At 38.3% G+C, this 57,671-nt stretch carries 59 protein-coding genes and 1 pseudogene (2 of these 60 running past the window's edge); 27 read left to right on the forward strand and 33 right to left on the reverse strand.

Translation table 11 applies throughout. The annotated features are described in order from the left end of the window. Positions 1–1,480: the 5' portion of a fibronectin-binding protein EfbA gene (gene efbA / locus ACH0AK_RS04955; RefSeq protein ID WP_438846503.1), read on the reverse strand. The gene continues 221 nt to the left of window position 1, outside the view; 1,480 of the gene's 1,701 nt are visible here — the first part of the coding sequence; the start codon lies at positions 1,478–1,480; its stop codon lies off the left edge, out of view. Positions 1,481–1,672: 192 nt separating this feature from the next. On the opposite strand from efbA, the gene ACH0AK_RS04960 reads away from it, so the two are divergent. The 8 genes and pseudogenes from ACH0AK_RS04960 to ACH0AK_RS04995 all read left to right on the forward strand — a co-directional run bounded on the left by ACH0AK_RS04960 (position 1,673) and on the right by ACH0AK_RS04995 (position 8,397). Next, on the forward strand, positions 1,673–2,299 hold the full coding sequence (locus ACH0AK_RS04960; RefSeq protein WP_226076550.1) for a hypothetical protein: 627 nt from the start codon (positions 1,673–1,675) through the stop codon (positions 2,297–2,299). Positions 2,300–2,721: 422 nt separating this feature from the next. Continuing rightward, positions 2,722–3,747: a tryptophan ABC transporter substrate-binding protein gene (gene trpX / locus ACH0AK_RS04965; protein ID WP_178946794.1), complete on the forward strand. Its 1,026-nt coding sequence runs from the start codon at positions 2,722–2,724 to the stop codon at positions 3,745–3,747. Beyond that, the gene (locus ACH0AK_RS04970) at positions 3,744–4,625 is read left to right on the forward strand and encodes an ABC transporter permease (RefSeq protein WP_019722826.1); all 882 of its coding nucleotides are present in this window, start codon (positions 3,744–3,746) and stop codon (positions 4,623–4,625) included. The genes trpX and ACH0AK_RS04970 overlap by 4 nt, the downstream gene beginning before the upstream one ends. Before the next feature lie 2 nt (positions 4,626–4,627). After that, positions 4,628–5,398, forward strand: coding sequence for an ABC transporter ATP-binding protein (locus ACH0AK_RS04975; protein WP_023519632.1), 771 nt, complete (start codon positions 4,628–4,630; stop codon positions 5,396–5,398). Positions 5,399–5,579: 181 nt separating this feature from the next. Beyond that, the gene (locus tag ACH0AK_RS04980; RefSeq protein WP_023519633.1) at positions 5,580–6,440 is read left to right on the forward strand and encodes a shikimate dehydrogenase; all 861 of its coding nucleotides are present in this window, start codon (positions 5,580–5,582) and stop codon (positions 6,438–6,440) included. A gap of 114 nt (positions 6,441–6,554) precedes the next feature. Further along, positions 6,555–7,703 carry an LCP family protein gene (locus ACH0AK_RS04985; protein ID WP_023519634.1) on the forward strand — a complete coding sequence of 383 codons (1,149 nt, stop codon included), beginning with the start codon at positions 6,555–6,557 and terminating at the stop codon, positions 7,701–7,703. Between the two features lie 163 nt (positions 7,704–7,866). Beyond that, positions 7,867–8,130: a type II toxin-antitoxin system Phd/YefM family antitoxin gene (locus ACH0AK_RS04990; protein WP_010735497.1), complete on the forward strand. Its 264-nt coding sequence runs from the start codon at positions 7,867–7,869 to the stop codon at positions 8,128–8,130. Then, positions 8,130–8,397 (forward strand): annotated as a pseudogene (locus tag ACH0AK_RS04995) (Txe/YoeB family addiction module toxin). Before ACH0AK_RS04990 ends, ACH0AK_RS04995 begins: the two are co-directional and overlap by 1 nt. Before the next feature lie 104 nt (positions 8,398–8,501). Here the strand turns inward: ACH0AK_RS04995 and ACH0AK_RS05000 are convergent. Next, on the reverse strand, positions 8,502–8,789 hold the full coding sequence (locus ACH0AK_RS05000; protein ID WP_023519635.1) for a hypothetical protein: 288 nt from the start codon (positions 8,787–8,789) through the stop codon (positions 8,502–8,504). 723 nt (positions 8,790–9,512) lie between these two features. Here ACH0AK_RS05000 and ACH0AK_RS05005 point away from each other — a divergent pair. The 7 genes from ACH0AK_RS05005 to ACH0AK_RS05035 all read left to right on the forward strand — a co-directional run bounded on the left by ACH0AK_RS05005 (position 9,513) and on the right by ACH0AK_RS05035 (position 14,051). Further along, complete coding sequence (locus tag ACH0AK_RS05005) at positions 9,513–9,866, forward strand: hypothetical protein (RefSeq protein WP_226076544.1); 354 nt, start codon at positions 9,513–9,515, stop codon at positions 9,864–9,866. Positions 9,867–10,017: 151 nt separating this feature from the next. Further along, positions 10,018–10,599 carry a hypothetical protein gene (locus ACH0AK_RS05010; RefSeq protein WP_062805249.1) on the forward strand — a complete coding sequence of 194 codons (582 nt, stop codon included), beginning with the start codon at positions 10,018–10,020 and terminating at the stop codon, positions 10,597–10,599. A 142-nt stretch (positions 10,600–10,741) separates the two neighbouring features. Then, positions 10,742–11,359, forward strand: a complete 618-nt coding sequence (locus ACH0AK_RS05015; protein WP_062805248.1) for a hypothetical protein — start codon at positions 10,742–10,744, stop codon at positions 11,357–11,359. Between the two features lie 342 nt (positions 11,360–11,701). After that, positions 11,702–12,244 (forward strand): hypothetical protein, encoded by a 543-nt coding sequence (locus tag ACH0AK_RS05020; RefSeq protein ID WP_023519642.1) that lies wholly within the window; start codon positions 11,702–11,704, stop codon positions 12,242–12,244. A gap of 20 nt (positions 12,245–12,264) precedes the next feature. After that, entirely contained in the window at positions 12,265–12,768 is a 504-nt protein-coding gene (locus ACH0AK_RS05025; protein ID WP_010735490.1) for a hypothetical protein, read from the forward strand. A gap of 128 nt (positions 12,769–12,896) precedes the next feature. Next, positions 12,897–13,451 (forward strand): hypothetical protein, encoded by a 555-nt coding sequence (locus ACH0AK_RS05030; RefSeq protein WP_023519643.1) that lies wholly within the window; start codon positions 12,897–12,899, stop codon positions 13,449–13,451. 18 nt (positions 13,452–13,469) lie between these two features. Continuing rightward, a complete protein-coding gene (locus tag ACH0AK_RS05035) occupies positions 13,470–14,051 on the forward strand; it encodes a hypothetical protein (RefSeq protein WP_023519644.1) in 582 nt (193 codons plus the stop codon). Between the two features lie 111 nt (positions 14,052–14,162). Here the strand turns inward: ACH0AK_RS05035 and ACH0AK_RS05040 are convergent, their stop codons facing one another. Both ACH0AK_RS05040 and ACH0AK_RS05045 read right to left on the reverse strand, forming a co-directional pair. After that, entirely contained in the window at positions 14,163–14,780 is a 618-nt protein-coding gene (locus ACH0AK_RS05040; RefSeq protein ID WP_499796760.1) for a hypothetical protein, read from the reverse strand. Between the two features lie 125 nt (positions 14,781–14,905). Then, on the reverse strand, positions 14,906–16,786 hold the full coding sequence (locus tag ACH0AK_RS05045) for an RNase A-like domain-containing protein (protein WP_226076539.1): 1,881 nt from the start codon (positions 16,784–16,786) through the stop codon (positions 14,906–14,908). A 415-nt stretch (positions 16,787–17,201) separates the two neighbouring features. Between ACH0AK_RS05045 and ACH0AK_RS05050 the strand changes: the two genes are divergently transcribed. Together ACH0AK_RS05050 and ACH0AK_RS05055 are read left to right on the forward strand one after the other, a co-directional pair. Next, a complete protein-coding gene (locus ACH0AK_RS05050; protein ID WP_023519649.1) occupies positions 17,202–19,373 on the forward strand; it encodes a type IA DNA topoisomerase in 2,172 nt (723 codons plus the stop codon). A 76-nt stretch (positions 19,374–19,449) separates the two neighbouring features. Continuing rightward, on the forward strand, positions 19,450–19,764 hold the full coding sequence (locus tag ACH0AK_RS05055; protein ID WP_010735484.1) for a hypothetical protein: 315 nt from the start codon (positions 19,450–19,452) through the stop codon (positions 19,762–19,764). 36 nt (positions 19,765–19,800) lie between these two features. Here ACH0AK_RS05055 and ACH0AK_RS05060 read toward each other — a convergent pair whose 3' ends face one another. Beyond that, positions 19,801–20,289 carry a GNAT family N-acetyltransferase gene (locus tag ACH0AK_RS05060; RefSeq protein WP_077151336.1) on the reverse strand — a complete coding sequence of 163 codons (489 nt, stop codon included), beginning with the start codon at positions 20,287–20,289 and terminating at the stop codon, positions 19,801–19,803. A gap of 261 nt (positions 20,290–20,550) precedes the next feature. On the opposite strand from ACH0AK_RS05060, the gene ACH0AK_RS05065 reads away from it, so the two are divergent. Further along, the gene (locus ACH0AK_RS05065) at positions 20,551–23,091 is read left to right on the forward strand and encodes a cation-translocating P-type ATPase (RefSeq protein WP_499796762.1); all 2,541 of its coding nucleotides are present in this window, start codon (positions 20,551–20,553) and stop codon (positions 23,089–23,091) included. 377 nt (positions 23,092–23,468) lie between these two features. Here ACH0AK_RS05065 and ACH0AK_RS05070 read toward each other — a convergent pair whose 3' ends face one another. The 8 genes from ACH0AK_RS05070 to ACH0AK_RS05105 all read right to left on the reverse strand — a co-directional run bounded on the left by ACH0AK_RS05070 (position 23,469) and on the right by ACH0AK_RS05105 (position 28,930). Beyond that, the gene (locus tag ACH0AK_RS05070) at positions 23,469–24,545 is read right to left on the reverse strand and encodes a replication initiation factor domain-containing protein (RefSeq protein WP_271524808.1); all 1,077 of its coding nucleotides are present in this window, start codon (positions 24,543–24,545) and stop codon (positions 23,469–23,471) included. Next, positions 24,538–24,807 (reverse strand): hypothetical protein, encoded by a 270-nt coding sequence (locus ACH0AK_RS05075; protein ID WP_271524806.1) that lies wholly within the window; start codon positions 24,805–24,807, stop codon positions 24,538–24,540. Before ACH0AK_RS05075 ends, ACH0AK_RS05070 begins: the two co-directional genes overlap by 8 nt. Before the next feature lie 240 nt (positions 24,808–25,047). Then, the gene (locus ACH0AK_RS05080) at positions 25,048–25,770 is read right to left on the reverse strand and encodes a hypothetical protein (protein WP_271524805.1); all 723 of its coding nucleotides are present in this window, start codon (positions 25,768–25,770) and stop codon (positions 25,048–25,050) included. A gap of 312 nt (positions 25,771–26,082) precedes the next feature. Further along, positions 26,083–27,489, reverse strand: coding sequence for a hypothetical protein (locus ACH0AK_RS05085; protein ID WP_271524803.1), 1,407 nt, complete (start codon positions 27,487–27,489; stop codon positions 26,083–26,085). Between the two features lie 55 nt (positions 27,490–27,544). Further along, complete coding sequence (locus ACH0AK_RS05090) at positions 27,545–27,724, reverse strand: hypothetical protein (RefSeq protein ID WP_271524801.1); 180 nt, start codon at positions 27,722–27,724, stop codon at positions 27,545–27,547. Between the two features lie 26 nt (positions 27,725–27,750). Then, a complete protein-coding gene (locus ACH0AK_RS05095) occupies positions 27,751–28,257 on the reverse strand; it encodes a hypothetical protein (RefSeq protein WP_271524798.1) in 507 nt (168 codons plus the stop codon). Positions 28,258–28,262: 5 nt separating this feature from the next. Next, the gene (locus ACH0AK_RS05100) at positions 28,263–28,559 is read right to left on the reverse strand and encodes a hypothetical protein (protein ID WP_271524796.1); all 297 of its coding nucleotides are present in this window, start codon (positions 28,557–28,559) and stop codon (positions 28,263–28,265) included. 200 nt (positions 28,560–28,759) lie between these two features. Then, positions 28,760–28,930 carry a type II toxin-antitoxin system CcdA family antitoxin gene (locus tag ACH0AK_RS05105; RefSeq protein WP_271524794.1) on the reverse strand — a complete coding sequence of 57 codons (171 nt, stop codon included), beginning with the start codon at positions 28,928–28,930 and terminating at the stop codon, positions 28,760–28,762. A gap of 638 nt (positions 28,931–29,568) precedes the next feature. Here ACH0AK_RS05105 and ACH0AK_RS05110 point away from each other — a divergent pair. Beyond that, entirely contained in the window at positions 29,569–29,742 is a 174-nt protein-coding gene (locus ACH0AK_RS05110) for a hypothetical protein (RefSeq protein ID WP_010735481.1), read from the forward strand. A 75-nt stretch (positions 29,743–29,817) separates the two neighbouring features. Here ACH0AK_RS05110 and ACH0AK_RS05115 read toward each other — a convergent pair whose 3' ends face one another. From ACH0AK_RS05115 to ACH0AK_RS05170, 12 genes are all read right to left on the reverse strand, one after another. Further along, positions 29,818–30,057 (reverse strand): hypothetical protein, encoded by a 240-nt coding sequence (locus ACH0AK_RS05115; protein WP_226076535.1) that lies wholly within the window; start codon positions 30,055–30,057, stop codon positions 29,818–29,820. Positions 30,058–30,172: 115 nt separating this feature from the next. Continuing rightward, complete coding sequence (locus ACH0AK_RS05120; RefSeq protein ID WP_034688252.1) at positions 30,173–31,117, reverse strand: L-lactate dehydrogenase; 945 nt, start codon at positions 31,115–31,117, stop codon at positions 30,173–30,175. Positions 31,118–31,231: 114 nt separating this feature from the next. Then, a complete protein-coding gene (locus ACH0AK_RS05125) occupies positions 31,232–31,756 on the reverse strand; it encodes a hypothetical protein (RefSeq protein ID WP_137072439.1) in 525 nt (174 codons plus the stop codon). Beyond that, positions 31,753–32,097 carry a hypothetical protein gene (locus tag ACH0AK_RS05130; protein ID WP_010735477.1) on the reverse strand — a complete coding sequence of 115 codons (345 nt, stop codon included), beginning with the start codon at positions 32,095–32,097 and terminating at the stop codon, positions 31,753–31,755. Before ACH0AK_RS05130 ends, ACH0AK_RS05125 begins: the two co-directional genes overlap by 4 nt. A 35-nt stretch (positions 32,098–32,132) precedes the next feature. Continuing rightward, a complete protein-coding gene (locus ACH0AK_RS05135; protein WP_019724541.1) occupies positions 32,133–32,324 on the reverse strand; it encodes a hypothetical protein in 192 nt (63 codons plus the stop codon). 162 nt (positions 32,325–32,486) lie between these two features. Next, positions 32,487–32,780, reverse strand: a complete 294-nt coding sequence (locus ACH0AK_RS05140; protein WP_010735475.1) for a hypothetical protein — start codon at positions 32,778–32,780, stop codon at positions 32,487–32,489. 83 nt (positions 32,781–32,863) lie between these two features. Continuing rightward, on the reverse strand, positions 32,864–34,912 hold the full coding sequence (locus ACH0AK_RS05145) for a beta-galactosidase (protein ID WP_244063030.1): 2,049 nt from the start codon (positions 34,910–34,912) through the stop codon (positions 32,864–32,866). Continuing rightward, the gene (locus ACH0AK_RS05150; RefSeq protein WP_226076529.1) at positions 34,909–37,155 is read right to left on the reverse strand and encodes an alpha-galactosidase; all 2,247 of its coding nucleotides are present in this window, start codon (positions 37,153–37,155) and stop codon (positions 34,909–34,911) included. Before ACH0AK_RS05150 ends, ACH0AK_RS05145 begins: the two co-directional genes overlap by 4 nt. Positions 37,156–37,247: 92 nt before the next feature. Further along, positions 37,248–37,685 carry a DUF3284 domain-containing protein gene (locus tag ACH0AK_RS05155; RefSeq protein WP_010735471.1) on the reverse strand — a complete coding sequence of 146 codons (438 nt, stop codon included), beginning with the start codon at positions 37,683–37,685 and terminating at the stop codon, positions 37,248–37,250. Positions 37,686–37,697: 12 nt separating this feature from the next. Next, a complete protein-coding gene (locus ACH0AK_RS05160) occupies positions 37,698–39,032 on the reverse strand; it encodes a PTS sugar transporter subunit IIC (RefSeq protein ID WP_499796765.1) in 1,335 nt (444 codons plus the stop codon). 147 nt (positions 39,033–39,179) lie between these two features. Next, positions 39,180–40,223 (reverse strand): LacI family DNA-binding transcriptional regulator, encoded by a 1,044-nt coding sequence (locus ACH0AK_RS05165; RefSeq protein ID WP_023519663.1) that lies wholly within the window; start codon positions 40,221–40,223, stop codon positions 39,180–39,182. Positions 40,224–40,438: 215 nt separating this feature from the next. After that, entirely contained in the window at positions 40,439–41,476 is a 1,038-nt protein-coding gene (locus ACH0AK_RS05170) for a Gfo/Idh/MocA family oxidoreductase (protein ID WP_499796766.1), read from the reverse strand. Positions 41,477–41,688: 212 nt separating this feature from the next. Here ACH0AK_RS05170 and ACH0AK_RS05175 point away from each other — a divergent pair, with 212 nt between their 5' ends. Beyond that, positions 41,689–42,561, forward strand: a complete 873-nt coding sequence (locus ACH0AK_RS05175) for a MurR/RpiR family transcriptional regulator (RefSeq protein ID WP_010735467.1) — start codon at positions 41,689–41,691, stop codon at positions 42,559–42,561. A 97-nt stretch (positions 42,562–42,658) separates the two neighbouring features. Here ACH0AK_RS05175 and ACH0AK_RS05180 read toward each other — a convergent pair whose 3' ends face one another. The 7 genes from ACH0AK_RS05180 to ACH0AK_RS05210 all read right to left on the reverse strand — a co-directional run bounded on the left by ACH0AK_RS05180 (position 42,659) and on the right by ACH0AK_RS05210 (position 49,418). Next, positions 42,659–43,237 (reverse strand): histidine phosphatase family protein, encoded by a 579-nt coding sequence (locus tag ACH0AK_RS05180; protein ID WP_010735466.1) that lies wholly within the window; start codon positions 43,235–43,237, stop codon positions 42,659–42,661. A 259-nt stretch (positions 43,238–43,496) separates the two neighbouring features. Further along, entirely contained in the window at positions 43,497–44,108 is a 612-nt protein-coding gene (locus ACH0AK_RS05185; protein WP_010735465.1) for a TetR/AcrR family transcriptional regulator, read from the reverse strand. Between the two features lie 18 nt (positions 44,109–44,126). Next, positions 44,127–44,807 carry an ABC transporter ATP-binding protein gene (locus ACH0AK_RS05190; protein WP_023519665.1) on the reverse strand — a complete coding sequence of 227 codons (681 nt, stop codon included), beginning with the start codon at positions 44,805–44,807 and terminating at the stop codon, positions 44,127–44,129. A 7-nt stretch (positions 44,808–44,814) separates the two neighbouring features. Next, entirely contained in the window at positions 44,815–45,888 is a 1,074-nt protein-coding gene (locus tag ACH0AK_RS05195) for an ABC transporter permease (RefSeq protein WP_499796767.1), read from the reverse strand. Positions 45,889–46,170: 282 nt separating this feature from the next. Further along, positions 46,171–48,015 (reverse strand): carbohydrate-binding domain-containing protein, encoded by a 1,845-nt coding sequence (locus ACH0AK_RS05200; protein WP_499796768.1) that lies wholly within the window; start codon positions 48,013–48,015, stop codon positions 46,171–46,173. 13 nt (positions 48,016–48,028) lie between these two features. Next, positions 48,029–48,703 (reverse strand): DUF4956 domain-containing protein, encoded by a 675-nt coding sequence (locus tag ACH0AK_RS05205; RefSeq protein WP_023519667.1) that lies wholly within the window; start codon positions 48,701–48,703, stop codon positions 48,029–48,031. After that, complete coding sequence (locus ACH0AK_RS05210; RefSeq protein WP_023519668.1) at positions 48,693–49,418, reverse strand: polyphosphate polymerase domain-containing protein; 726 nt, start codon at positions 49,416–49,418, stop codon at positions 48,693–48,695. Before ACH0AK_RS05210 ends, ACH0AK_RS05205 begins: the two co-directional genes overlap by 11 nt. Positions 49,419–49,559: 141 nt before the next feature. Here ACH0AK_RS05210 and ACH0AK_RS05215 point away from each other — a divergent pair, with 141 nt between their 5' ends. From ACH0AK_RS05215 to ACH0AK_RS05245, 7 genes are all read left to right on the forward strand, one after another. Beyond that, positions 49,560–50,234 (forward strand): response regulator transcription factor, encoded by a 675-nt coding sequence (locus ACH0AK_RS05215; RefSeq protein ID WP_010735458.1) that lies wholly within the window; start codon positions 49,560–49,562, stop codon positions 50,232–50,234. A 4-nt stretch (positions 50,235–50,238) separates the two neighbouring features. After that, on the forward strand, positions 50,239–51,549 hold the full coding sequence (locus tag ACH0AK_RS05220; protein ID WP_023519669.1) for a sensor histidine kinase: 1,311 nt from the start codon (positions 50,239–50,241) through the stop codon (positions 51,547–51,549). A 247-nt stretch (positions 51,550–51,796) separates the two neighbouring features. Continuing rightward, complete coding sequence (locus ACH0AK_RS05225; RefSeq protein WP_023519670.1) at positions 51,797–52,795, forward strand: tyrosine-type recombinase/integrase; 999 nt, start codon at positions 51,797–51,799, stop codon at positions 52,793–52,795. A gap of 620 nt (positions 52,796–53,415) precedes the next feature. Beyond that, positions 53,416–54,945, forward strand: a complete 1,530-nt coding sequence (locus tag ACH0AK_RS05230) for an AMP-binding protein (protein WP_137072451.1) — start codon at positions 53,416–53,418, stop codon at positions 54,943–54,945. Between the two features lie 175 nt (positions 54,946–55,120). Continuing rightward, positions 55,121–55,927 carry a bifunctional hydroxymethylpyrimidine kinase/phosphomethylpyrimidine kinase gene (locus ACH0AK_RS05235; RefSeq protein ID WP_023519672.1) on the forward strand — a complete coding sequence of 269 codons (807 nt, stop codon included), beginning with the start codon at positions 55,121–55,123 and terminating at the stop codon, positions 55,925–55,927. Further along, entirely contained in the window at positions 55,917–56,414 is a 498-nt protein-coding gene (locus ACH0AK_RS05240) for an ECF transporter S component (RefSeq protein WP_438846512.1), read from the forward strand. Before ACH0AK_RS05235 ends, ACH0AK_RS05240 begins: the two co-directional genes overlap by 11 nt. 16 nt (positions 56,415–56,430) lie before the next feature. After that, positions 56,431–56,979: a TIGR01440 family protein gene (locus ACH0AK_RS05245; protein WP_224434727.1), complete on the forward strand. Its 549-nt coding sequence runs from the start codon at positions 56,431–56,433 to the stop codon at positions 56,977–56,979. Between the two features lie 64 nt (positions 56,980–57,043). On the opposite strand, the gene ACH0AK_RS05250 is transcribed toward ACH0AK_RS05245, so the two are convergent. Continuing rightward, positions 57,044–57,671 carry the end of a glycoside hydrolase family 13 protein gene (locus tag ACH0AK_RS05250; RefSeq protein ID WP_010735450.1) on the reverse strand. Its footprint extends 1,013 nt past the window's final position, so the window shows 628 of its 1,641 coding nt (coding positions 1,014–1,641); its start codon lies off the right edge, out of view; its stop codon occupies positions 57,044–57,046.

A 57,671-nucleotide genomic window follows, 5' to 3' on the forward strand; every position in this document is an offset into this window, starting at 1 on the left:
TGATGATCACGTGAGACCCTGGAATGTTTTGCGCGTGCAACCAGTGATCCGTTTTTCTTGCAGTTTTCATGGTTAATTGATCATTTTGCAGATTGTTTTTACCAACTAAAATCTCAGTGCCGTCAGAAGAGAAGTAGCGATCAGGTTGAGAAGGTTTTGCTTTCTTTTGTTTTTTGTTTGTTTTCTTTTTCAAGTAGCCCTCTGATAATAGCTCTTCTTTGATCACTTCGATATCCATCGGTCCAGCAATCTCCAATTGCGAAAGGACAGATTCAAGGTACTGGATCTCGCTTTTCGCTTCTTCGATTTGTTTCCCGATCAATTTGACCGCATTTTTAAGTTTTTGGTAGCGATGAAAGTACTTTTGCGCATTCTGATTAGGTGTTAAGGCGGGATCAAGAGCAATCCGGATTGGTTGATTCTCTTCATAATAATTCGCCAAGGTCACTTCAGTCGCGCCACGAGGAACTTGAGTCATGAAAGTCGTCAATAGTTCGCCATCACGACGAAACTCTTCCGCATTTTCTGAATCAAGCAAGGTCTGCTCGCGCTTTTTCAATTTATTGCGATTACGTTTCAGTTCATTTTCGATTTTACGGATCAGTTCGCCGCCTTGTTGTTTTGCTCGATCTTTTTCCGCTTTTTCCTGATAAAACGCATCTAACAACGCGCTTAATGTGGCGTATTCTTGTGCTGAATCGGCTTGTTTTGCCAATTCTTGATAAGCAATCGGCGTAAAGTATTCTTTTGTGCCGACTTCATAGTGTGTGGGTGTAGGTTGATTGATCGCAGTAAAGAATTCTTCCCAGACAGCCATTTTTTCATTCGGTCGCTGATTGATCCGTTCGACTAATTCTAATGCAGTGTCGTGACCTAATCCTTGAAATGCTTGTTGTAGTGCTTTTGCATTTGGCTCGATTTTTGATAGGCGTTCAAATACTTGTTCTTTTGTTGCTTCAAAAGGATCAAGTACCGCTTGTTCAGGTGGTGCGACATATTCGACACCAGGGAGTAACGAACGATACGTGTTTTGTGAGCTGCCGATATGTTTGATCGCTTCTAGGATCTTTTGTGTTTGTTGATTCACTAAAACGATGGTACTGTGTCGTCCCATCAATTCAACGATCAAAACAATATTTTGTAAGTCGCCTAGTTCATCCCGCTTTGAAAAATGGAAGTGGATCACTCGGTCATTTTTGATTTGCTTGATATTTTCTAAAATCGCACCATCTAAATGTTTACGCAACATCATCACGAAGTTCGGTGGATTTTCTGGATTTTGATAATCGATCTCTGTGATCTGGACACGGGCATAGCTTGGATGAGCAGATAACAACAATCGGTGGTTCTTTCCACGAGAACGAATCACCAAAATGATTTCATTTTCATACGGTTGGTGGATCTTTGAGACCCGACCAGATAATAGTGTTTCGCGCAATTCATGGATCATTGCATGGGTAAATACACCATCAAAGGACATGATTCATTCCTCATTTCTATTCATAAGTACACTTATTATAACGAAAAAAGAAAGGAAAGACCAATGGACCGGATGATTTCTTCTGTAAAAGAGAGAATAAAGAAAGAAATTACATGAAAAACTAGTGTTTTATTTCGTTCTTTCGCTTGATTTTAGGTATAATTAGAGAAAGAACAGGTGGGGGAAAAGAAGATGCAGCGATTAATGGTAGATATAAAGGATAAAATCATAATGAGCTACACGAATTTATCAGAGGATTTTGAGCAACATCCTCAAAAATATTTCAGACGGATCGGTCTTCTTTTGAGCTGTTCATTTTTGTTGACGGTCGCGATGTTTTTCTTGCCGAGTAAAATCAAAGAAGCACAGGTGGATTCATTGATCTATTCCTCGATACACTCCGAAAAGTTACAGCCTTTGCCATTTTCTTCCGCGCATCAAGAGATCACTGATAGTCGAGCCATCTCTGTCATGTTTAGTCTGCCGAAGGGTGAACTTTACAAGCAAGTGGTGGATATATTTGAAGATCCGCAACAAAGTAGTGAATTGAATCGAACGATTTTCTTCTATCCACTCGTTTATGATACCCAAGAATTAGAACAACGTTATGGGATCGAAAAAGATAAAATCACTATTATTTTCTTTGATGGCGGAAAAGAGAGAAATCGCTTAGTCTTTTCTGACCAAAGTAAAGAGGAACTTGAGAAAACCTTGGTTCCTGCATTGAATCGATTGCCACTGATCAACATCAAACAACTTGAAAAAGAATTAGCAAACGGCGAACAAGCGGAAGAAACAACAGAGAGTACCTTGGAGTAATTGTAGCGAAATACTTAGTGATAAATAACAAAAAGTCAAAAAAATAAAAAATTAGTTGACGGATAAATAAAATTCGATTAGACTTAGGATAACACTTAAAGGAAAGGATGGTCCAAGATGAACTTATCAATTCAATTTTTATCAGAACATAAAAATAATTGGCGTAACTGGCGTAGATAAGTTGTATCAAGGGCGAACTTTTTCGTAGATACAACTTTTTAGAGTACAACAATGTACGATTCTAAAGTTTGTATCTATGCTGGACAAGAATTTGACGACCGCATAGATGGCTCTATGCGGTTTTTTGTTGGTAAAAGACAATGACCGTACCAGCGGTGATTGTCTTTTTTTGTTCATTCGCTCGAAGTTACAAACGTAGCCGATTTATTTAAAAAAATACATAACAAAAAGGGGAAATAAAAATGAAAAATAAACGATTGATCGCAGTAATCGCACTGATACTTATCTATTTGACCGGTACATTTATCTACGAAACGATCAAGGATCAGCCACCTGTTGAAGGAAATCGAACAGGTGATAAGAAAGTTGTTGGGGTCTTACAGTTCGTTAGTCACCCTGCGTTAGATGAAATCTATCGAGGGATCAAAGATGGATTAAAAGAGTCAGGTTTGGAAGAAGGACGAAACCTAGAAATCAATTTCCAAAATGGTCAAGCCGACCAAAGTAAGTTAGCAACCATGAGTCAACAATTGGTTCAAAATAATCCAGACGTTCTCGTAGGCATTGCGACACCAGCAGCACAAGCCATCGCAAACACCACAAAAGATATCCCACTTGTCTTGGGCGCAGTGACTGATCCTGTAGGGGCAGGGCTAGTAAAAAGTTTAGAAGCACCAGGGGGCAACATCACAGGAGTTTCTGACCAACCGCCTGTGGAAGCGCAGATCCAGTTAGCGACAGAACTATTACCAAAAGCAAAAACGGTCGGGATTCTTTATGCATCATCAGAAGACAATTCACGTTATCAAGTCAGTCAAGCAGAAGAAGCGGTAAAAGCCAAAGGACTAACACCAGTGAAGTATGCCGTCCCTTCAACGAATGAAATTGCACAAACCGTCCAAGTCATGAGCCAATCAGTTGATTTTATCTATGTTCCTTTAGATAACACGATTGCTAACGCGATGCAAACGGTCATCAAAGAAGCAAATAAAGCAGATATCCCAGTAATTCCTTCTGTCGATACGATGGTCGAACAAGGCGGATTAGCGACAATCGGGATCAATCAATACGAATTAGGTGTACAAACAGGTAAAATGGCAGCCGCTTTAGCAAATGGGAAAGAACCAGCCACCACCCCTGTCTATGTGTTTGATAAAGGCGATATCATCGTCAATGAAAAACAAGCAGAACTGTTAGGAATCACGATTCCTGAATCCATCAAACAAGATGCAAAAGTACTGACAGAGATCAAGGAGGAAGAACAATGATCGTATCCGCAATTTCACAAGGTATGTTATGGGCCATATTAGGTTTAGGGATTTTTATGACTTACCGCATTTTAGATTTCCCTGATATGACAACAGAAGGTTCATTCCCGCTTGGTGGGGCTGTCTGTGTAACAGCGATCACGCATGGCGTTAGTCCATTATTGGCAACGATTCTAGGGGTTTTGGCCGGAATGGCAGCTGGACTTGTTACAGGCTTACTTTATACAAAAGGAAAGATTCCAGTCATCTTAGCCGGTATCTTAGTAATGTCAGGTTTAAACTCAGTTATCTTGTTCGTGATGCGCACACCCAACCTTTCATTGTTGAATCATCCAGTCTTACAAGATGTGTTCCACGCACTACATTTACCGAATTATTTTGACACTGTCTTATTAGGATTATTATCGCTGGGCTTATTGATCAGCGTATTGATCTTCTTCTTCAATACAGATCTAGGGCAAGGCTATATTGCCACTGGGGATAATGAGACAATGGCACGTTCATTAGGAATCAAAACCGACCGCATGAAAATCTTAGGTTTGACTTTATCTAACGGAGTAATTGCTTTATCAGGCGCATTGATCGCTCAAAACGATGGCTATGCGGATGTCAATAAAGGAATCGGCGTGATCGTGATCGGACTAGCTTCAATCATCATCGGGGAAGTCATTTTCCAAGAGTTGACATTGATCGAGCGTTTACTAGCAATCGTTGTCGGAAGCATCATCTATCAACTATTGATTTTAGCTGTTATCAAATTAGGTTTTGATACGACTTATCTGAAATTATTCTCAGCGATCATCTTAGCGGCTTGCCTGATGATCCCACAAGTAAAACAAGCATTGAAATTAAAAACTGGTTTTGAAAAGGAGGTCTAACGATGACAGCTATCTTAACGATCAAAAATGGTAGAAAAGTAGTCAACAATGGGATGCACGAAGAAAAAGTATTATTGGATGATATCCAATTGACCATCAATGAAGGAGATTTTATCACTGTTCTTGGCGGTAATGGGGCGGGCAAAAGTACTTTGTTCAATACGATTGCCGGAACATTACAATTAAGTCAAGGTGGGGTTTATTTCAAAGACCAGCCAATCACTAAGTTATCAGAAGAAGCACGAGCTTTATTTCTATCACGCGTATTCCAAGACCCAAAAATGGGGACTGCACCACGGATGACCGTGGCAGAAAATCTATTGTTAGCCCAAAAACGAGGTGAGAAACGGCCGCTTCGTTTGCGTCAATTGAAAAACCAAAAAGAAGCGTTCTATAAAATATGCCAAGAAGTAGGCAATGGATTAGAGCAACATTTAGATACACCTGCTGGCGAATTGTCAGGGGGGCAACGACAAGCCTTAAGTTTATTGATGGCAACGATCAAAGCGCCAGAATTACTTTTATTGGATGAACATACCGCAGCACTAGATCCTAAGACAGCCAAGCTGCTGATGGAATTGACCAACCAACGCATCACAGAGCAAAAGTTAACATGCTTGATGATCACGCACCGTATGGAAGATGCTTTGAACTATGGGAATCGCTTGATCGTCTTACAAAAAGGCCGGATCGTCAAAGACTTAGCGAAAGAAGAAAAACAAGCATTATCCATGAACGATCTCTTACACTTCTTCGAAGAAGTCATCGATTAGTCATTCGAGAACGCTATCTCCGTTTGACAAGTTTGTTTCCTTCAATTTATACTTGTGATAGCAGGTATAATAACAATCAAAATCAATACGATTCATATCAGAAAAATGATTGATGCCGCTTGTTCCTTCGTAGGTTCTACGAATGGACGCGGCATTTTTAGCGTATTATAGGAGGCGTTCCATGATTTCAGGAAAAACAAGATTAGCAGGGATTTTTGCATCTCCCGTTACCCATAGTTTATCTCCATTGATGCATAATACAGCCTTTCAAGCTCGTTCGATCGATGCTGTTTACTTGGCATTCACAGTCGATCAGTCGAATCTTATGCAGGCGGTTGAAAGCATTCGTACATTCAATATGTTAGGTGTCAATCTTTCCATGCCTAACAAAACAGCAGTTATTCCTTATTTAGATGAATTAAGTCAAGAAGCGCAGTTGATAGGTGCTGTTAATACAATCGTTCATCGAGACAACCGCTTGATCGGCTATAATACGGATGGCATGGGCTTCATGCGTTCAGTACACGAAGCGGGTGTCGCAATCAAAAACAAAAAAATAATCATGCTAGGTGCAGGTGGCGCAGCGAAAGCAATCGTTGTTCAAGCGGCGTTAGATCAAGCAAAAGAAATCGTCATCTATAAACGGAAGAATGCTACTTTTGCGAGTGTCGTTGCGGATTTTGAGAGAGTTGCGGAACAAACCAACTGTTCCATCATCGTCAAAGATTATGCAGATACTGAGCAGTTGAAAAAAGATCTAGAAGATACGGACCTTTTGATCAATGGTACCGATATGGGCATGGGCGCAAAAAAAGAGTCGATGCCAATTGATCCTCAGTTTCTCCATAAGAAACTCGCAGTTTTTGATTTGATTTATTCCCCTAAAGAAACACGCTTTCTAAAAGAAGCCAAAGCAATCGGTTGTCTCATACGAAATGGGCTAGGGATGCTGATGTACCAAGGAGCAATTGCCTTTGAGCTTTGGACAGGCGAGACCATGCCGATTGAAGAGATCCAACCTTTACTCGTTTCAAAGAGATGAAACGAGTGATATCAAAGGATTCGTTAGCTTTTAGTTAAATTTACAGCGATCTTACTGTTTTTCATTAAGAAGTATCGTATGATTTTACTGAGTTGAACAAAGGGAGGAAATCAAATGAGTCGGATGGATCGCTATCAGAACATCCATAAAAAAGCAAAACCAATCAAAGAAAAGTCATCGCCGCTATCTTGGCGACGCGCAAGTAAGAAACAGGCAGAGCCTGAAGAGGAAGCAATCCCTTCTTACGAACAAACTTATGAAGAACGTCCAAGTGATTCTCGATACTCAACGCCTTACGAAGAACACGTTCATTCAGAACAACCACCCCAGAAAAAAGGACTCTTTAAAAAGAAACAGCCCAAAGGTCCACGTAAGAAGCGGTCTTGGTGGAAAATCATTTTAGGAATTTTACTAGTCTTGTTTGTCTTTTCACTGATTTCATTTTTCGTCGGCAAGTTCGTGGCTGAAAATGATCAGTCACTGGAACCAGCGACTTCAGAAACATTCAATGGCACCCAATCAACAAGCGGCGCACACAATATTTTGATTTTAGGAAGCGATACAAGGGGTGAAGATGCGGGACGAGCAGATACGATCATGGTTCTGCAATTAGATGGACCAGCTCGTAAACCCAAATTGATCTCATTCATGCGGGATAGCTTCGTGACGATCCCTGGGGTCGGAGACAATAAAATCAATGCAGCTTATGCTTATGGTGGCGCTGAGTTAGTCCGACAAACCTTGTTAGAAAACTTTGGGCTGAACTGTCAATACTACATGAAAGTCGATTTCAAATCATTCGAAAAAGTGATTGATGCCATGTTCATGAATGGCGTGTCGATCGATGCTGAAAAAGACTTGAATCTAGACGGTGTTGATATCGCTAAAGGCAAACAACGGATGGACGGTCATGTGCTGTTGCAATATGCGCGTTTCCGGATGGATGAAGAAGGCGACTTCGGTCGCGTCCGCAGACAGCAACAAGTAATGGATGCGATTTTTGGACAACTAAAAAATCCATTGAACTTGATCCGCGCGCCATATGCTGCCGGAAAAGCAATCGGTTATACATCCACCGATGTACCGATGACTTTTTTAGTCAGAAATAGTTTCTCTATCTTACGTGGTGCTGGCGGAATCGACCGTTTAAGTGTCCCAGCTGATAATACTTGGAGCTATGGTCAAAGTGATTATGCGGGTAGTATCCTCGTATTAGATAAACAAATGAACCGTGAAAAGATTGAACAATTTTTGAGTAAATGATCGTTGATGTTTTGTTAAAAAGGCTTTTCTAGAAGTATTTAGTTCTAGAAGAGTCTTTTTGTGATGTTAATTTATTTTGCTTGCTATAAGAATAGTTTTATAATTGATTTACTTATTTGAGTACGTCAAAATATAGGTAATAAATGCAAAAAGGAGAAGGAAAATGTCTAATACTACTTTAAATCCGAGTACTGCACGAAAAAAATTTTATCAATTGTTAAAAGAAGTGAATGAAAATCATACAGAAATCGAGATTATTAGTGAGCGTAATGAGAATAACGCGGTCTTGATTGGTTTAGAAGATTGGCGAGCAATCAAAGAAACGCTATTTTTGGAACAAATTGGTACACTTGACATCGTAAAGAAAAGAGAACAAGACGATACGGGATTTATAAATGTAGACGATATTGATTGGGATGACCTTTGATGGGGAGTTATAAGGTAGTAGTTAAAAACTCAGCTGAAACAGATTTTAAAAAAGCTAAAGAGCTCTAATTTAAAAAATCAATTTCTTACTATTATCGAAACATTAAAAACTGATCCTTATTGCCCTAAACAAGCATTTGAAAAGCTAAAGCCAACTCATGAAGGAAGGTATTCAAGAAGATTGAATCGCCAACATCGAGTGGTGTATAAAATAAATGACAAAGAAAAAATTGTTGAGATTTACTCTGCATGGACTCACTATGAATAATCGATCAAACTATACAATAATATGCCACTGAAAGTCTTCATATGACATTCAGTGGCATATATAAATAAATGAAGAAAAAACATTTTTCGAATTCAGGTTCATTACTAAGGATTCAAAAATACACTGATCACTGTAAATCGTTTTCTTTTTTCATCGTAAATACTCCATAAATAGGCACCGTAACAATCACGCGCACGATTAAAGCGATTGGAGAAGGATGTATCCCACTCGTAGATTTTTAAATGCTCTCTTTCAGGAAAGAATCGTTGATTAAGCACTAAAAATTGTTCTTTACTCACTGTTGTTGTTTGAGTTTCATGGAAAAAGGCTTTTTCATAGGCTCCTCTATTTTTAAATAGACTATCGGGTTTGATTTCTTCTGCCTTCATCATTTTTTTATTTACATAAATTGGGTATGTTTCCCAACCTAAGTAATCAGGATCTCGCTTGATATAGATGAGTGGGTTAGCTTTAATTGAACAAAAATATTCGTTAAATTGTTCTATGCTTGTAGGCTTCCCAGTTTTTTCTCTTTGGTCGAATGCCCAATGATTACATTGTACAATTCGATTCGAAAATTCTAGATATCCTAGTATAGCTTGCTGGTGACTGTGAATTCCTTGATAATTAGGTTCAATGAAGAAGGTATAATTAACATAAAGTGGTATATTTTATCCACTCCACTCCCAACATGCTAGTGTTTCTTTTTCTAATAGCTCCATTTTATCCTCCTCGCAAAAATCCACTTATTATTCAGATTGAATTTCTTAACAATTTTACATTTTTTATGAGCTTATTTTTTTACTTTTATTTCTTAAAAAATAAATCTTTGTTTCGCAGGTATGACTTGATAAAAAAACAAGATAAATAAATCAGTGAAACTTGTCGATTTCTTTATCATGCGATAATATAATCTTAAAAAGATATTTATTCTGCTTAAATACATATAAAATAACAATGAAAATAATTAGGTTTTCTGTTTGATTTTTTAGAGGTTCGGAGGATGATTATGAAATTTAAGTATACGTTTGGTGACCCAAAGATAAATAGGTCTTTTTGTAAAGTATACGAATTATACTTATTGAGTACATACAACATTTCTAAAGGAGGTAAGGATGAAATTTTTAGAAAAGGAGACTAACCGTTTTGTACTGACCATGGTTGAAAAAAACATCTGGATGAAAGATTTAGCAATCAACTATGCGTTTTTTCAAGAAAAGAATAATCAAGGATACGAAAGTCACAAAAAAGCAGCTTTAGCATTTGTTACGTTCCTCATTCAAAGAAGAGGACATGATCAAATTGAGTATACGAATAAACTTGAATTACCAGTCAATATATCAGTAACCTATTCCATAAACTTAAATTTAATGGATGCAGCAAGAATTCCAGTCGATACTTTTTTTTCTGCACACAGCGACTTAGAAGGTCATTATATTTCAGATTATATTCCGAGAAGGAAACATTAGTCATTTATCAATGGAACAACACGTGGTCAGATTATTTCGCTTATGGAAAACATTCCGGAAAAGGAGCGTACCTTTGGACGATTTATGATCCAACAAGAAAAAGATTTACGGTATGTGGGGCATCAACATTGAGTTGAATGATGAGGACAGAATGAAGTTATTAAAAGAAGATACGTATCAATTTAAACAAAAACTCTATTTAAGAAAATTTCCAATCAATGGACTTTTACTCGATTATGTATTTTTTGAAGAAACAGGTTATCGTGGATACTCCAGTCATCGTAAAGCCGCTCTTCAATTTATCAAAGTAATGAATGAAAAAAGAAATATTCCAGGTCTTCTATATACAGATTTGCATTATTTCGATCACTTACCCATAGTATGTAGCCCAATAAGATTGAGTTATGCCGTAAATCCAGAATTAATGTATGGAAAACGGATAAAGGCAGATGTTTTCTTTTCTGTTGAAAAAACAGCTTCTGGAAGCTATTTAAATTGGTATGCACAAACATTTCTTTTCCCACCATATTCATATAGTGGGGACGAAGAAGATTTTATTTCCTTGAATAAATTATTATTCCCTAAGAAAAGTGTGTTAATCATTTATGCATGGAATAACAATTGGTCGAATTACTTTTCTCCTGGGAGAGAATGGATGGATGCCTTTCTTTGGACGATTTACGATACTGCATCGAATAAACTGACTGTCATAGGATCTTCTATGACAGATTGAGTTTAATTTAGTTTTTTAAATTTTTATCCTACTTAGTAGGTAAATCAAGTCACAATTATTGTTGATTAATATGTTCAAGAAAAACAATAACTATGACGAAATAGGTATCATGTAATACATAAAACTTCGAGGAGGAAAAGACATGGAATTATTGGTAAAAGAAACGTTAGAATTAAAAAAAGGGGATGTACTTTTTCCGCATTACGTTGGTTATACATTCTTTAAGGAAAGTGATTACCAAGGAAAGGTCACCCATAAAGAGGCAATTTTGGCTTACTTAAATTATACAAGTCGCATAATAAGAACAAATCTTTGGTCATCAAAAAAACGCAAAGAAGCTGGAAAATCTGTTACCCATGAAATGTATGTAGCGAAATTTCTTGAACTAAATTCTGATTCAATTATATACACAGCAATTGATCCTACTACGTTAAACTTAGATGGCTACCCCATTGAAGTCAATGAAGAGATGATGGAAGGCATTGAACTAACTTCGGAGGAATTTTTTATGGATGGCGGGGTATATGAGGAAGCTTTTTTTGATGAATTTCATGGTACAAAGTTATCTAAGACAGACTTTAATCTGGTAAATCAACGGTTCTTTCCTTTAAAAGACAAATTAACCATCTATTCATGGAATTCAGAGTTTACAAATTACTTCAACTATCCTAGAGTATGCATCGGTGCCTATTTATGGAGTATTTACGATACGAATACAAAGAGATTTACAGTCATTGATATTTATTTAGGCTATGAATAAAATTTAGAACTTAAAAATTATTTCAATTATACGCGTGTGGGCTGGGGCGCCTATCTTTGGAGTGTTTATGATTCTAGAACCCAAATCTTTACGATCATCAGTATTTATTTAGCAGAACAGGGGTAAGAGAATAACACACCTATAATTAGGTTAAACAATTGAATCATTTAGTAAAAGTAAATAATTGGGTAATAAAAACATAGGGAAACCGAAAACTGATCATTATGAAATGTATGCAGAGAAATTTCATTCATCGGATTTTGACTCAATTTTCAGTGCTTGGTGCTTTATTGACTACATAATAGAAAAGAAAACATCACATAAAAGAAAGGAAAAATCAATTTGAAATTATTAGATGGAGAGACGTATCGATTCCCTTTGACTATGATGGAGAATAATATCCCGATTCTTTTTCTATTCTTTCATGAGAAAGATTACGAGGAAGATAGCAGTCATCAACAAGCAGCAATTCAGCTTGTTAAGTTTGCGAACCAGAAAAAAAGATATCCTATGATTACTTGGAATAAGCAGGAACATTTAGATAACCGAATACAAGAATATACAATAAATCCTACGCTCATGACCGCTCGACGTTTAAGTCACGAGGTTTTTTTCTCAATTTCTCGGAAACCTAAACAACCGTTTCTTTCAAATTATGCTTATGCATTCTTCCAGATGTCTTCATACTATCTCGGAAAAGTAGACCATTTTATTCAAATGAACGATATTCTTTTTCCAGATAAAGAGCAACTGATTATTTATGAGTGGAATAATACTTGGTCAGATTATTTTCATTATGGCAGACAGCATAGAGGAGCTTTTATATGGACGATCTATGATTCTAAAAGAAATAAGTTTACGGTGATCAATGCAAGCATTTTATGAGATTAGGAGAAAAATATAATATGGAGTTTTTACTACAGGAAACAGAAGTATTGAGCCAAAAATTAGAGGAGAAAGCATTATTTACAAGACGTTTAAATTTAGACTTTGTTTACTTTAAAGAGAAGAATTACCGAAATGTGGAGAGTCATCAACAAGCAGCGATTGAATTTATAAAGGTGATGAACAAAAAAAGAGTAGGGTACTCATGTGTTCATTCAACAGAATTACATTGTTTTGATGATTTACCTATTTTTATTAAGTCTTTGGCTTATCCTTATGCAGTGAACCCAGAGTTGATGTATGCGAAATCAGTATTGCCTCCTGCCTTTTTCTCTACTAAATGTGAGAATGGTAAATATGAATCTTCCTATGCTTATTCCATACTCTCACAGATATATAAACCTCAGCGAGAAGAGATTTTTTTAAAAGCCAATGAGTATCTATTTCCTGTACAAGAGAACCTAATAATCTACCAATGGAATAATGATTGGTCAAATTATTTTTCAATAGGGAGAGAGGAGTAGGGGCTTATTTATGAACGATTTATGAGAGGGGAACTGAAAAATTTACAGTGATAGGTGCTTCGATGAGGTACTGAATACTACGTGAAAAATACTATCGAGTACATACAACATTTCTAGAGGAGGGAAAGATGAAATTTTTGGAAAAGGAAACAGATCGATTTGTACTGACTATGGTTGAAAAAAATATCTGTATGAAAGAGCTCGTACTTACTTACGGCTTCTTCCATGAAGAAAATTACAAAGGGGAAGAAAGTCACAAAAAAGCAGCACTTGCCTTTGTGACAGCAATCAATCAAAAGAGAGGACATACAAAAATTGAGTATACGGATAGAGTAAATTTCCCTGTCAATCTGAGAAAAACTTATTCCATCAATCAACTACTGATGCAAGGGTTTATAATCGAAGGGAATGTTTTCTTTTCTACAGCCTATGATTCGGACAAGAAATATACTTCCGATTATGCCACTGCTTTCTTTAAATTATCTTCATCTTATAAAGGAGAGGAGAAAGATTTTATTCAATTGAACAATCATATCTTTGAAAATAGAGCCAAACTGATTATTTATCAATGGAACAATACTTGGTCAGATTATTTTTCTTACATAAAGAAGATGAATGGAGCTGCTTACTTATGGACAGTTTACGATGAAGAAAGTAAGAAGTTCACAGTTTTAGGAACTTGAGAAAGAAGGAGGTCGATCATGAGATTATTGAGAAAAGAAACATTTGAGTTTAAACAAAATGCCCACAAGAGAAACATTCCAGTGCAGGGTCTTTTGATAGATTATGTTTTTTTCGAGGAGAGCGAGTATAAAGGGCGCTCTAGTCATCGAAAAGTAGCACTTGAATTTATTAAAGTGATGAATGAAAAAAGGGATGTTCCAGGAATTTACTATACTGAATTACTTTATTTTGATTGTTTACCTAGATATGGCAATCAACTCCAGTATAGATATGCCGTGAATCCAGACTTAATGTATGGGAAACTCTCAACGATCGAGGAGTTAATATCAATAGACAACAAAAGTGCAGGTGGTTATCAATCTATGTATACCTTTCTTTTTCTTCATCCTCCGTACAGCTATGGTGGTAAAAAAGACCACTTTATACAACTTAATGATTGGTTGTTTCCTAATAAAAAAACGCTAACGGTGTATGAATGGAACAGCGAATGGTCAAATTACTTTTCTTTTGGAAGAGAATTATATGATGGATTTTTATGGACGATATATGACAAAGCACAACATAAATTTACAGTGATCGGAATTTCAATAGCTGATTGAATAACACAATTGATCAAGTATAATAATATGCAACTGAAAGTCATGTGATGACTCTCAGTTGCATATGTAAATAAGTGAAGAAAAAGCATTTTTTCAAATACGGGTTCATCACTAAGGATTCAAAAATACACTGATTACTGTAAATCGTTTTCTTTTTTCATCGTAAATACTCCATAAATATGCACCGTAACAATCACGCGCACGATTAAAGCGATTGGAGAAGGATGCATCCCACTCGTAGATTTTTAAATGCTCTCTTTCAGGAAAGAATCGTTGATTAAGCACTAAAAATTGTTCTTTACTCACTGTAGTTGTTTGAGTTTCATGGAAAAAGGCTTTTTCATAGGCTCCTCTATTTTTAAATAGGATTTCAGGATTAATTTTTTCTGCTTTCATCATTTCTTTATTGACGTAAATCGGGTTTGTTTTCCAACCTAAATAATCAGGGTCTCTTTTGATATAGATGAGCGGATTAGCTTTTATTGAACAGAAATACTCGTTGAATCGTTCTATACTAGCAGGGTTTCCAGTTTTTACTCTGAGGTTTGATGCCCAGTGGTTACATTGGGCGATTCGATGTAAAAACTCTAGATATCCTATTATAGCTTGCTGGTGACTGTGAATTCCTTGATAATATGGTTCATTAAAGAAGCTATAATTAACATAATTTGGTATATTTTCTCCATTCCAATCCCGACATGCTAGTGTTTCTTTTTCTAATAGTTCCATCTACTTTCCTCCTTTATGTCACTCAATTTCTTAAACCTCCAGTGTTCGAGAAATCGGAAGGTTAAATTAGAAAAAGATGAATCTTTAAATCCACCTTTTTCTGATTATTTTCTAACGAACTTCTATCAACTAGGACTCCATCCCTGAACCGTTCTTTCTAAATCAGGAAATGCAGTAACAATAAAATATTTTCTATTTTTTCGGACTGCTTGTTTGGTTTTTCGGATCATGACCTTTGCATAAGGGATGTGCTCATGCCGATCAAATTGATTAGGTATTGTGGTTTTTGATAAACCAAAACCTAGAGAAACCCCTAATGACAATTGACCATAGGATCGATAAGAAATCGAATTGCTATTTTCTGGTAAATTGCAGTAACCTAAGTCGAAGCCTTTATCTCCGGCTAATAAATTTTCATGTTTTGCTGTCCAAATGGCATAGTTGACTATTAATAAAGCTTGGAGGGCGTTGTGAAAACTTGTAGTATATTTTAGTTCGTCGTCACCTTCCATTCTAGTTAACAAGGTGTCCCAATTTTGAATAACATGATCTGTAATCGTATGGCCTTTGCCACCATGAGCATAGTACTCATCATAGATTAAGTCGAGGGGGGTATACCAGGCATCTTCGTTATCGTCATATTTACGTAGTTCAGCCACCAGAGTTTTGTAGCTAGCAATGGTCCAGTCCCCTAATGCTGAATCAATTAAAGTTTCATTTGTTCCTTCATTGATTATGCTTCCTGTTTCTGGATCAAATGTCCCTCGCCTACCGTTAATCGTAAGAGCATTATCATAAGGTATTGACTCTTCACTATAAGAAAACTCAATCGCTCCAACTAAATGCGCTGGAACGGCTTGTTGCGTTTGAGCATAGATAAAGTTCCCAGCGTGATCCAATACAACTGCGGCACCATATAATGTAGCGATCATTCCTGATGGATCAAAGTCTAACCCATTGTTGTTTGGAGCCAAGGCTTCGCTTAAACTTTGGCTGATTTGGCTGGTTCGTTCATCATATGCGACAGCCATTTCTTGGGCAGTTTCAATAGCTAAGGCCTTAGAAGGTTCATTGACGACCCCAAATTCAAAGGGTGTGGTTGCTTGGACGTAGTCGAGCAATTGTTCTTTTGTTGTGATCTCTGTTAAGAGCGTAGAGATGCTCGTATCAAGCTTGACTTGATAATTAAAAGGTTCTGGGAAATCATAGCCGTAGTAAGAAGAACCGGTGATGTTCAAGATGGCATCATCTGCACCACGAACGGATTCGCCATACTGGATGCTTTCTAAAACGAAAAACTCATTCTGGGAGAGAGAATCGGCTAGTGACGTGTTACGTCCGACCACCGCTGCTTGCTCTCGTAGTGTCCAAGGGATGGTGTAGTTGATGTAGCGACGATAGAGTTCAACACGGTCACTGACGCTGAAAGTAAAGATTCCGTGGTCGCTCTCGCCAGTCAAGTACTCACGCATCAACGCATTGCTTGTTACATCTTGTGCGTAGCGGTTTTGTAAGGCTGCGGAGAAATTGTAGGTATTTGTTGTCGAATCAATTCCAGACATTGCAAAAGCGTTCAGTTCATTTTGAGTGGAGGCACTGCTACCGATCGATTCAAATAAGCCACTGTTTGTTTTCGCTAAATCAGCTGTTGCTACGCCTAAAGAGGCACCGAGCTGATAAAAACCGACCCCTAGACCAATTCCTAGTAGAGCGGGGGCAAGAACAGCGGAGGCGGCGGTCGACAGTAAGCCAGCGCTAAGTGTACTACCTGATAAACCAGATGCATAAGCAGACATGCTGATTCCATTAAAAACGTTTAAGGCAACTGCTGCATTTTGTGGTTCTGCGGACGAAGGAATCGCTGAGGTGGTATCGATCGGAACGATGGTTTCGTCAGGTTGGGTTATTTCGCCAGCGATCGCTTCTTGGGCGTGGACATCAAGTGGCAAAGTGGCAAAAGGTGCGAGCAACAGACCAACAAGTAATAGGCGATAAAATTTTTTCATTTTTTACTCCTTTTTATCAAATGGCTTGAGTGACTACCAACAGTTCAACTACCAAAAACCTCCTTATTTGTGTCGTAGGTTGCTTAATTATATTTTGGAAAATATAACAATAAACTTCAAGTTTATTTAAAATTATAATTATAAAAAAACTCATTTTTTTATATAGTTATTTTCTTTGCAAATACTAATTATATGTTAAGACATGCTGTTCTTTTATCAATGTTTTTATCCTTATTTAAAAATAACAGCATGATAATAATAAAAAGGTAAATGTTCTTCTTTAGGTGATTATAGTTATTTTTTTGTAACGCTTTTTTCCATTCAACAAAAACATCTTCAATTTTTTCGCTATTCTTTTTGAAAACCATTTGGTAAACTGTTAAAGAATTCTTATTTTATCAAGAGGAGGAAAAACATGAAAACAGTGATACTTGCTGAAAAGCCTTCTCAAGCAAAAGCGTATGCGGAAACGTTCAAAAAAAAGAAAAAGCAGGAAGGTTATTTTGAAGTCAGCGATCCACTATTCACAGGTGAAGTAACAATCACTTATGGATTTGGTCATTTAGTGGAAATGGTTCCTCCTGGAGAGTATGAAGAACGCTGGGCGAAGTGGTCATTGCCCAACTTGCCGATATTTCCTGACCAATTTAAATATACGGTGCCTCCAGAGAAACGGAGCCAATTCGCCATTGTCAAACGACAATTGCAAGCAGCTAATACGATCATTATCGCAACAGATAGTGACCGTGAAGGTGAAGCGATTGCTTGGTCGATCATCCAGCAAGCAAAAGCCTTTACGAAGCAAAAGCAGTACTTACGTTTATGGATCAATTCATTGGAAAAAGAAGCCATCTATCAAGGGTTCAAACAACTGAAACCGGCGGAGCAATTTTATCCAAAATACAAAGAAGCACAAGCACGTCAACATGCGGATTGGCTGATCGGGATGAATGGCAGTCCACTGTATAGTTTGCTGCTGCAACAAAAAGGAATCTCAGGGAGCTTCTCCTTAGGGCGCGTGCAAACACCAACGCTTTATATGATCTACCAGTTACAAGAAGAAATCAGGAAGTTTAAAAAAGAGCCTTATTTCGAAGGAGAAGCGCAGATCAAAAGTCAACATGGGCAGTTTGTCGGTAAAATCGAGCCGAAACAAACTTTTAAGACTGCGAACGAATTAGTTACTGCGATTGAGGGAAAAGGAGCGCATTTAGGAAAACAACAAGGAACGATCTTACAAGTAACGAAAAAAGAAAAACAACAAAGTAGTCCACGTTTGTTTTCTTTGTCAAGTTTACAATCGAAAATGAATCAACTGATGAAAGTCAGTGCGAAAGCCACACTTGATGCAGTTCAAGGTTTGTACGAAAGTAAGTTTTTGAGTTATCCTCGAACAGATTCTTTTTACATTACAGAAAGCGAACACCAGTATCTTGTCCAAAATCTTGATCGCTATAAAGCGTTTTTAGGGATCACAGAGGTAGCGACACCAGAAACATTTCCTAAAAAACGATATGTGGATGCAAAAAAAGTCCAAGAGCATCATGCGATCATTCCCACAAAAACGATACCGACGAAGGAACGTTTTGCGAAGCTTTCCCGACTAGAGCAAGCGATCTATTTGCAGGTGATGCGTACGACTTTAGCAATGTTTGCAGAAAATTATCGCTATGAAGAAACCGTGATCCTTACAGGAGTGGAACGATTGCGTTTAAAAAGTGTCGGGAAACGTCCGATTGCAGAAGGCTGGCAACAAATCTTGACCGTAAAAAGCAAGAAAAAATCAGATGGTCAGCTTTTGCCTAAAGTTAGTGAACAAGAGGTAGTGGCTGTTGATCTGAGAAGGCTTGAGAAAGAGACTCAACCGCCTAAGCCCTACAATGAGGGAACGCTGATCACTGCGATGAAAACCGCAGGAAAGACCTTAGATGATGAAGAAGCGCAAGAGATTCTGAAAGAAGTGGAAGGGATCGGAACGGAAGCTACCCGCGCGAGCATTATTGAAAACTTGAAACAAAGGCACTATATCGAAGTCAATAAAAATGATATTCAAGTGACTGCCAAAGGTATCACTTTGTGTAAAGCAGTAGCAGGAGAATCTTTACTGACAAGTGCTGAGATGACGGCGCGGTGGGAAAGTTATCTAAAAAAAATCGGTGAACGGCAAGGAACACCAGAAGTCTTTTTAGAAAATATCAAAAAATTTATTCTGCATTTATTAGAAGTCGTCCCAGAACAAGTAAAAACAGTCGACTTGTCGGAAGAGCAAAGCGGCTTGATGCAAATCGAAGCAATGGAGAAGAAGAATGACCAAGTCGGGCGTTGTCCGAAATGTAAAAAAGGCATTGTGATGTTGTATCCAAAAATCGCGACATGTACGAACAAGGAATGTGATTTTAAATTATGGCCTACGATTGCTAAGAAGAAATTGACTAAAACAAATCTTAGAGAGTTACTCTCAAAGGGAAAGACCAGAAAAGTGGTCAAAGGATTCACGGGGAAAAAAGGAAAGTTTGATGCTGTCCTTATTTTGAAAGAAGATTTAACGATCGGCTTTTCATTTCCTTGGATGGAAAAACAAGAGTAGGTATATATATTCCGAAAAGTAAAAATACCTAAACCAAAAAATACTAAAGTAATCATTATTAGAGGAGTACTTGTACGTGAAAAAAATCAATTCGCTTTTGAATTATGCAATGGGGTTGTTAACGCTGGTTGCGCTATATCAAGCAGTTATTGCATATCCAGAATACGGAACCAAATTATTAGCTATTACAAAACATCCGACTGGCTACTCACCGACGGTCATTTTGACAACTTTGACCGCAGCAGCCAAAAGTGGCACTTACTTGTTGCATACAACGAGTAGTCTACTGAAAAGAAAGAAACAGCGGAAACAGTTGCTTTTCGTATTAGCTGCGGCGGGTGTTGTTTATTTCTTACCGGTGATTACGCAATTTATTCAACAGTTCATATAAATAGATAAAAAAGACGACGATAAGAGAAAAATTTCCTTATTCGCCGTCTTTTTTTAACTCTTTAATATACCAAGCGTCCATCGTCGAGTGTTCAGAACCTGCTAGTGGATCAGCTATCAAGTGAAAGCCGAACTTTTCATATAGTTTACAAGCAGGCTTTAATAAATGCATCGTTTCTAAATAGCATTGACGGTAATGTTGAGTGGCATAAGACAATGCTGTTTCCATCAATTGGTTGGCAATTCCTAAACCTTTTGCTTCTGGGGCTAAGTACAATTTTTGTAATTCACATATCTGCTTTTGCTCGTCAAAAGGTGTGATTCCGATTCCGCCAACTACTTTATTTTCTAATTCCACCACCCAATAAGCAGCACAGGGGAGAGCATGGTAGTAGTCTGTTAAATGGTCTAATTGTGGGTCGAAATAGGCAGTTCCTTCAATCGCTAAATCGAGTGATTCTAGGGAAGTTTGAATAATTTCTTTGATGATTGGATCATCTTGTGGTTTGATTTCTCGTATCAGCATCGGACAAGGCTCCTTTTCTATCGTGTTTATTTATCGTAATACAAATGAACGGAAGGGTCAATTTACTTTGTACACAGAGGAACATTCTTTTATCAACTTCTCCCTTGACCCATTGCTTGAACTGTGAAATAATAACTTCATAAAAAATTTATGACTTAAGAGCGTTCGCCGGAACGATCTTGTAGGAGTCAGACAAACGAACCGTAGGCTTTAATGGTTCGTTTGTCTGGCTCCTTTTTGTTTTGGGAGGGAATAGGCAGAATGAAAATAGAAAACTTACAGACAGATAGACAAAAAGGATTGACGGAACAAGAAGCAAACGATCGATTAGAATACTACGGTGTAAACTCGATTGACACTCAGTCAACTAAATCTTTTAGTGTTTATTTCAAAGAATCAATGAAAGATATCACGATTTTGATTTTACTTGTTGCCACAGGACTATCTACGTTTATTGCTTATCAAACACATCCGGATGATTTTACAGAACCAATTGTCATCTTTTCAATTGTCCTATTAAATCTTTATTTGTCGATACGGCAACAAAAAAGTGCGGAAAAATCAATGGATCAACTGAAAAAAATGAGTACGCCATCTAGCCGTGTCTTGAGAGAAAGTTCCGTTAAAGAAATCAACAGCTCTGAGATCGTTCCTGGTGATATCGTACAACTTAAATTGGGTGATCGTGTCCCTGCTGACGCGAAAGTAATTACAAGTACTAATTTCTTTGTTGACGAATCATTTTTGACTGGAGAAAGTGAACCGAGTGAAAAGGACGCTTCTTATCGTGCTAGTGATATTGAAGCATTGAGTGATCGTAAAGACCTAGTATTTTCAGGTTCATTGGTTGTGACAGGTAAAGCAACGATTTTAGTAGAAAAAACTGGTAATGCTACAGAAATCGGAAAAATCTCTCATTTAATCACGAATGAAGGAACGCATGTCGCACCACTGCAAATCAAAATGCAAAGACTGGGTAAAGTACTAGGAATAGTCGCAATCACTGCTGGTTTCTTAGCAATTGTAATTGGTTTAGTAAAAGGTTTGAGTGTGGAATCAAGTATCATGACTGCAATTTCAATGGCAGTTGCAGCAATACCAGAAGTATTACCGGTTGTCGTAACCATCTCTTTAGCTGTGGGAATGGGGAATATGGCAATTAAGAAAACCATTGTTCGAACACCTTCAACTGTTGAAACAGTAGGCGGCGTCTCTGTGATTTGTTCAGATAAAACGGGTACGATCACTGAAAATAAAATGACGTTAAAAAAAATCGTTCCTCTAACAGAATTACCTATTCTTATAGACTTCACTAAAGACAAGGAAAAAAATCTACTTTTACTGTTTTATCTTGCGAGTGGTTCTTCTGAGAACGATGGAGGGGGCAATCCAACGGAATTAGCGATTCAAAAAGCTGTAAAAGATCGATTTTCGGAGAAAGAATTACAGGAATCTCTTTCTGATTTGAAAAAAATCAAAGAATTGCCCTTTGATTCAAAAAGAAAACGTATGACAGTTGTCTATCGTATGGGTCAAGAATATTTTTCAGTCACAAAAGGAGCATTCGATCGGCTGCACTTGGTGAATCCAAGCGAACATTACCAAGCGGAACATGATCAACTTGCTGATCAAGCGTACCGTGTATTAGGAGTAGCGTACAAGGTATTCCAGCAACCGATTGAAGAATTATCAGAGGAAGAACTAGAGGAGGAGTTGAAATTTGCCGGCTTTATCGGCATTATCGATCCAGCGAGGAAAGAAGCAGCAAAGGCAGTGGAAATAGCCAAAAAAGCAGGGATCAAAACCGTTATGATCACTGGCGATCATTTATTAACAGCTTCACGTATTGCTAAAGAAGTAGGGATAATGGGAGAAGGAGACCAGGCAATGACAGGGGCGGAACTGAAAAGAATGGGTGACAAACAGTTAGCCGAAACTATCGATAGATGTCGAGTGTTTGCTCGAACGTCACCTGAGGACAAGATACGAATCGTTAAAGCTTTTCAGCAAAATGACGAAATCGTCGCCATGACAGGGGACGGAGTGAACGACGCTCCGGCATTAAAAGCAGCGGACGTCGGCATTGCTATGGGGAGTGGAACGGAAGTGGCGAAGGAAGCTTCTGATATGGTTTTAGTAGACGATCATTTTGTAACGATCGTCCAAGCGGTAGAAGAGGGGCGCAGAGTGTATCAAAATATCCGTAAATCTTTATATGCCATGTTAGGTTGTAATATTTCAGCTTTAACGATCGTATTGATTTCTTTGATCTTAGGTTGGGGGGCGCCAGTCACAGCGATCCAATTATTGATCATCAAAGTAGTCGCAGATGGCATCCCTGGTTTTAGTTTAAGTGTCGAACCTGCAGAGGAAAAAAATATGGAAAAACAACCGATCCATAAATACGATAGCATTTTTTCACGAGGATTGACCTTTAAGATCCTTGAAATCTCTGTCGTGTTTACCGTCGTCACATTATTGGCTATAGTTATTGGTCGTACACAATCAGTAGCGATTGCTGAAACAATGACATTTATTGTCTTAGGGTTATCCACGATCAGCCATATGTATAATTGTCGCAGTGAAGTATCTATTTTACGATTGAAATTTTTGGGCAATCCATTGCTAGTCTTAACTACAGCAATTGGTGCATTGATCATTGTCTTATTAGTGACAATCCCTCTGACACAACATATCTTTGGATTTGTTACGATTGGACTTTCCAACTGGCTATGGGTTCTTGGTTTATCTTTTATTCCAGTAGCCTATATCGAAGTGAAAAAATGGACACATCTGTTTTAAAGAATTACCTGAAGGATTTTCTCTTAGTTAAGTTTAATTATGTTCGTCTGTAGTTTATTTTTCCCGAAGCTACGGACGAACTTTTCTTAAAATGACTTAAAAAAGCGCAAATGATAAAAATAAATACAGATAACAAAAAAACTAGAGAATTATGGAAATTTACGATTAGTGAGAGAGGTTAGAACGAGGAATTATGAACGTAATCATTTTTTATTTATTCTAGTTTACATAATATATATTATACAAAGTAGATTCAAAGTGAAATCAAACCTCTATCAAACTGAATTAAACCGAAAAACACAAAAAAACGACTCTTACGAGCCGTTGCAAAATTTTAAAATTATTTTGTACTTGATTTGTTTTATCCTTTCGCCTATCTAATGCTTGTTTTCTAAGTTAATGTAGTTCTCAATCATTTGTCTGTGTTGCTTAGTCATTCGTTTACGTCCGTCAGCAATCAAACCAGCTACGTAATGACCTGAATCATTCAAACACTCGTCAAGTACAGCTAATGACACAGAAACTTGTTTTTCTACCCAGTTTTTCGTACGATAGACAGATTTTTCTAGCGGTTGCATTGTCAAACGCACACCAGATACATTGCCTAAGAAATCCGTCCAAAACTTACAAACTGGCCACCGTCTTTTATTTGAATCACTGTTTTTCTCGACGAGAAAAGTCAAATACTCACAGAAGATTGACCGTACTAATTCGCCTATTTCTAAATATCCACTAGCAATCATATTCATAACAGCTAAAGCACGTTCATGCCTAAGCTGAATCTCATAACGATTCCAAAAATCAATATTTTTATCCAAATCAACATTTTGAGAATTTACTAGTTGACCAAATTTATCATAAAATCGAAACTCTATATCTCCTTTTCCAACATAAAGAGTTTGCCCATTAATTTCATTGTCAGAAGCGATATCGCCATTTTCCACATATCTCCATGAACGTGTGCCAGCTGTACTTCTGAAATGTTTTAAGCGCATTTTGCGGTGTAATGTACTAATGTTTAAAAATCCTTTATAATCGTCTATCGCAACGTCTAAGCGTGTAATATGGTGTATTGTGAACGAAGTTCGCAAGATATTAAAGAAATCAATCCAATCAAAACCTTGTCGCCAATTGTTTTCAAGAAAGCGACAGCCTTGGCCTTTAATGTCTATATGCGTTAAAGCATGCTTATCTTCCCTTTCCCTTCTCGTCATAATAGAGATCAAATTTAAATAGCTGTAACGATCGTCATATTCATTTGTTTCAGCAAGTTCTTTGTGTTCGAAATCGTGAAACTCTAAATGTAGAATAGGTAACAATCCTTTTAAAAAAATATTTTCCTTAAAAGTGATTGAAACCCAGTCAACACAAGCCTCAAGGGGTGTTCTAGTTGTACAGTCTAGGGGGGTGTTACTAGACCCCCCGCAAGTCAATTTTTTGTTTGAATTATTCAAGTAACAACACTCCATTCACACAAAATTCTGGTTTGAAAAAGGTCGATCGACCTTTACCGAAAACATGAAGATTAAGTTTAATCCTATCCCCTTTTTTTAAATGAGAAATGTCAATCTTATTTGTCACGTGATAAGAAAATAATCGTTTTTTATCTCCAGGCAACTTAAAAACTAGCGTTTGAGTACGCCAATTTGAACCAAAACGATTTAATTCATAGATATCAACTTTATGAACAATGACATATTCTAAACTTGTATACATACGCTATTTACTCGTTCTAAACACTTCATATACTTTTTTTCTTTTCTTACCTTCTGATATCATAAAAAACTCCTTATCTTTAATTACTGTAGTCTCAGGCGTTTCACTAAAATTGATAAAACGGTGCATTAGTTGCCTAGTAAATGTTAGCTCTGCGAGCTAATCGGCCCGTCATTCCGCCGACTTCATGAAAGCATTAGAACGCAATTGATAAGCAAGCTTATCAATCACAACCTAACGCTAACTATTTTCAGAATTAATTTTCTTTAAACGTTCAATAATTGCGTAACTTTCAAAAAGCGATCGTAATTTATCCGTTTGAACAAAATTCTTGCGCCATTTTCGTGACAATTTTTTCAGTTGAAGCGGACTATCGACTAAAGCGTCATATTCTTGTGCGTCAAAAGCACGCTGGAAAGTCCAACGACCTAGAATAGTACGACATTCAACTACTTCGAACGTCTGTTGGCGCAAAGGCTTTGTGACACGTGTAAAGTGTTGTGACGTGCCATAAATTTTTACGCCACTTTTACGTTGTTGGGTAATCTTCCACAGCAAATCCATATTGAAATTTCTTGTTTCATAAACATTAAATTCGTTCTGTATTTCGTCGATCGCAAAAACGATTCCGTCTGGAAACTCTTTTTTAAAATCAGTATCAATAATGTAGTCCCATGCTTTAAGGGGAAAATTCTGATTCTTATAGCCGAAATTTGTACATATAGTTACCTGTGGATATTTGCGCCGAATATACTCTAACTGTTCAACTAAAGACACCGTTTTTCCTTCTCCTTGCATACCTGCATAGATACTTAAGCCAAAGAGATCAAATTTCCGGCTATCTCTTTTAACATATATTTTTAGATCACGGCTTTTATAAAAAAGAAAATTGACTATTTTAGTTAGTAAAAATTTATCTCGTAATACTTCAGCTGTAAGCTTCCGTTTTTTTGCTTTTTTCATAGTTGAAAACTCCTTAATTATTTAAATCAATCGTTTAGGCAACCGCCGTGCGCTAAAGCGTACTGGCGGTTTAGCCTAAACCGAATTTGCTTAAAATGAATTTGAGTATTTTCATAAGAAATGAAAAGTTATCAAAAATAATCGTAGCAGCGATACAAGCGAGAAGAATAGAAAACGAGATAAGGGTATCAATGTATCCTATTACGTTCGCCAGTGCGCTAAAATCAACTGACAACTCAAAATTCAGACTTGGTAGTAAGGAGACAATAAAAATAACTAATGAAATCAGCGCTTCAATCAAAAGGGTGAAAATCATTCGATTACGTCTCCTTCCCCAGTCACACGTTTATAACAGCGAACAAGTGTATAAACAACCATGGCTCCGCCTGAAATCGCGCGTATCGTTTGAAAAGCAAGTTCGAAAGCACTTCGTGGGAACAAATAAAGTGTTTCACCATAAGTGGTTATTTCTAAATCATGAAGTGATTTTTGAGACTGGAATAATGATTGAAATGATTCAATGAACTGAAAAACTGTACTAAATTTAGAAGTGATCAAATCAATTAATTCGTTAATTTTTTCAAGCACGCCAGTAAAATCAGGAATAAAGAAACGTTTAACCCAGTCAAAGAAATCGAGTAATGGCTTTAATAAAAAATCGGCTAACCAGTTGAGCAAGGGATCTAAAATCTTATCTTGAAGAAAATCCATAAGTTCGTTAAATTTTCCAACGATCGGCGAAACGACATAATCACCTAAAAATCCAAATAGCGGGCTCCACCAGCTGTCTTCTCCACCATTCCCATTATCGCCACTTCCATTGTCCCCGTCACCGTTACCGATTTCCGTAACTGGTGTATTTGGGTCAATGGTAATTTTTTGGTTTATTTCGAGATCGGAATTAATGGTTCCAATACCATGAATCACACGTTTCATATCACCAATTTCAATCGTTGCTTTCATACCTGTTAACAATCGCAGATTTGAAAGACTTTGAGAATAGTCTTGTGGCATACGAAAAAAATTATATGATACTGCACCACCAGCGGCATTCTGTTCATAATGGTACGTATTTCCTATTGAGCCAACAAACGGAATACTACGGGAGCTTGGTCTATCTTGATGGGTCGTTATGTCGACTCCTACTACTTTATCTGTTGGCATAATATGCGGAATCTCTAGAGTCAATTTGATATTATTGATAAACAAATTCGTTCCGTTGTAGTGGTAGCCTTTTTCATAGGGTGTCACGTGCATAGTGATCGTATTCGCTTCGAAAAGGTTAGCAATATCAATATAGGTATTTCTTCGGATTAATATAGAATGTGCATTTAATGGCTTATACGATCCGTCAAAATCAAAATAATTTTTTTCAACAACAGCGACTTCATGCGTTAAGCTATCGGCAATAAGATCATAGGCGGCACGAGTCAATCTCACCTGATAAGTATTTGTGAGAATAAACTCAGCTAAGTGAATTGGGTTCATGTCTTGAAGCAACTCTGTACCAATCATTTCTAGTTCATTCCAATCGACTGGTCGATTGACACTAAAATGTAATCTAGCTAATGCAAATAAAATATAAGGCAATCGCTCTTCTCCACGTTGTTCAATGTAATCGGCTAAGGTCGGAGCTTCCGCAAAACTTAATGCGTCTGCTTGTGTGCTCGTGAACAAAAGAGAAAATAGTAAGCAGAAAAATAGCAGTATTTTTTTCATAGTTTCTCCTTACAAAAAAAGGTGACGCTCCGGCCACCCTCCTTCTTCCTTTTAATTATCCAACTTTTCCAATAAACTTCTTCGCAAGTTTAAAACCAATACCCATTGCGGCAACGGCAACGACCGCACCCATGATCACAGGGGTATTAGTAGTAACTAAACTGATTACGTCACTTACTAAAGAATTGATCGCATTGGAGATAGGTGCAAGTGCGCTAGATGTGTCAAATTGCATGTATACATTCCTCCTTTGATAATAGTTTATATAATACCGCTCAACATTTTATTGACAACTTTACCAACAAAATAAATCGGAATAGCGGCTAATATAACAGTAATAAATATGATTGAATAGGCGTTTGAACGATCGTTCAAAACAATCGACTGCTCGTCTACTTGTACTGCTTCAATCGCATAAGTTATTCGATCTAGACGTTCTTCAATCAGCTGAAAATGAGTCTTTTGACCTTCAATTACTTGATTCGCTTCGTCTGAAAAAGATTCAAAAAAACTTTCGATTTTCTCGAACCGCTCTTGATCTAATTCAAGAGCGGTGGCTTCTTTTTCTTTGATCTGTTCTTCTTTCTTACGTTGATCCTCTAACGCCGCTTGTTTCTCCTCAGCAAGTATTTCAGCATGACGAGAATCCTCAGTAGCTTGTATAGTGCGTTCATTCTCCGCTCTTTCTAGCTCGTCAGAATAATTCTGATTAAACGTCTTTAATTCGCTTAAGATATCCTGTAAAAGCTGTGGGTCTAATGATTCCATGGCGTTCACTTAGCTGATTCAAAAATTGGCTTGAAATTACTAAATGAGACAATCGCAATTCGATTGGACGAAAAACGGAACTCGCCTTTTAGGGTACATAGAGCTGGAAATTGTTGGTGCTGGTACTTGGAATATTCCTGATAATCCATAGTTGCCTTGATAGGTTTTAAGCCAGTGCCGTTCTCTAGAGGCTCTTTAGGTGCGACGTAGTGGACAGTCAACCCTTCAACTTGTTCTTTGTCGTCGTTTTTAAAGCTATACGGCGACATTCCTAATACGATTACTTCTTGTTCTACGTTCATGTCATTCCTCCATTTCCCAAGTTAACTTATTTTGAAAATGTATTTTAATACTTGTTTTAAAAGGTAAAAAAAATAAGATTTAGTCCGATAATTCGAATTAGATCTACACTTGTTTTAACCCTTATTTAAATAATACAAAAAAATAAACTTTTTAGCAAGTATTTTAATATATTTTTTTATTTTTTTATTTTACTATCCTACTATCTCTGCAATTCTTTATTTCCTTTGGAAACTTCTTCTAAAATTGCCTTTTCCAACAGTTGACTTAAATTGATTCCCCTAGCACGTGCCAAAGTAATCAGATCTGGAGAAACGGTAAGAGATACTTGTTTCTTTTTTTTGGTAGGATCTTTCATAGGCGGTCTAGCCATAGTAACACCTCCTGGCAAGTATTATAACACATGTATAAATAAAAAAATATCAAGTAAAGAAACTATAAAAAAGAGCTTAGGGACCTCCTAGGCTGTTTTTTACGGTTACTGTTTGAGATTTTAAGTGGTCCACGACATTCTATATATTATACAAAGTAGATTCAAATGAAGTATAAACCATTATCAACCTGAATTAATCCGAATTTTACCACAAAACCGATTTTTGGCCCTTCTGCAAAATTTTAAAATTATTTTGCACTTGATTTGTTTATTTTCTATTACTTACCAACCATCTGTTTACAGAAAACTTAGATTTTAAATCTATATTCCTACAATCTACAAAATATCAGATTGACATTCTTGCATCAGATTTCAGTTGGTCTCAAGAATTTTTTATGACTTCGTCAATTTATGTATTTATCATCAACTAATCTATATCAGCCATTTTAATAATATGTTTTGCTAATTTCATATGTTTATTCATGAATCGTATCTTAACGATCTTTTTCTATTATCATTACTTTAAATAACTTAGCTATTTAAGTTCCTTATTTTCCTCGAAAATCACTTTTTTGGTTCTCTTAGGCCAAGTTTAATGTGATATGTTATCTATAGAATAATCACTGTGGTGATAAAAAATGAAAATTGTCAAACTGGAGAAAGAAAAAATCAAACAGTACATATTAAATGAAGCCAATGAACAAGATATGATTGAAATGATCGAGCTGATGCGTGCAAAGAAAGCGATTTTAGACTTAGAAAAAATCGCAATGGAGAAGAAGAAAATCGTTGATAAATTCAACAAATTGTAAGAGTCTAAGCCCTATAGCCTCTTTTTTCTCTATCTACGAATGCCCTCTTCTCCGTTCAAATGTTCTTATAATTCACTAAAAACGGATCACAGAAATATGATAAAAAATAATCCCAATAAATACTCCAAATAGAATATGTAAAACAACAGCCAAAACTAACGGAACAACCTTGGCTCCTTTTTTATCCCAGCTGTACTTTGCTTTCTTATTCTTGCATAGTAAAGAGATAAGTAATAAACTGAGAATCACGATCCATAATAGAAACGCAATACCAACTAAAGGCATTATTTTTTCATTAATAATAGCTATACCCATAAATACTCCTTTCTTTTCTATATACTCTTCTATCATCAAAAAAAACGGGAACAATCGGAAATAATTTTTTTGCTATTCCGATTGTTCCCGTTTTTTGTTCATTTCATTGCTGATGTTAGCGTACAGTATCAAGTACGGCTTTTAATTCACTGACTGATTGATGGAACATTGCTTTTTCTTGAGGTGTGATCGATAGATCAATGATTTCTCTTACCCCATTTTCATCAACGATCGATGGCACACCAGTAAAGATATCTTCTTCACCATACTCGCCATTTAAGTAAGCTGAAACTGGTAGTACAGCTTGTTCATTATTTAGGATGGCTTTGACGATTCGAGTCGTACTCATACCAATACCGTAATAAGTTGCTTTTTTACGGTCAATGATTTCATAAGCTGCATTTTTTACTTTGTCAGCAAGTACGGTTAAATCATTTTCTTCTAAACGATGATCTTTCTCAACATATTCCATGATTGGTTTACCACCGACTGTAGTATGTGACCAAGCAGCTACTTCTGAATCCCCATGCTCACCTAAGATATAACCGTGTACGCTACGTGGATCAACTGCAAGTTTCAAAGCAATTTCTTTTCTGAATCGAGTTGTATCTAAAGTTGTTCCAGTTCCTACCACTCTTGAAGCTGGTAAACCAGATTCTTGCCATGTTAAGTAAGTTAAAATATCGACTGGGTTTGAAGCAACAACGAAGATACCATCAAATCCTGAAGCCATTACTTCTTTAACGATTTGACGAGTGATTGTTGCATTTGTTTTCACTAGATCTAAGCGAGTTTGACCAGGTTTTTGGTTCACGCCAGCAGTTAAGATCACTAAATTTGCATCTTGACATTCTTCATACGTGCCAGACCATACGGAAACGTTCTTTTCGCCCCATGCCATTCCATCTAGTAAGTCTAAAGCTTCTCCTTCTGCTTTTTCTTGGTTGACATCGATTAAGACAAGTTCATTGGCAACACCTTGATTGATCATCGCATAAGCAATACTTGTACCGACAAATCCTGTACCTACGATTACAACTTTACGACTTGTTTTTTTCATGTCTAACACACCTTTCATCCGTTCTTTGTTATTTTCATGAAAATTATAAATCGATTACCATCATTTTTCAATAATATAGAAATTATATATACTATAATTTTTTTTTATAGAAAGTCAATAACGTTTATAGTCAGATTGTGTTCTTCTCACTCTTGGTATTTCTTTACGAGAAGTGGGCAATTCTTTAGTTGAAGGATCATTTGCTTTTGCTAAAGCAGTCATTTGCGGTGAAAGGTTTTTAACTTTAGATCGTAAAGACATAAGTTCAGGTTTTGTTGGTTGATAAGTTTGATGTTCATCAGGTAAAGAATTGGTACTGGATTGTCGTGAAATATAACTAAAATTAGGATCTTCTTCCAAACGAGTAGGAGAAATTTTTAGTTGTAAATCTTCGACATAAATTCTTGAAGAAGGTTTTTTATAGAGTGGATCACCAAGTTTAGGGAGCAAGTTTTTTCTTCTTTCGCTGCGCTTGAGCTTCTTAGCTAACCGCTCCATTTCATTTTCACCAGTAGATTTAGGATAGTTTGCAGCATGATAAGTCGAATAGATGGCTTCGTTGATTCGTTGGAATAACATTTCCCGATATGTATTTGTATTGAATAATCGATGAAACTGATACAGTATAAAGTTCCTCAATCTTTTTGCTCCTCATTCTGGTTCCATGGCTCAAAGACATCACTTTGTCTACTTGCTCGGGCCTTTTCTTTTTCTATATTGCTTTTAACTCTTTCTTCTTGGACTTTATATGAAGCCGCAACTTCTTTTTTAAAATGCCTGCGATCTTTACGAGTCACTCTTTTTATATATTTGAAAATTTGCCAAATAATTACGACAAGTAAGTAAACCGTAAAAAAGCCAGAAAAACCAAACTGAATAATAAACGCCATAACAAAAGCAGCAAGCTTACCTGCTTGACTAGATGGTGAAAAATTTTCCTGCTGTTGCGCAATAAATGTTGAAACCCAGAACATGCCCATTTTCTTTTTCCCCCTACTCCTCTTTGTTCCAGTGATTACTTACTCTTTTTATACCGACTTTTGGCGAGTGCTTGTTTAGATGGTTTCTCCATTTTAGGTTGTGCAACCATTTTTACAGAAATAAAAACACACAAAACAATAACAAAACTTGTGATGCCGATGATCATAGATGTGTTATTGATAAAATATTTTGTCAATAATTGAATGATGTCTGTTTGACCAACCACTATGTTTCACCTCCTTTAGACATACAATAAGCAATCATAGTTTATAATGAAAGGCTGGTCCGAAAAAAACTCTTTTTGACTTATTTTGAAAAAATAGAAAAGAACTTGCATCCGTAAGCCTTCAACATGGCTCATGTGGATACAAGTTCTTTTTTTGATTACTTATTCTTTGTGTTTCGTTTTAAAAGCGTCAAATTTTTCTTTCGCTTCTTCTACCACTTCTTCTAGTTCGTCCTTCAAATGATGTTTCTTTGTAGGATGCTCAGACTCTTCTTCCACAGCATTTGAACCAGACATCGCGACTTCTTTTTCTTCCCCGGAGTTGGTCCCAGCTAACGCCTCTTCTTTATTTGTTGTTTCACCTGAATTAGTTCCGGCTAATGCAACTTCATCATCTGTTTTAGGCGCCATTGACCCTCTTAAGCGTTTTTCTTTTTCTCCATCATAATTTGTCATGTTCTCGTCCTCCTTGTTGCTCTGTCTCTATCCTACAACAAGAATAAAATAACTGTCAAAACATAAAGGCGTATTCATTCGTATTAATTTTCTTTCCTTAGAATTTTCACTTCGTAAGGTGCAAACGTTAGTATACCAGTAAGCGTTTGATTTGTTTCGATAGCCAAGTGAGGATCAAGTAACTCAAGTTGTTGCATCTCATCAGAAAAGTTCATTAGAAAGTAATAACTCTGTGTCCCATCTGTTCGCGATTGAATCGATACTTTTGGATGTGATGCCTTAACGATTCCTTGTTGCAACGCTAATTTTTCGATGATCGGTTGGTAAAATACTTCTAAAAAATCGAGATTGGTACGAGCCGCTAAATAATAAGCAGTCCCCTTCCCTAAGCGATTTTCAACTAAAGCTGGCGTACCAGTATAAAAGTCCTTTTGGTAAGTAGCCCTCACCTTCCCTGTCGTTTCTTTGACGATACCACAGTAGTCTTTTGTTTGATACGTTTGTTCCTTGTAAAGGATTTGATTGTGTTCACCTGGATAAAGCGTATCAAGCTCTTTTGGCAAGACACCAAAAAGTGTTTGCAATACTTGTGACCATTCTCCAAGATGTAACCGATCGTGTTCATTGACCATTCCGGTAAAATAGCTACCAATCAACGTACCACCATTTTTGACATACTCTGAGAGTGCAACCATTGTTTCTTCCCGCATCAAATAGAGCATTGGTGCAACGACTAAAGCATAATTAGAGAAGTCTTGATTTGGCGTCAAAATATCAACAGCGATATCTCTTTCCCAAAAGAATCGGTAATGTTCTTGTAGTGTTTGGATATAACGACGAGTTGGACGACCAAAACCACCGCCTCTTTTTAATGCCCAATTGCTTTCCCAGTCAAATAAAATAGCGACTTTTGCCTCTGTTTGTGTACCTTTGATCGAAGACAAAGTGTCTAATCGTTTTCCGTAAGCCGCTACTTCTTGGAAGACTCGATTGTTTTCTGAATTGTCATGTTCGATCACCGCCCCGTGGAATTTTTCGGAATTTCCTAGTGATTGCCGCCATTGAAAATAGAGTGTGCTATCTGACCCATGTGCCAGTTGTTGCATCCCACTGAGCAGGTGCATCCCTGGCTTCTTCGCCTTGTTGAATGCGTGCCAATTCACGTAACTAGGCGTCGATTCCATCACGAGAAACGGTTGTTTCTTCAATGAACGATATTGATCGTGGACGTAAGCTGATTTCATGGCGGTCACATGTAAGGATTCGTACGGGTTATGCCAGTCGGGGTAGCTATCCCAACTGACGATATCTACAACTTCAGCAAATCGGGAATAATCAAGTCCTTCCAAGGGAATAAAGTCATGTTGATCATGGCCTTCTGCCATAAAATTAGTCGTTACTGGGATTGCTGGTGTGAGTTCTCTGATCGGTTCGATTTCATGTAAAAAGAAATCGATCGTCCGATCTGTCACAAATCGTTTCCAGTCTAAGTCCATGCCATGTACTTTATGTTCTCCAAGAGGCGAAGGTGGTACAACTTGTGACCAACTGGAATAATCATTACTCCAAAATGTCATCCACCAAGCGTCATTCACCGCTTCTAAGGTTTGATATTTCGCTTTGACCCACTCACGCCATTTGGCTGCACAAAGTGGACAGTAGCATTCTCCTGAGTATTCATTACTGATATGCCACAGCAATAATGCCGGATGGACACCATATCGTTCAGCTAAACGCCGATTGATTTGCTGGACTTTTTTTCGATAAATAGGGGATGTGTAGCAATGGTTATGGCGAAAGCCATGATGATGCTTTTGTCCTTTTGCATTCGTTCGATTCACCTCTGGATATTTTTCACTCAGCCATTGCGGTCGTCCGCCACTTGGTGTGGCCAAGATCACACGTCCTTGACGTTTGTGCATCTCTTCAAACACTTTATCCAACCAGTCAAAGTGATAAACCCCTTCTTCTGGTTCTAATGTACTCCATGAAAAGATCCCGACAGTTACGGTATTGACATGTGCTTTGTCCATCAACTCAAAATCTTTTTTCAAAACTTCAGGGTGATTCAACCATTGTTCCGGATTATAATCCCCACCATGGAGTAAACGTGTGTCATTATAAGTCTTCACTTCATTTCCCTCCTTTCTACCAAATGATAGACGAATGATTGACAGTCTCCTGCAAGTTGGTACGTCGTATGGTTGGCTCCATTGAACAAATGTGGTTTTTTCAGACCAACATTCATCAGGAAATGACCGCTAATCGTTTCTTTTTCATTGATTTGATAATAACTATCCTTATTCAGGCATTCTGGAAGTGGTAAATATGCCTGTGCAGCTGGATTTGCACGTCCTAATTTTTGATAAAAACCAATGATTGCTTCTGACCGATCGTGATTAAATACCCCCCAACAAATTTCATTATCATACGGATGATTTGGCAAGATCTGGAGAAATTCACCATGAGTCAGCAACTGACGATGGGCTTTGTAAAAAGTGATCCGGTCGCTGATCTGTTGTTTTTCTGCTTCTGTCAAAGTCAATAGGTCTAATTCATAGCCTAAAGGCCCAAACATGGCTACATCTTGGCGGAATGATAAAGAGGTCTCACGTAATACTTGATGATTCGGAGAAGCAGAGACGTGATTACTAAAGCTAGAAAGGGGGTATCCTGCCATTGTTCCGCTAAGAATACTTAAGCGTTCCAACCCATCACTGGTATCACTAGGCCAGATTTGCGGACTATAAAATAAGATACCTAAATCATATCTCCCTCCCCCGCCAGCACAACCTTCAATCAAAAGATCAGGATAGCTGGTCAATAATTTACCGTAAAGCGTGTAGACGCCTTGGACATAGCGATGGAAAAACTCCTGTTGATGCATCCCTTGTTTTTCTAAATAAGCGGAATAGGCTTCAGTAATATTGCGGTTCATATCCCATTTGATATAAGTTAAATTCGTTTCTTCGATGATCTTTGCCATTTGCTCATAGATTCCTTCAACAACCGCCGGATTCGCAAAATCAAGCACATATTGTCCACGTCCCACCGAGATACGTGAATAGGGATGTTTCACCACCCAATCTGGATGTTTTTCCAATAACTGACTATCAGGAGAGATCATTTCAGGCTCGAACCACATGCCGAATTGAAGACCAATGTTTTTGAGCTTTGTTGCAAAGGAAGCCAAACCGTGTGGGAATTTTTGCTTATCAGGCGTCCAGTCACCTAATGAGGAACGATCATTGTTTCGTTTGCCGAACCAGCCATCATCTAAGACAAAACATTCCATCCCTAATTCTTTTCCAATGGTCGCAAGGGACAAGAGTTTTTCCTCAGTAAAATCGAAATACGTTGCTTCCCAGTTGTTGAAGACGATTGGCCGTGGCGTGTCTTGCCATTGACGATCAATCAGATAGTTTTCGATAAAATGTGTCAATTGTTTGGCAAGACCATTCATACCTGCAGCGCTATACATCAAGACTGCTTCGGGTGTCGTAAAGCTTTCCTTAGGCGCTAATGCCCAAGTAAATTGTGTCGGATGGATACCGATCATCACTCGCGTTTTATCCCATTCATCCACTTCTGCTTGAGCGAGAAAATTACCGGAATAAACGAGATTCATTCCATAGACCTCTCCTTGATCAAGCGTTGAATTTTGATGTTCTAGCCGGATAAAGGGATTATGCTGATGGCTACTTGCACCTTTTAGTGAGCCAATCGCTACGACTCCTTGTTCAAGCGGTCGTTTCTTTTCATGCCGTTCTTTTAACCAAGCACCTGAAAAATGAGTGAAATCATATGCTTTGGTAGAAAGATTCAAGACCCCTGAAAGCATGCGATGGATCTGTAACTCTGCCTCAGATTGATTGATCAGCGTCTGACTTTGTACAATGGCGGTGGAATCGTAAAATAATGTGTAATGAAGTATTAGTTCTAACTGACGTTCCTGATCCATTAATCGCAATGAGAGTGTTTCAGTTTCTTCCTCATTCCCATAGGTAGCGGGACAGTTTAAGGTTCTTTTCTTGCCTTTTTTAGTCGTGGCTTCGACAAAGCGGAAATCTGTGTAGTAAGGCGTTTGGTTGCTTGAAAGTTCGATCGCGCCTTCTTTGAAATCAGAAGAACCATACACAGGATATGCTTGTGGATGATCAGTCAACGTAAAGTTAGGGTCATCTTCAAAAAACTTGACTGTTCCAGCAGATTTATTTTGATCTGTGACCAAGTAGTCGATTTCTTCGACAGATAAGCCATGTAAAGGTTTCCCGTAATAAATCTGCTCGATCTGTCCATTTTGCATGACATGGAGAATAAAGCTAACTTGCGAATTATTCATGTGAAATATGCGGTTATTTAATTGTTCAATCATGGAAGGCAACACCTCTTAATTTTTAGTTAGTAAAACAGACAAGGAATGAAGAGAACGACGTTTTGTTCCTCCATTCATTGTTTATGGAGAAATCAGAGCTTTTGTATCAAATAATTGACTCTTTTGGCTAACTGACGATTGTAAAAGAATTTATAAAATGGCAGGACAAAAAGCAAACTCAGCTGCGTTTTGGCATCAACCAGTTCATTTCTTTCAGAATAATACAATGTGAACTGCTGCTCATCATGACGTTTCAGTTGGTAGGTTTGAATGATTTTTCCACCGGAGTAATCAGTAGTCATTTCAAGTAGTTCATCTTTGACTAAACGTTGGATCGTTAGCGTACTTTCGACAGTCGCTTGCCCTAGTTTTGTTTGAAGCGCAGTCGTGACGGCTGCTCCTTCTGTCAGCTCGGTAATTGAAGAGTCCTTGCTGTGAAAATAGTTTAATTGTTCTTCAAGAAGTACTTGGTAAAAATGTGCGGGGTGTGTCGGTATTTTCTTTCGGTAGTTCAAGGTATCGATCCGCATACGAATCACTCCCTACTGTTCTTCTATGGTGATTTTTCCATCCATCAGTTGGTTTTCTTTTTCTTGTTTCACTTGTTGGCGTTCTTCCTTCAAATATTCACGGTCCATTGCAACTAAGAAAGGCACCCAGATCAGTGTCATCACAACTACTGTTACGATTTGTAAAAGTGCGCCGGTGATCGAACCAGTTCCTAACCACCCTGACAGTAAAATCGGCGTCGTCCAGACAACCGTTGCCCCGATTGGACGAGGAACGAAGCCGAAGTAAATCGCAAAGTATGAAATCGTGGTAGAAGCTAGTGGCGCTAGAATCCAAGGGATGAATGCTATAGGGTTCAGCACGACGGGCAGTCCAAAAGTCATTGGTTCTGATACATTAAAGATCGCTGGCGCCATGATCGTTTTCATCGTTTTCTTCATTCGGATGGAGCGAGCAATAAAGAACGCCATCGTGATCGAAATACCAAGTTGCATTCCTTGATTGACGAACACCCCCATAAAGGTCGTATTGATGATATGTGGCAACTGCTCAACGCCATTTTTATATGCTTCAAAGTTTTCGATGGCTAAAGCACCCATGATTGGATCAATCACTGCATTGATGACTAACGTGCCATGGATACCGAACCACCAGAAAAGTTGCGTAAAGAAAACAGCGATCAATACAGCTGGTAAAGTTCCGCCAAGTCCCATCAAAGGTTGTTGCAACATCTGATAAACGAAATCGACTGCATTTCCCCAGGTGGTAAAAGTAAATAGATAGCGGATGATGTTGAATAAAAACAAAGGAGCAGCTCCAGGGATGATGGCCACAAAAGATTCAGCAATCATCGGCGGTACAGATTCTGGCATTTTGATCGTAAACCCTGAGCGACTGATCCGGCTATAGATTTCTGTAGCGACGATCGCTGTCAAGATACCCACGAACATCCCTTCAGCGCCTAGCTTCGATAAAGGAATAAACGTACCCATGGTTTCATCGCTCCCAAACGGTAACAGCATGATGAAACAAGAAAGTGAAATGGCACCAGCAAAGATTTGTGGTTGTTTGTAGTGCCCAGCCAATTGATAACCAATCCCAAATACAATAAAAAGTGCAGAAATACTAATTGTCGCATTGCCAACAGGACCAAAGAACTCATTTAAAAAGGTATTGAATGCTTCTGGCAGAAAAGTAGCGAAGCCAAATGTTGTTGGCAAATTTTGGATAATGATCATGATGGAAGCAAACATTGTTGCGGGAAAAGCCATCATAAAACCATCTCGGAGACTGAGTAGATATTTATTATTTGCGATCAGCGTTGCAGCGGGCACCATTTTTTCAGCTAATTTATCGACAAATTTCATGTGGGATAACTCCTTTTATTTAATATGTGCAAACGTTTACTTGGTGAGTATAATTGTTTACTTAATGTTTACACAAGAGAGAACACAAAAAAAGTTCGAGAAAGAGAGATTCTCGAACTTTTTCAAGGGTTAAATGTGCAAAATGAGTTAATCTAAAAGCGGACTGTCCTGTCCGATGGAATCTCGTAAGACGAGTTCACTGTGACAGATCACACGAATCGGCATCGTTCGTTCTTTTAACATGCGTTCCTTCGCTAAGCGTACAGCTAAACGCCCCATTTCTTCCGGATTTGCCTTGATACTTGATAAGCTTGGTGTCATGAATTGAGCCATTTCGATATCATCAAAGCTCACGACAGCAATATCATCAGGGATTTTTTTATTTGCTTCACTGATTGCTTTATAGACACCTACTGCCATCGGATCACTGGCGACGATAACTGCTGTGGGCGGTGAGGATTGCGCCAATAACTCTTTGCCTAAACGAAGGCCATCTTCAGGTTTCCAGTTTCCTTGATAGGTGTTGGCATAATGTGGCAGGCCATTTAATTTCATCCATTTAAGGTAAGATTCCGCTCGGATCTCTTCTTTGTTTTTATGAACTTCACCGTTTTCAGCTACTTGACTGCTGTATCCACCGATAAATGCGATGTTTCGATGGCCTTTCTTATAGAGAACTTCTAATACTTCAACGGTTTTTTGTTGGAAGTCGGTTTGGATACAATCAAATTCCTCAGAGTTCGAGTAATTATCCACCAAGATCAAGTTGGGATTGATTGTAGCGATTTTTTTCGTTGCTTCAATCGTCATTTCACTGATCATGATCACTGCACCATATTTCGCTAACTCTTTCCATTCTTTATGGGCATCTCTCATATGGAAAGCACGGATCGTGCGAAAACGCCACTTTGCTGCTTCTTTTTCAATGCCACCACGGATTTTGCGAAAATAGGGATCATCTAATTCTGCTTCTTCTTGATGTCGAACGATCAAGGCAATCGTCATTTCATCTCCTAAACTTCGACTGCCGCGTTTATTTTTATCGACAGAATAATTTAATTGATTGGCAATTTCAATCACACGTATCCTCGTTTGTTCGTTGATGCTAAATGTGGGATCTTCATTCAGGATACGGGAAACACTCGCTGCTGAAACCCCAGCGATTTTTGCGATATCACGTATAGATGCCATTTACTCACCTCTTGTTTACTGTTTACTAAATAGTAACAGAAAATCAAACAAAAGGCGAATGAAAATTTAGCATTTGCTCTTTGAGAATTTGTTGTTGCATTGTGTGAATCAGTGGGCAGGATAAACGAAAAAACCGTAAATCATCCTTTGGATTTACGGCTCGATTCTTTCATTACTTGGAAAAAGAGTATCCCCTTTTGGATGTAACAATATCCTTAATTTTCAAATGCAGTTTTTGCTTCTTCAATCTGTTGGATACCTGTTTCTAATATTTTCATTTGTAATAACGTTTCTTCATCTTTTACGATTTTTTCTGCACCATTGATCAACGTTTCGTAGATTCCTTCGTACACTCGGCGATAATCTCCGACTTCAGAAACAACTTTCTCTTCATGATAAGTTCCTTCTTTATCAATATAGGTCAATACACCATAGTGTTCCGTTTGATCAATCCCGAAGTCCGCGTTTTCAGGCATATAGAACATTTTCAAGTGTTCTTCTTGTCGGTCTTTTGTTTGTTTGACAAACATCCCTTTTTTGCCATAGGCAACAAAACTAGGACGTTCTTTGATACGGAAATAACTTGATTTGATCGAAACTTTCATTCGACCGTAGTAAAAGTCTAAGTCAAAGTAATCATTCATTCGGCCGGTTCCTAGTAATTGACGGACATCGTAATGGATATCATCTGGTTCACCAAAATAAGAAAGGACCTGATCCACTGTATGACAAGCATGGCCATATAAGTAGCTGTTGGCAACTGAAAATTCCTTTGTACCCTCTGGGATTTCTGGACGGAAGTAGTCATAGTGCATTTCCACTTCTAAAATATCACCAAGCTTTCCACTTTCGATCACTTTTTGGACAGTCAAAAAGTCCGAATCAAAGCGGCGATTTTGATAACATTGGATAAATAGTCCTTTTTCCGCTGCTAAATCGAATAATTCTTTTGCTTCTTTTGAAGTTTCTGCAAAAGGTTTTTCGACTAACACGTTCTTGCCATTTTCCAAAGCAAGTTTGGCGTATTCTGCATGAAATTGGCTTGGTGTCGTGATGACTACTAATTGGATTTCAGGATCATTCCACAGATCAGACAATTGATCGGTATATTCGATCTCATCAAAAGTTTCCCAAATTGGTGCTGATGGAGAGTAGATTTTTTTGACGTTGATTTTGTCTGGTAGCCTTCTTGAGAAGGGTAAATGATAGCGATTGGTACTTTTACCATTACCTAAATATGCGATTGTTAACATGTCGTTTCCTCCTACTTTCGAATGATTTCTTTTCTTGAGTATAGCGCACAATAGGTAAAAGAAAGCCGACTCTAGTTTTTTTGGTAGAAATGTTCAAAGAAATTGAAAGAATGTCGATATTTTTGAAAAAGATGTTCAATCTTAGACTACTGTAAAAAGAAGTGGTTATTTTTCTAGTTATTCAGTAAGATAGATTTGGAGGTGTGTGATGGATGCTTATCGAAGAAAAATTAACCCAACAAGAAACATTTACTACAAATGAAAAACGGATCGCCGATTATCTGCGGATGAATTTGGAAGCAGCAGTTTATATGACGATTGAAGAGCTGGCAAAGGAGACCTATACCTCCCATTCCGCCATTATCCGATTCTGTAAAAAAATCGGCTATAGCGGATTTAAAGAATTTCGCTTTGAATTAGGACGAGAAGTCCACCAACTGGTTGCTCAGTTCAATCAAGTCATCGATCCTAATTTTCCTTTTACCGTTGATGATGATGCGAAGATGATTGCCAAAAAAATGGCAGATCTATCCATTCAAGCTATCAAAAAAGCGCAATTTCAAATGGAAGATCAATCGTTAGAAACCATCGCGACTGTTTTAAACAAAGCAGAGCGCATTTTCTTATTTGCAAAAGGTGATTCGCAAACAACTGCTCGGAAATTCCAAAATAAATTAGTTAAACTAAATAAGTTCTTGATCTTAGCCGAAGAATATAGCGATTCGTCCTGGAATGCGGCTAATTTGACGGAAAATGACTGCGGGATTTTTATTAGCTATAGTGGACGCATCCATCATTACGAACGTATTCTTACCTATCTAGCACATATTGGCGCACCTAGTTTATTGATCACAGGAAATGAACAGTCTGAAATGGCAAAGAAAGCAGCCATGCGGTTGGTCGTGTCTCAAGAAGAGTATGATTTTGCGAAAGTTGCTACATTCTCTTCTCAAATTGCCTTCGACTATGTCTTGAATACCTTATACTCCTTGATGTATACGCAAAACTACCAAGAAAATTTATTGAATTTGAAAGAAAAACAAGAGTTGATCCAAAAAGGATTGTTAAAGGAATACAAGAAGTAAGCGTTGTAGTAACAAAATAATAGCCCAAAGACTGAATCCTTCGTTTCGTCTTTGGGCTATTAGTATGGGCGTATAAAACTTCATTCATCAAAAAAACTTAAAATTGATGATTGATCGCCTGGATGAATGAAAATTGACGATCGCTATACTCGAATTCTAAAATACAACAATTTGAAAATTTTATCTTGGCCACTTGCTCATAAGGCAACCATTTTTGAATGAATAAATACATGGCACCACCATGGCTAACTGCTAACACGCTTTGGTGCTCTTTTTCCATGATGTCGATCAAGGTCGTGTTCATTCTTTGTTGGAGTTCTTTTGCCGACTCACCGCCATAAGGAACAAATGAATCACCATAGGAAGTTTCGCCAACTGGTCGTTTAGGATTCAATGCTTCACTTTCTCCCTCAAATCGGCCAAAGTTCCATTCTTTTAACCCTTTACATCGCTGATATTCTTTTTCCCCGATAATGATTTCTAGCGTATCAGAAGCTCGTTCTTGTGTGGATGAATAATACGCATCAAAGGTGATTTGATTGGTTTCAAAATAGTCTCTTGCCACCTCTGCTTGTCTGATCCCAGCTTCTGTCAATGGAGAGTCACAAGCCCCTTGGATTTTCCCTAATTGATTGAACAAGGTTTGACCATGACGCATGAGATAAAGTTTTTTCATTTAAAGACCTCCTGTTGGTTTGTATATGTATCTTCATTATTTAGTATAGTCTCTGGAGTAAACTCCAAGTCAATAGAAAACCTATTTTTTTCGATGAGGTGGGGATAAAAGTTGTCTTGACTTGAGATGATCAATGCTCCAGATGTTTACCATCAAGCTTTAATCATGGTTATTCAGCTATTGTATAAAAAAGAAGCGCCTACTCCCAATTACAAAGAATGATGTGGAAGTAGATGCTTCTTTTTATTTATAGACTTGTCTAACTATTAGCCTTACTCTTTACCCCTATCTCTAGCCATTTGACTTTATAGCGGAAATCCTCTACTAGTTCTTCAGCTGTCCATTGGTTGATCATATAATCTGTCAAAGAATTCATGACAAGAGCCATCACGAAATATAAAAAGCTGATGGCTTCTTCTGTCGTAGCCATGACGATCTGGTTGATTTTTAACAAATCAAGCCATTGTTCAACCATCGATGTGTCACCTTGATCATTTGAACGCTTCGCTGAACCTAGATCGTTTGCACGTGTGAGTAATTTGATGGATCGCCAATAAGAACTATCTTTACTTAGCTGTCCACACCAGGCGAGATATTCTTCGATTCCTAAGAAAAAATGATCTCGATTTCGATTGATCGAAGCGATGATATCTCCATGGACTTGATTGGAATAGTTTCGGACAGTAAACGTATACGCATCTTCTAAATCCTGAAAATATTTGTAAAATGCACCACGAGACATCCCCATTGCTTCAACGATTTCTGAAACTTTGACTTGGCTGATGTGCTGATCATAAAATGTATCTAATAAAATCTCTAAGATCCATTGCTGTTTTTCTTTGGAAATATTGAAAAATGTTTCTTTTGGCATAAACACTCTCCTTACTGCTTAAGCTTTAGCTTGTTCTTTTAAATAGCCGTCTTCCATGCGATAGACACAGTCGCTCCACTGGATCATCCGAGAATCATGCGTGACCATGACGGTCGCTTTTTGCTTCTCATGGGCTTCCTTGACTAACAATTTGACAACTTCATAGGCATGATCCGTATCTAAGCTTGCTGTGGGTTCATCCGCTAAAATCAAGCTTGGGTCATTGAATAAAGCCCTTGCGATCGCTACTCGTTGTCTTTCTCCACCGGATAAATCTTTTGGATAACTGTCTTTTAACTCATAGATATCCAATGATTTCAGCAATTCGTCGATTCGCTCATCCCCTGCTTTTTTCTTAGCGACACGATCGACTAAGTAAAACTGTTCTTTGACTTTTAGGAAAGGGATCAAATTTGAACTTTGTAAAATGAAGCCAATTTCTTTAAAGCGTAAGTCTGCTCGTTTTTTTTCATTTAATTCAGAAAACGAATGACCGTTAATGTGAATTTCACCTGAAGTAGGTGTTTGAAGACCACCAGAGATGGTTAAAAATGTACTTTTCCCTGAACCAGAAGGGCCGATGATGCTGACAAATTCTCCTTGTTTCACTGAAAAATTGATTTCTTTTAGTGCAGTCACTTCTGTTCGGCCGTTGCCGAATTTTTTGACGATATTTTTCATTGTCAAGATTTCTTTCATTTTTCTATTACCCTCCTATCGCAATAACTGGATCAACTTTAGCGACTGTCCGAATGGAGAATAGCCCACCGATCATTGCTACGAGTATCAATATCCCACTATATAAAAGCCACTGAGGCCACATGATCGCGAAAGGCATGGCAGTCGGTAAGATCAAACTAGTCAAGAAAGCAAGCCCTACTGCGAATGCTACACCAACCACTCCTACGATGAATGCTTGTGCTAGTAAGGAACGGGCGATAAATGAATTTCTGATCCCTTGTGCTTTCATCACACCGAAAATCGCTGTTTTTTGTAAGGTGATCACATACATAAAGATGCCTACAACTGCTGCAACAACGACAAACAAGAAATAAATCATCGCATTCAATGTCATGTTTTGTGCAGAATAACCTGGGAGACTTTGAATAAAGTCGTCAATCGACAATTTTTGTAATGTTTTTGATGCCCCATCCGATTGGATAGTGGCAGCTTGTTTCGTGACAATGGCATTGATCGGCTTCTTCTCATCCGAAGCAAAAGGCTGATCGCCAAATTTCAACTGTGTCCATGTATCAAGGTCTGTATAAACGACCGGCCCCACCGTGTAATAAGTTTCAGGGAAGATCCCAACGATTGTTAGTTCTTCATCATAGCTACCGATTTTGATTTTTTTGCCAATCGAAAAACCTAGATCTGCCATATTTTTGGAAATAATGATTTCATTTTTTTGTTTGAACATCTCGCCTTCTAATAAATCAGGCAATAAGAACGCATCGCGTGTCGTCCCAAATACAGTGATATTTTCCTTTTCTTCTGCTTTGACTGCTCCGCTGAATAAGCCAATAGGCGATTTGTCTTTTGCGTCTACTTGATCCAGATCTTCTCTCGTCAATTGAGAGGCAGCAAAGACTTTATTGGCATCTTCTGATAGCACGATTTCTTGTGCTTGCCAGTCAACAATTGCTTTTTTGAACTCTTCGGAGAGTCCACTTGCTAAACCAGTTAACATAAACACAACATAAGCGATCAAGAACATGATTCCAATAATCAGCCCATAGCGTAGTTTGGCATAGCGCATTTCTTTTATCGCTAAAAACATTTTTTTGATTCCTCCATTTCGATTTCTTCATGAGTGACAAAGTGTCACTGGATAAAAGTATAGCGCTTGTGCATCCAATAAGTCAATTGCTTCGTCTGATAAATTCGTTCATAATATTAGTATTTTTAAGAAAAAAACACACTAGATAGCCATATTCTATGTGACACAAGCGTTTGCAATCTGTTACGAAAGTAGTGATGAACAAAAAAATGATCCCAAAAATGGCGCTTGTTCGCACGCTATTCTTGGGATCACTATCCTTCGTTCTCTTCGGTGATGGAACTAAAAACCTCCTGGCCCCATTTGACCAAAGGAAACTTCTTCCCCAGATTGAGAAATCGTCATTGACGTATCTGCGAAGCTGAACGTGCCTAAATCTTCTGCATCACTGATTGATAGTTGTTCACTAAAGCCATTCGTAAGTTCAGCTTGAGTCGTGCCACCGGTAGCAATCGTATACGTTTCCCCAACTGCAAGCTGTGGTGACGAGACTACGATTGTTTGATAATTTTTAGCAGGTTGATACGCAATCACTGCTTCCCCTGCGGTTGTTTGCAAACTCATGAGTGTATCTGCTTGTTGAACAGTGTCATAGCTGATCGCTACTGTCGCTTGAGTAGAACTATCACTGACGGTTTGCGCCATCCCACTTGAACCAGCAGCGACAAATGTCCCGCCTGTTAGAGTAAATGTCCCACCATAATCCAATGCACCATTACCACCATTTACGGGGCCGTCAATCAGCATCGTACCGCCAGACATCTCAATGTTCCCGTTGCTGTCTAAACCGTCGCCTTCTGAATCAACGTAGATTGTCCCACCATTGATCTTGACTTCTTTGCTCTCATCCGCCTCATCCGGTGGACCACCAAAGCTGTCAGCGCCAAACTGTCCAGTGGTCGTTTCTGTGTCACTGCCACCACCAGCATTGATCCCGTCATCACTAGCAGTAACATATATCTCTCCGTCATTGAAGGTGATGACTGCTGATTCAATTCCTTCATAGGATTGCTGGATGTCAATTGTGCCGCCATTGAAGGTCAATTCGTTGTCTGTATGAATCCCATCATCTCCAGAGCTTAATGTGAGTGTCCCGCCTGTTATTTCCGCACTGTTATTGGTATGGATACTGTCATCGGCGCACTTGATGGTATAGTTTCCGCTACTGATCAACACATTATTCCCGGCTTTTAGGCCTTTGTAACTTTCATTTGTATCTAAGTTCGTGCTATCGGCTCCGTCGGCCGTCTGGATCGTGATTTCTGCTCCTTGGCTACGGATGGATGTTTCTGCTTGGATGCCGTCTCTTCCACTGTTTATATTGAAAGTCCCGCCGTCGATCGCAACAGCACCTTTTGTCTCGTCCTCTGTTCCATTTGCTTGGATGCCATCCCCTTCTTCGGTGGTGATCTGATAGCTTCCACCTTTGACCGATACCGCATCTTTTCCTTTCAATCCGTTATTTTTTACATTGATCTTATAGGTTCCAGAGATCAAGACTAAGTCATCTTTGCTACGAATCCCGTTACTATAATTGCCATCGACAGTCAATGTGCCAGTACCATTGATCGTCAAATCTTCTTTGCTGTACAATGTGGCATCTGGCTCAGTCTCATTTTCAGTAAGTGTATATGTCTTTCCATCAGCTAAGTGATTTTCAGTGTTGTCTGCTAAAGTCACTATCGCTTTTTCTGTTTGTTGGATATCAACAGCCGGTCCGTTAGAGTTGATGATCGTTACACCGTTGAAAATCAGGTGGACGTTTTCTTCTTTCGGCACGTTCACGATCAATGGCCTATTAGTCAATGTTCCGCTGAGAACATAAGTCCCTCCTTGCGTGATCGTTACTTGTTTATCAGAAACTTCGACACCTTCTCCTGTCACTTCTGTCTCCTCCCCTAATTGGATGTCGACAGCGGAACTTTCCTCATAGCTAGTTGTTAGATCTTCTGTCTCATAATTACCGAACGTCGTTTCTGATTCCGTAGATGTCGTATCTGTCGAGAGATCTGTCACTGTACTTGTATCTGTTTCCTCTGTGCTAGTTTTACCCGAAGAAGCTGAGTTTGCTGAGGAACAGGCTGTTAATAAGAGGCTGGTAGCGATTAATGAATAGAATTTTTTCATGCGAGTTTCTCCTTTATAATTCATCACGATTCGTGGCTACTTTACCGAGTACGACTGGTAAATTACCATTGCGAACACGTATTTGATCAATGATTTCTTTTTCCTGCTGTTGATTTTTCAAGAGAAGAATATAGCGTAACTCGTACAAGCTCCCCATTGTCGTTGTTCGCACAGAACTGAGATGATGCGTATACGTATACTTCTCAAAAATATCGGTAAACAGTTCAGGGTAGTCCAAATCTTCTGGAATCGTTACCTTCAATTCTCGCTCAGCTACATTATTCTGATTGCCAAAAGATGAAAGATAAAGCAGTAGTAAAAAGAGCGCGACGATAACTGAGAATATCACCACGTATGCAACGTAGCCCATCCCTGTAGCAATCCCGATGCCCATCGACCAAAAAATACTAGTGATTTCTCTTGAACCACCGGCAACCGAACGAAAGCGAATCAGACTGAAGGCACCGACGACCGCCAAGCCTGTTCCAAGATTGCCATTGACCAACATGATGACTGATTGAACCAGTATCGGCAAAACAGCGACGGTAACAACAAAACTTTTCGTATAGACGTTACGTTGCATATGGATAATTGCAACTAATAACCCTAAAACTAATGAAGTGGCGATACAAATCAATAATTCTTTAGGTTGAATGGTTGTCCCTGATTCGATTAAACTAGATAGCATGGTTCTTTCTCTCCTTTGTCTGAATGAATAAATGTCGCTGATACGTTTCTGCGTATTTTGAAAAGCTCCCTTTTCTTAGCTGATAATCGTTCAACAGCTCCACAAACCACAAGGGATACGCCCCTAGCGCTTTCACTTCCATCAGTATGCCAATCTCAGGAGCAACCAAAGTTTCTTTCCCTGTGATTGATAGATCCAAATTGGTACTGCGAAAACGGATGTTCTGATCAAACGTCACACGAAAATCTGGATCTGACGTGCCAAATAGTGAAATTCGTTCATAAATGATCATTGTTTTAGGCGACAAATCTGGATTTCTTTTGAACAACCAATTCACTTCCTGTGGGATTTGTTCGGCTTCATTCTTGAGAAAATATTTTTGATCAAGCCATTGCAGATACTCAGCATAAGTGAGTGGCATTCTTCTTTTATAGACAATTCCGTTGACCTTCTTTTTTATTTCTAGAAAGACCATTGATGTTTCCTGTGATATGCCATAGCTTCTTACTCTGAATTTTTCTTTGTATTTTGGTTTCGTCATAGAATTGGTAATGAAACGATCGTCTGGTGTATCAAAGTACAAGGATAAAATAGTATGCAGCCCATATTCGTCGATCTGCATCTGTTTTTTCAAGTCTTTTAAAAAAGAATGGAACTGTGCCGTTGGGATCAGATATTTTGTTTCTTTGCGTTGGAATACATTTTTTAATTTCATTTTTTTCCTCCTGTCGTATCAAGTGATGTCATCTATCATACAAAGGTTAGCTTAAACGGAACTTAATCCGAAATTTAAGTTTTGTTTATGCTAATCATGGTAAAATTAACTTATATGGTGAAAGCAATAGAGGTGGAATGTATGATTAAATTATTAGTGGTCGAAGATGATCACGTATTGTCGGATAATATCAAAGAGATCATTTCTGAAATCGGTGAAGTGACCCAAGTCTATGATGGCAGCGAAGGCTTATATGAATTGGAATCTGGTGTTTATGATCTAGCAGTTCTTGATTTGATGATCCCTGAAATGAATGGATATGAAGTATTAGCGCATCTTCGGAAAAAGAACATCTTGACGCCGGTACTGATCTTGACCGCAAAAGATGGTTTAGAAGACAAAATTGAAGGATTTGAACGTGGTGCGGATGACTATTTGACCAAACCATTTTATCGTGAAGAATTACTGATGCGGATCAAAGCATTATTGAAACGTTCACTCGGACTCTTCAGTGAACATACGTTGGAGTATCAAGGAATCATCTGTGATTTGCAACAAAATACCGTCGAATACAAGAAACAACTACTTCCGATTCAAGGAAAAGAATTTGAGTTGCTTGTTTATTTCTTGCAAAATAAAGGGATCATCTTGACGAAAGAGCAGATTTTCGACCGTATCTGGGGCTTTGATTCTGACACGACGATCACTGTCGTTGAAGTTTATATGAGCAATCTTAGAAAACATCTTCGAGAGACCGGCTTGGATAAAGAAATCAAAACGTTGCGTAATGTCGGCTACATCTTACAGGGAGAGTGAGGCGATGACAGACAGTATTTTCAATAAACAACGTACAAAACTTTTTGCAGCCAATGTGACCGCCTTTGCCTTGATTTTTCTTTTGCTTGGAGGAATCATTCTACATTTATTGAATCAGTCAGCCTATCGTGAGACCAACCTGATGTTGAAGAATGTCTCAATGAACTCGCGTATGGTGCAATTAGAAATCGAACGTTATCAACAGGGAAACCCTTTTTTCAACGCCCAGATCCCCCCACGTCAAACAGAGTCACTACCTGAAGGCGATCGTTTCAATACTCAAGTGATCTTGTGGTCTGCATCAGGTGAAGTCTTGAATAAAGAAACCATTGGTGGTCGTTTTAATCAAATCGAAGGGATCAAGCTGGATACGAGTCAGTTAGATACGATCCAAGACATTGAGCTTGCACAAGCTGACCAAGGAACGCCCCTTTATTTTCGATCGATTACTAAAAAAGCAACAAATCAAGGAGAAGTTGCCTACGTCCAAGTATTAGAAAATACCAATCAAATCAACTCTTCTCTGCGAACATTCCAAACGATTTTGATCCTTTGTATGATTTTCTTTTGGCTAGGTTCCATTGGCGTCAGCTATTATTTGTCTAAGCTCAACATGCGTCCGATCTTAGCATCATGGCGCCGACAAAGAGAATTTGTGGAAAATGCTTCCCATGAATTGCGAACACCTTTAACAATCATCCAAAACAGTTTGGAACACCTCTTTACTAAACCAAATCATACGATCATCGAAGAATCTGAAAGTATTGCGCAAGCATTGGCTGAAACAAGACGCCTGACTGGCTTGACCTCTGATTTATTGACCTTAGCACGAAGCGATTCGAGTCAAGATACGCTCGCAAAGCAAGAACTACAAACAAAAGGATTTATCGCTGAATTGATCAAACCCTTCCAAGAGATGGCAACGATTGATCAAAAAGAATTTATAGTCGATAACCAAGCAGACATGAGTGTTTTAGTTGATCCGAAAAAAATCCATCAAGTATTAGTCATTTTGCTAGATAACGCACTCAAGTACACGAGTGAACACGACAAGATCATTGTCACATCAGCTAGCACCAATAAAGACTGGGTGATCCATGTCAAAAATACAGGTTCTGCGATCAGTGATGAAGACAAAAACCGGATTTTTGATCGCTTTTACCGTGAAGACCAAGCTAGATCAAAGGAAACGGGTGGCTATGGACTTGGCTTAGCAATCGCAAAACAATTGATCGAGCAACACAAGGGACAATTGACTGTGTCAGATCACTTGCCTGTAGGTGTGGATTTCAAGATCCAGTTACCCATCAAATAATCATTTAGTGACACGCGAAAAGACACTTTGAACCATAGCTGATGCTACGTCAGAGTGTCTTTTTTATTGATTTAGTTTTTAGTATTCAGTGAATGATTGTAGTAAAATAAGACGAGGATCACAAGTAACAGTTGCCCTTCATCGCTCCCCTATCAGGCTAATACATTTTGGGAGGCAGAAGCAATCTTTCCAGAAATACACTAGTTCCTGTTCCCATGACTTTAGATACGAAATGGAGGTTTTTTGCATGGATGTCAAAACAAGAAAACAGATACAAGAAAAGTTGAAACAACGAATGCTCCAGTTACCACCGATCTTCAATGAATTTTTGCAGGCGAACTCAAAAAAATTATCATTAGCCAGTCGCTATGAATATGCAAAAGATTTCCATTTATTTACAGATTACTTACGAAAAACGCATAAACAAGAAATAAATGATCAGTTGATCATCCAATTGGAAAAACAAGTCTATCTTAATTTTTTAAGTGAAGTTTACCTTCACACGCGAGCTTTTCATACAGCTGCTGCACAAGAAACACAACAGCAATTCAAAAATGGTTACTACGGGATCTCTCGTAAGCAATATGCTTTGAATCATTTTCTACGCTTTTTGTATGAAAAAGGCCTTGTTGAAAAAGAGATTTCCTTATTAGGGGATAGTTTACCAGAAACTACCTCTGCCGCTCCCCGTTACATCGACGCTTCTTTATTAAGTAATTTTGACTCGCTTTTCGTTCCTGAAAAAGGTTTTAATTCTCCACGGGAAGCACTTTTTGAACAAAAAAATCGTGCAAGAAATCTGGCAATCGTGGCTGTTCTCCTCTATTGTGGCTTGAAAATCCATGAAGTCGTTGAATTAAAATGGAAAAATATAGATATGAAGAAACAGATTCTGGTTGTAGATCGGAAAGCGAATCGTTTGGAGCGAGTACCTATTCCAAATGAAGCCCTTCCGATACTTGCGAATTATGCCAACCAACATAAAAATGGTGCATCTGGAGAATCCTATGTTTTCCGCTCTTCACACGATGAACAAATCTCGCCTCGCACGATTCGCCAAATCCTTGATCGGATCACGGTGTACAAAAACGTTTCACCGGAATTGTGTCGGAAAACTTTCCGTTACTATACTGAATTATACTTAGGCGACAAAGATGCAGTGAATTATCTCTGTGGCAATCGCTATGTACGTCCACACTCATTTGAAGAAATTTACGAGAAAATGCGTGACTTCTCCTATCGTTGAATCGTTCAATGATCTATGAAATCATCGCATAGAAAGTTCGCTACATCGCTCTGTTTCTTCACTTTCTATGCGATCTATTTCTTGTTGAAGAATTTATTAACTGACAAGTATCCTCACTTAAAGTTTTTAAAAACGATCAAGTTGCTTTTGTCTTCTTTCTTGAAATAAGGTTATCGTAACTGTTCATTTTACATTGACTGATTCTTGCTTAGCATTTTGATCAGAATTTTTATTGCGCTTATTCTCAAATGTACCGACTGCTTTACGATGTTCTTCGATTTACATTTTTTCATTCCTTTTCAATACAGCTGATTAATTCAAATAGTATATCTATTATTTTCGTTTATCTTATTAAAAAAATAACTGATTATAAGTACATTTTTTTGAAAAAAACAAAAAAATGATTGATAAATCCTTTATAAAAAGCGAGTGGTCAAGCATTTTCTCAAAAAAACCTTACGTCACCTCATATGGATATTGTGCATTTTTCATCCAATCTGCCCTCTCAATCCAAAAGATAACTTTACATTTAGGTTTTTCTGTTATTTAGATTGTGGATATGCTATCATATTTTAAGACTTTGTACATTTATTAACAAATTTATTTATGGAGCGTGAAAGATGGAAACAATCGACTATACCCCACTTAATCTTTATACGAATTTTCAAGAAGCTGCTGAACGCACACCTGATGTCCCAATGATTTTTGATCAGATATTAGTGGCTTTTCCGGAGCTTGGTTTTAAAAGCACTTACAGCGAATGTCATGAATTAGTAGTAACACGTGCCTACCAACTGGCTAGTTTAGGTGTGACACTTGGTGACAAGATCATGATCTACAAAAGCTCTGCTTTTGATACCTACTTGATGGCCGTTGCTGCCTCTTATCTAGGTGCAATTCCTGTCATGCCTTCCTACCATTTACCAACAAGTACTTTAGAAGTATTTGTTGATCGTTTGGAAGATCCTTTTATCTTATTTGACGAATTTACAAGTGAACGCGTTGCAGGTATCACTAACGGCACGAAGAGCAAACAATTGGCTGTCGCTGATTTGCTCAAACAACCCGCAACTCCTGTGGCACAAAAGAAATTAGATAATGATGAAATCTCTTATATGACTCACACTTCAGGCACGACCGGCATTCCTAAATTGATTTGCCACTCTGCACATTCAATGGGCTGGCGGACAAAGTGGCAAAAAATGGTATTTACTAAGATCACCGAGAAGAAATTAGTCGCTTTTCATATTTCGCCGGTTCATTCACGATTCAACATCGGCATCTCTTCTCTTATGGCAATGGGCTTTCCGATGATGCCAATCGCAGATCCTCAAGGTGAACATGTGGTAAAACTGTTATTAGAGAATCCGCCAATTGCTTTAGAGACACATCCAAATAACTTTGTTCAGTGGAGTTTCACTGCTAGAGAGCATCCAGAAGCTTTTTCAGGTATTCGCTACTACCACTCTACATTTGATGCCATCAACAATCAGACAATGGAAGTATTCCTTCAAACGTCAGCAACAAAAGAAGCAATCTTTTTGCAAGTCTACGGACAAAGTGAATGTGGACCGATGATTTTGAAAGCTCATACTTTGGAGAGCTTAAAAACAAGTGACGCACGTGATATGGGTGTCGGGTTAGGTGACTTGACCAAAGCAAGGATCACTGATGAAGAAGGCAATGAACTACCGGCGAACACAGATGGTCACATCCACTTGTTATCAAAAGGCCGTGCATTGACTTATTATAAAGAAGATGCTCGATTTCAAGAAAATGTGTATGGTGTTTGGTGGGATAGCGGCGATTATGGTTGTATCGATGAAAATGGCCATCTACATCTGAAAGATCGTCAAGTTGACTTGATCGATACGATCAATAGTACATTAGCGATCGAAGATTATTTGTTGGATTCATTGGAATTTTTAGCTGAAGTCGTCATCGTTCGTGATAAAGATAATTCACCACAACCAATCATTGCTTTAGCGCCGAATCAAGAGATGGATTGGGATCGTTGGTGGAACCAAGTCCATGAATTGCCACGTTTGAACACACCGATCATTCGTGCTTACGAAGATATTCCAAGAACAGCAACCATGAAAGTCCAACGGTTACAAATTGAAAAGGAATTTAAAGAAGCAAATCAATAATTATCTCCTCCAATAGTCCAGACAAGTACTTTTCCTGTAGTTAGGAAAGTGCTTGTTTTTTTGTATATAGATTTCTTTCCTTTTTTCTATATAAAGTGGCTGACTTGATAATCTGCCAATTGGCTGTTTTTCTTTTTATTCGAACAAGGTATACTCTTTTTGTGGAGGGATAAAAGTGAAAAAAATAGTAACGATTGGAGGATCTGATCCGTTTGCTGGTGGCGGCATACAGTCCGATTTAAAGACATTTGAAAACCATCATATTTTTGGGATGAGTGCATTGACCTGTATCGGAATGCTTGACTCAGATGGTTCGTTTATATTAGAGACGATCCCGCCTGAATGGTTAGCCAAGCAGCTAGATTCGATTCGACGTATGACAGATTTAGATGGCATAAAAATTGGCTTATTACATTCATTGGAAGCCATTGACGTTGTGAAGGATTTCCTTACATATTTTGAGGATGTTCCCATTGTGATCGATCCTGTGTTTGCCTTTAAGGAAACAGCAAATACCTTGAATCAAGCTTATATGCAAAAAATGATACAGGAGTTATTTCCTTTTGCGGATGTATTGACCCCGAATTTGAAAGAAGCCTCCCTGCTTTATGGCCAACCCGTTCAAACTTTTCTCCAAATGACCGATTGTGCAAAATATATCCATTCACTAGGTGCTAGGAACGTAGTGATCAAAGGTGGTACTGGGATTATCGGTAACAAAGCATTGGATGTTTTATTCAACGGAAATGAAACAATCTCATTTAGACGGGAAAAGTTAGACGAACAGACTGTCAACGGTGCAGGATGTACATTTGCTTCCGCGATTGCCGCAAATCTGGTCTTAGATTATCCTTTGGCGGATGCTGTTGCCCGGAGTAAGGATTTTGTTTATGACTGTATCTTGAATGGTGTCATGATGAATGATCAAACAGGAAGTGTTTGGTCAAAAGGAAAAGGAGTGGAAATAACGAATGAATACTAAAAAAATTGCGATTTATGCCATGCTGACGGCTTTAACTGTGGGGGTTTCTTTGGTCATCTTGATTCCAATACCTGGAACCAACGGATTTGTCACCTTATGTGAAGTTGGCATTTATACGGCAGCTGCTCTGTTCGGGCCGATGGGTGGATTGATTGTTGGTGCAGGAAGTGGTTTGTTTATTGATTTATTATCCGGCTATCCCCAATGGGCGATTTTCTCTTTATTGATCCATGGCTTACAAGGACTGGTTGCTGGCTATTTTGCGGGTAAAGGTTCTGTGCGTTGGGGCTTTGGTTTATCACTTGGAACGATCATCATGGTTGCTGGCTACTTCTTTGCCAGTTGGTTGCTTTATGACTGGCCAGTCGGTGTCGCATCGCTACCAAGTAATTTGGTCCAAAACATTGTCGGTATCATGGTGGCGATCCCACTTACAAAGGCATTGATGCGTTTACCTCTGCAACAATCAACGGTAAAAAATAAGTAAAAAGGATGAATTGAAAATGGAAGTATCAAAAGACAGTTTCAAACAGCAATTATCTGAAATGGTTTCGGACGTTCTCAATGAAGCCAATCTTAAAGCAGGCGATCTATTCGTTGTAGGATGCAGTACCAGTGAAATTGTTGGTGGACATATTGGTAAAAACTCAAATGCAGAAATCGGACAATGGGTCATCGAAACATTGAAAGAACAATTAGACCCTCTGGACATTTCGTTAGCAGTCCAAGGCTGCGAACACCTTAATCGAGCATTAGTCGTCGAACGTCCAGTAGCGGAAAAGAAACAATTTGAGATCGTCTCTGTCATTCCGGCACTCCATGCAGGAGGTGCCTGCTCAGTTGCAGCATTTGAACAATTCAGCGATCCTGTCGAAGTGGAACATGTCGTTGCTCAAGCAGGAATCGACATCGGTGATACTGCGATCGGGATGCACATCAAACATGTTCAAGTGCCTGTACGTCCTCGTTATAACACATTGGGTCATGCACATGTCACTGCTTTACGGTCTCGTCCTAAATACATTGGCGGACCTCGCGCGCAATACGAATAAGAAAAAACTACGAACGAATAAGAGAATTGTTCCCTTTCTTACGCTCGTAGTTTTTTCATGTGAGCTAAATTTTTCGATAAAGGCGCGCTTCATAAGGGGCGAATGTACCACTTGATTGAAATTCTTGACCGGGTTGATTTTCCAATAATACTTCCCAATTTGTTTCGATTTCCGTTGGTAAGGTATAAGTCGCTGCTTCATCAGTCAAGTTGACGATGATCAGATAACGTTCTTCATCTAGGACTCGTTCGTATACAAAGAGCTGTTCATTTTCAGGAAGATATTCATTGAAACTACCATAAATCAACCCTTTGTTTTCTCGACGTAGGGTAATCATTTTTTTGTAAAAAGATAAAATCGATTCTGGGTCATTGGTTTGATCAGCGACGTTGATCATTTGATAATTCGGATTGACCAGTAACCAAGGGGCAACCTTAGAAAAACCAGCATACGAATGATCATCCCATTGCATCGGTGTACGACTATTATCTCTTGTGGTATTGGCTACGATATCCAATGCTTCTTCTTCAGAACGTCCTTCATCAAGCAATTGTTGATAGAGTCTTTTCGAATCCACTGCATCGATCTCATCAATAGAGGAAAATGGTAGATTCGTCATACCGATTTCTTGTCCTTGATAAATAAATGGCGTACCTTGTAAAAAGAAATACATCATGGCGATTGCTTTTGCA

This window comes from Enterococcus pernyi, assembly GCF_045371165.1.
Lineage (GTDB): Bacteria > Bacillota > Bacilli > Lactobacillales > Enterococcaceae > Enterococcus_B > Enterococcus_B pernyi.

What these genes read in the sequence shown, in the direction of transcription:
- ACH0AK_RS05240 (WP_438846512.1), top strand. Translation starts at nt 55,917, where the DNA reads ATGAATACTAAAAAAATTGCGATTTATGCCATGCTGACGGCTTTAACT.
- ACH0AK_RS05060 (WP_077151336.1), bottom strand. Translation starts at nt 20,289, where the DNA reads ATGCTGATACGAGAAATCAAACCACAAGATGATCCAATCATCAAAGAA.
- ACH0AK_RS05160 (WP_499796765.1), bottom strand. Translation starts at nt 39,032, where the DNA reads ATGAAATTTGTCGATAAATTAGCTGAAAAAATGGTGCCCGCTGCAACG.
- ACH0AK_RS04960 (WP_226076550.1), top strand. Translation starts at nt 1,673, where the DNA reads ATGCAGCGATTAATGGTAGATATAAAGGATAAAATCATAATGAGCTAC.
- ACH0AK_RS05090 (WP_271524801.1), bottom strand. Translation starts at nt 27,724, where the DNA reads ATGCAATTTGACACATCTAGCGCACTTGCACCTATCTCCAATGCGATC.
- ACH0AK_RS04975 (WP_023519632.1), top strand. Translation starts at nt 4,628, where the DNA reads ATGACAGCTATCTTAACGATCAAAAATGGTAGAAAAGTAGTCAACAAT.
- ACH0AK_RS05115 (WP_226076535.1), bottom strand. Translation starts at nt 30,057, where the DNA reads ATGGGTATAGCTATTATTAATGAAAAAATAATGCCTTTAGTTGGTATT.
- ACH0AK_RS05040 (WP_499796760.1), bottom strand. Translation starts at nt 14,780, where the DNA reads ATGGAACTATTAGAAAAAGAAACACTAGCATGTCGGGATTGGAATGGA.
- ACH0AK_RS05215 (WP_010735458.1), top strand. Translation starts at nt 49,560, where the DNA reads ATGATTAAATTATTAGTGGTCGAAGATGATCACGTATTGTCGGATAAT.
- ACH0AK_RS05105 (WP_271524794.1), bottom strand. Translation starts at nt 28,930, where the DNA reads ATGGCTAGACCGCCTATGAAAGATCCTACCAAAAAAAAGAAACAAGTA.
- ACH0AK_RS05065 (WP_499796762.1), top strand. Translation starts at nt 20,551, where the DNA reads ATGAAAATAGAAAACTTACAGACAGATAGACAAAAAGGATTGACGGAA.
- ACH0AK_RS05190 (WP_023519665.1), bottom strand. Translation starts at nt 44,807, where the DNA reads ATGAAAGAAATCTTGACAATGAAAAATATCGTCAAAAAATTCGGCAAC.
- ACH0AK_RS05165 (WP_023519663.1), bottom strand. Translation starts at nt 40,223, where the DNA reads ATGGCATCTATACGTGATATCGCAAAAATCGCTGGGGTTTCAGCAGCG.
- ACH0AK_RS05085 (WP_271524803.1), bottom strand. Translation starts at nt 27,489, where the DNA reads ATGAAAAAAATACTGCTATTTTTCTGCTTACTATTTTCTCTTTTGTTC.
- ACH0AK_RS05050 (WP_023519649.1), top strand. Translation starts at nt 17,202, where the DNA reads ATGAAAACAGTGATACTTGCTGAAAAGCCTTCTCAAGCAAAAGCGTAT.
- ACH0AK_RS05100 (WP_271524796.1), bottom strand. Translation starts at nt 28,559, where the DNA reads ATGAACGTAGAACAAGAAGTAATCGTATTAGGAATGTCGCCGTATAGC.
- ACH0AK_RS04985 (WP_023519634.1), top strand. Translation starts at nt 6,555, where the DNA reads ATGAGTCGGATGGATCGCTATCAGAACATCCATAAAAAAGCAAAACCA.
- ACH0AK_RS04980 (WP_023519633.1), top strand. Translation starts at nt 5,580, where the DNA reads ATGATTTCAGGAAAAACAAGATTAGCAGGGATTTTTGCATCTCCCGTT.
- ACH0AK_RS05000 (WP_023519635.1), bottom strand. Translation starts at nt 8,789, where the DNA reads ATGATGAAGGCAGAAGAAATCAAACCCGATAGTCTATTTAAAAATAGA.
- ACH0AK_RS05200 (WP_499796768.1), bottom strand. Translation starts at nt 48,015, where the DNA reads ATGAAAAAATTCTATTCATTAATCGCTACCAGCCTCTTATTAACAGCC.
- ACH0AK_RS05205 (WP_023519667.1), bottom strand. Translation starts at nt 48,703, where the DNA reads ATGCTATCTAGTTTAATCGAATCAGGGACAACCATTCAACCTAAAGAA.
- ACH0AK_RS05095 (WP_271524798.1), bottom strand. Translation starts at nt 28,257, where the DNA reads ATGGAATCATTAGACCCACAGCTTTTACAGGATATCTTAAGCGAATTA.
- trpX (WP_178946794.1), top strand. Translation starts at nt 2,722, where the DNA reads ATGAAAAATAAACGATTGATCGCAGTAATCGCACTGATACTTATCTAT.
- ACH0AK_RS05155 (WP_010735471.1), bottom strand. Translation starts at nt 37,685, where the DNA reads ATGCGGATCGATACCTTGAACTACCGAAAGAAAATACCGACACACCCC.
- ACH0AK_RS05245 (WP_224434727.1), top strand. Translation starts at nt 56,431, where the DNA reads ATGGAAGTATCAAAAGACAGTTTCAAACAGCAATTATCTGAAATGGTT.
- ACH0AK_RS05120 (WP_034688252.1), bottom strand. Translation starts at nt 31,117, where the DNA reads ATGAAAAAAACAAGTCGTAAAGTTGTAATCGTAGGTACAGGATTTGTC.
- ACH0AK_RS05110 (WP_010735481.1), top strand. Translation starts at nt 29,569, where the DNA reads ATGAAAATTGTCAAACTGGAGAAAGAAAAAATCAAACAGTACATATTA.
- ACH0AK_RS05230 (WP_137072451.1), top strand. Translation starts at nt 53,416, where the DNA reads ATGGAAACAATCGACTATACCCCACTTAATCTTTATACGAATTTTCAA.
- ACH0AK_RS05015 (WP_062805248.1), top strand. Translation starts at nt 10,742, where the DNA reads ATGGAATTATTGGTAAAAGAAACGTTAGAATTAAAAAAAGGGGATGTA.
- ACH0AK_RS05180 (WP_010735466.1), bottom strand. Translation starts at nt 43,237, where the DNA reads ATGAAAAAACTTTATCTCATGCGTCATGGTCAAACCTTGTTCAATCAA.
- ACH0AK_RS04990 (WP_010735497.1), top strand. Translation starts at nt 7,867, where the DNA reads ATGTCTAATACTACTTTAAATCCGAGTACTGCACGAAAAAAATTTTAT.
- ACH0AK_RS04970 (WP_019722826.1), top strand. Translation starts at nt 3,744, where the DNA reads ATGATCGTATCCGCAATTTCACAAGGTATGTTATGGGCCATATTAGGT.
- ACH0AK_RS05195 (WP_499796767.1), bottom strand. Translation starts at nt 45,888, where the DNA reads ATGTTTTTAGCGATAAAAGAAATGCGCTATGCCAAACTACGCTATGGG.
- ACH0AK_RS05025 (WP_010735490.1), top strand. Translation starts at nt 12,265, where the DNA reads ATGGAGTTTTTACTACAGGAAACAGAAGTATTGAGCCAAAAATTAGAG.
- ACH0AK_RS05075 (WP_271524806.1), bottom strand. Translation starts at nt 24,807, where the DNA reads ATGTATACAAGTTTAGAATATGTCATTGTTCATAAAGTTGATATCTAT.
- ACH0AK_RS05035 (WP_023519644.1), top strand. Translation starts at nt 13,470, where the DNA reads ATGAGATTATTGAGAAAAGAAACATTTGAGTTTAAACAAAATGCCCAC.
- ACH0AK_RS05185 (WP_010735465.1), bottom strand. Translation starts at nt 44,108, where the DNA reads ATGCCAAAAGAAACATTTTTCAATATTTCCAAAGAAAAACAGCAATGG.
- ACH0AK_RS05220 (WP_023519669.1), top strand. Translation starts at nt 50,239, where the DNA reads ATGACAGACAGTATTTTCAATAAACAACGTACAAAACTTTTTGCAGCC.
- ACH0AK_RS05080 (WP_271524805.1), bottom strand. Translation starts at nt 25,770, where the DNA reads ATGAAAAAAGCAAAAAAACGGAAGCTTACAGCTGAAGTATTACGAGAT.
- ACH0AK_RS05030 (WP_023519643.1), top strand. Translation starts at nt 12,897, where the DNA reads ATGAAATTTTTGGAAAAGGAAACAGATCGATTTGTACTGACTATGGTT.
- ACH0AK_RS05175 (WP_010735467.1), top strand. Translation starts at nt 41,689, where the DNA reads ATGCTTATCGAAGAAAAATTAACCCAACAAGAAACATTTACTACAAAT.
- ACH0AK_RS05150 (WP_226076529.1), bottom strand. Translation starts at nt 37,155, where the DNA reads ATGATTGAACAATTAAATAACCGCATATTTCACATGAATAATTCGCAA.
- ACH0AK_RS05225 (WP_023519670.1), top strand. Translation starts at nt 51,797, where the DNA reads ATGGATGTCAAAACAAGAAAACAGATACAAGAAAAGTTGAAACAACGA.
- ACH0AK_RS05140 (WP_010735475.1), bottom strand. Translation starts at nt 32,780, where the DNA reads ATGACAAATTATGATGGAGAAAAAGAAAAACGCTTAAGAGGGTCAATG.
- ACH0AK_RS05005 (WP_226076544.1), top strand. Translation starts at nt 9,513, where the DNA reads ATGAAATTTTTAGAAAAGGAGACTAACCGTTTTGTACTGACCATGGTT.
- ACH0AK_RS05045 (WP_226076539.1), bottom strand. Translation starts at nt 16,786, where the DNA reads ATGAAAAAATTTTATCGCCTATTACTTGTTGGTCTGTTGCTCGCACCT.
- ACH0AK_RS05130 (WP_010735477.1), bottom strand. Translation starts at nt 32,097, where the DNA reads ATGGGCATGTTCTGGGTTTCAACATTTATTGCGCAACAGCAGGAAAAT.
- ACH0AK_RS05210 (WP_023519668.1), bottom strand. Translation starts at nt 49,418, where the DNA reads ATGAAATTAAAAAATGTATTCCAACGCAAAGAAACAAAATATCTGATC.
- ACH0AK_RS05010 (WP_062805249.1), top strand. Translation starts at nt 10,018, where the DNA reads ATGAAGTTATTAAAAGAAGATACGTATCAATTTAAACAAAAACTCTAT.
- ACH0AK_RS05170 (WP_499796766.1), bottom strand. Translation starts at nt 41,476, where the DNA reads ATGTTAACAATCGCATATTTAGGTAATGGTAAAAGTACCAATCGCTAT.